At 44.4% G+C, this 57,671-nt stretch carries 33 protein-coding genes (1 of these 33 running past the window's edge); 12 read left to right on the top strand and 21 right to left on the bottom strand.

What is annotated here, in order from left to right:
- A protein-coding gene (locus OQY15_RS20165) for a DNA-formamidopyrimidine glycosylase family protein (protein ID WP_265793767.1) crosses the window boundary here: on the bottom strand, positions 1–290 show its start. Its footprint begins 490 nt before the window's first position; the window shows 290 of its 780 coding nt (coding positions 1–290); its start codon is at positions 288–290; the stop codon falls past the left edge of the window.
- A gap of 267 nt (positions 291–557) precedes the next feature.
- Here OQY15_RS20165 and OQY15_RS20160 point away from each other — a divergent pair, with 267 nt between their 5' ends.
- Entirely contained in the window at positions 558–2,810 is a 2,253-nt protein-coding gene (locus tag OQY15_RS20160; protein WP_265793766.1) for an outer membrane beta-barrel family protein, read from the top strand.
- Between the two features lie 148 nt (positions 2,811–2,958).
- On the opposite strand, the gene OQY15_RS20155 is transcribed toward OQY15_RS20160, so the two are convergent.
- The 7 genes from OQY15_RS20155 to OQY15_RS20125 form a co-directional block, all read right to left on the bottom strand.
- On the bottom strand, positions 2,959–4,293 hold the full coding sequence (locus OQY15_RS20155; protein WP_265793764.1) for a gluconate:H+ symporter: 1,335 nt from the start codon (positions 4,291–4,293) through the stop codon (positions 2,959–2,961).
- A gap of 199 nt (positions 4,294–4,492) precedes the next feature.
- Positions 4,493–5,746 carry a GTP-binding protein gene (locus OQY15_RS20150; RefSeq protein ID WP_265793763.1) on the bottom strand — a complete coding sequence of 418 codons (1,254 nt, stop codon included), beginning with the start codon at positions 5,744–5,746 and terminating at the stop codon, positions 4,493–4,495.
- On the bottom strand, positions 5,746–6,651 hold the full coding sequence (gene cysD / locus OQY15_RS20145) for a sulfate adenylyltransferase subunit CysD (protein ID WP_265793761.1): 906 nt from the start codon (positions 6,649–6,651) through the stop codon (positions 5,746–5,748). Before cysD ends, OQY15_RS20150 begins: the two co-directional genes overlap by 1 nt.
- Positions 6,652–6,661: 10 nt before the next feature.
- The gene (locus tag OQY15_RS20140; protein ID WP_265793760.1) at positions 6,662–7,366 is read right to left on the bottom strand and encodes a phosphoadenylyl-sulfate reductase; all 705 of its coding nucleotides are present in this window, start codon (positions 7,364–7,366) and stop codon (positions 6,662–6,664) included.
- On the bottom strand, positions 7,366–8,862 hold the full coding sequence (locus OQY15_RS20135; RefSeq protein ID WP_265793758.1) for a TSUP family transporter: 1,497 nt from the start codon (positions 8,860–8,862) through the stop codon (positions 7,366–7,368). Before OQY15_RS20135 ends, OQY15_RS20140 begins: the two co-directional genes overlap by 1 nt.
- 9 nt (positions 8,863–8,871) lie before the next feature.
- Complete coding sequence (gene cobA / locus OQY15_RS20130) at positions 8,872–9,663, bottom strand: uroporphyrinogen-III C-methyltransferase (RefSeq protein WP_265793757.1); 792 nt, start codon at positions 9,661–9,663, stop codon at positions 8,872–8,874.
- Complete coding sequence (locus tag OQY15_RS20125; RefSeq protein WP_265793755.1) at positions 9,660–11,753, bottom strand: HEPN domain-containing protein; 2,094 nt, start codon at positions 11,751–11,753, stop codon at positions 9,660–9,662. Before OQY15_RS20125 ends, cobA begins: the two co-directional genes overlap by 4 nt.
- Positions 11,754–11,910: 157 nt before the next feature.
- Here OQY15_RS20125 and OQY15_RS20120 point away from each other — a divergent pair, with 157 nt between their 5' ends.
- Positions 11,911–13,569 carry a hypothetical protein gene (locus tag OQY15_RS20120; RefSeq protein ID WP_265793753.1) on the top strand — a complete coding sequence of 553 codons (1,659 nt, stop codon included), beginning with the start codon at positions 11,911–11,913 and terminating at the stop codon, positions 13,567–13,569.
- Here OQY15_RS20120 and OQY15_RS20115 read toward each other — a convergent pair.
- Entirely contained in the window at positions 13,566–14,228 is a 663-nt protein-coding gene (locus OQY15_RS20115) for an START domain-containing protein (RefSeq protein ID WP_265793752.1), read from the bottom strand. The genes OQY15_RS20120 and OQY15_RS20115 overlap by 4 nt on opposite strands.
- Positions 14,229–14,476: 248 nt before the next feature.
- On the opposite strand from OQY15_RS20115, the gene OQY15_RS20110 reads away from it, so the two are divergent.
- Positions 14,477–15,277 (top strand): murein L,D-transpeptidase catalytic domain family protein, encoded by an 801-nt coding sequence (locus OQY15_RS20110; protein WP_265793751.1) that lies wholly within the window; start codon positions 14,477–14,479, stop codon positions 15,275–15,277.
- A 6-nt stretch (positions 15,278–15,283) separates the two neighbouring features.
- Here the strand turns inward: OQY15_RS20110 and OQY15_RS20105 are convergent, their stop codons facing one another.
- Entirely contained in the window at positions 15,284–16,762 is a 1,479-nt protein-coding gene (locus OQY15_RS20105; RefSeq protein ID WP_265793749.1) for a L,D-transpeptidase family protein, read from the bottom strand.
- A 215-nt stretch (positions 16,763–16,977) separates the two neighbouring features.
- On the opposite strand from OQY15_RS20105, the gene OQY15_RS20100 reads away from it, so the two are divergent.
- On the top strand, positions 16,978–18,021 hold the full coding sequence (locus tag OQY15_RS20100; RefSeq protein ID WP_265793746.1) for an NAD(P)-dependent alcohol dehydrogenase: 1,044 nt from the start codon (positions 16,978–16,980) through the stop codon (positions 18,019–18,021).
- A gap of 135 nt (positions 18,022–18,156) precedes the next feature.
- Here OQY15_RS20100 and OQY15_RS20095 read toward each other — a convergent pair whose 3' ends face one another.
- From OQY15_RS20095 to OQY15_RS20045, 11 genes are all read right to left on the bottom strand, one after another.
- Positions 18,157–21,825 (bottom strand): AAA family ATPase, encoded by a 3,669-nt coding sequence (locus tag OQY15_RS20095; protein ID WP_265793745.1) that lies wholly within the window; start codon positions 21,823–21,825, stop codon positions 18,157–18,159.
- Positions 21,822–23,048: an exonuclease SbcCD subunit D C-terminal domain-containing protein gene (locus tag OQY15_RS20090; RefSeq protein WP_265793744.1), complete on the bottom strand. Its 1,227-nt coding sequence runs from the start codon at positions 23,046–23,048 to the stop codon at positions 21,822–21,824. The genes OQY15_RS20095 and OQY15_RS20090 overlap by 4 nt, the downstream gene beginning before the upstream one ends.
- Positions 23,049–23,103: 55 nt before the next feature.
- Entirely contained in the window at positions 23,104–23,436 is a 333-nt protein-coding gene (locus OQY15_RS20085; RefSeq protein ID WP_265793743.1) for a hypothetical protein, read from the bottom strand.
- A gap of 77 nt (positions 23,437–23,513) precedes the next feature.
- Positions 23,514–24,929 carry an efflux transporter outer membrane subunit gene (locus OQY15_RS20080; RefSeq protein ID WP_265793742.1) on the bottom strand — a complete coding sequence of 472 codons (1,416 nt, stop codon included), beginning with the start codon at positions 24,927–24,929 and terminating at the stop codon, positions 23,514–23,516.
- Positions 24,916–28,113 carry an efflux RND transporter permease subunit gene (locus OQY15_RS20075; protein WP_265793740.1) on the bottom strand — a complete coding sequence of 1,066 codons (3,198 nt, stop codon included), beginning with the start codon at positions 28,111–28,113 and terminating at the stop codon, positions 24,916–24,918. The genes OQY15_RS20080 and OQY15_RS20075 overlap by 14 nt, the downstream gene beginning before the upstream one ends.
- A 12-nt stretch (positions 28,114–28,125) precedes the next feature.
- On the bottom strand, positions 28,126–29,265 hold the full coding sequence (locus OQY15_RS20070; protein WP_265793739.1) for an efflux RND transporter periplasmic adaptor subunit: 1,140 nt from the start codon (positions 29,263–29,265) through the stop codon (positions 28,126–28,128).
- Positions 29,266–29,500: 235 nt separating this feature from the next.
- On the bottom strand, positions 29,501–30,100 hold the full coding sequence (locus OQY15_RS20065; protein WP_265793738.1) for a TetR/AcrR family transcriptional regulator: 600 nt from the start codon (positions 30,098–30,100) through the stop codon (positions 29,501–29,503).
- 139 nt (positions 30,101–30,239) lie between these two features.
- Positions 30,240–36,509, bottom strand: coding sequence for a glycoside hydrolase N-terminal domain-containing protein (locus OQY15_RS20060; RefSeq protein ID WP_265793737.1), 6,270 nt, complete (start codon positions 36,507–36,509; stop codon positions 30,240–30,242).
- Between the two features lie 8 nt (positions 36,510–36,517).
- Entirely contained in the window at positions 36,518–37,873 is a 1,356-nt protein-coding gene (locus OQY15_RS20055; RefSeq protein ID WP_265793735.1) for a glycoside hydrolase family 28 protein, read from the bottom strand.
- Between the two features lie 10 nt (positions 37,874–37,883).
- Positions 37,884–39,455: a glycosyl hydrolase family 65 protein gene (locus OQY15_RS20050; RefSeq protein WP_265793734.1), complete on the bottom strand. Its 1,572-nt coding sequence runs from the start codon at positions 39,453–39,455 to the stop codon at positions 37,884–37,886.
- A gap of 5 nt (positions 39,456–39,460) precedes the next feature.
- Positions 39,461–42,190 carry a hypothetical protein gene (locus tag OQY15_RS20045; protein WP_265793733.1) on the bottom strand — a complete coding sequence of 910 codons (2,730 nt, stop codon included), beginning with the start codon at positions 42,188–42,190 and terminating at the stop codon, positions 39,461–39,463.
- A gap of 172 nt (positions 42,191–42,362) precedes the next feature.
- On the opposite strand from OQY15_RS20045, the gene OQY15_RS20040 reads away from it, so the two are divergent.
- The 8 genes from OQY15_RS20040 to OQY15_RS20005 all read left to right on the top strand — a co-directional run bounded on the left by OQY15_RS20040 (position 42,363) and on the right by OQY15_RS20005 (position 57,500).
- Positions 42,363–43,784 (top strand): sialate O-acetylesterase, encoded by a 1,422-nt coding sequence (locus OQY15_RS20040; protein ID WP_265793732.1) that lies wholly within the window; start codon positions 42,363–42,365, stop codon positions 43,782–43,784.
- A gap of 5 nt (positions 43,785–43,789) precedes the next feature.
- Positions 43,790–46,093 (top strand): DUF5703 domain-containing protein, encoded by a 2,304-nt coding sequence (locus OQY15_RS20035; RefSeq protein WP_265793730.1) that lies wholly within the window; start codon positions 43,790–43,792, stop codon positions 46,091–46,093.
- Between the two features lie 51 nt (positions 46,094–46,144).
- Positions 46,145–46,735 carry a sigma-70 family RNA polymerase sigma factor gene (locus tag OQY15_RS20030; protein WP_265793729.1) on the top strand — a complete coding sequence of 197 codons (591 nt, stop codon included), beginning with the start codon at positions 46,145–46,147 and terminating at the stop codon, positions 46,733–46,735.
- A gap of 52 nt (positions 46,736–46,787) precedes the next feature.
- The gene (locus OQY15_RS20025; RefSeq protein ID WP_265793728.1) at positions 46,788–47,786 is read left to right on the top strand and encodes a FecR domain-containing protein; all 999 of its coding nucleotides are present in this window, start codon (positions 46,788–46,790) and stop codon (positions 47,784–47,786) included.
- 212 nt (positions 47,787–47,998) lie between these two features.
- Positions 47,999–51,121 (top strand): carboxypeptidase regulatory-like domain-containing protein, encoded by a 3,123-nt coding sequence (locus OQY15_RS20020; RefSeq protein ID WP_265793725.1) that lies wholly within the window; start codon positions 47,999–48,001, stop codon positions 51,119–51,121.
- Between the two features lie 17 nt (positions 51,122–51,138).
- Entirely contained in the window at positions 51,139–53,649 is a 2,511-nt protein-coding gene (locus OQY15_RS20015; protein ID WP_322973396.1) for a phospholipase C, phosphocholine-specific, read from the top strand.
- Between the two features lie 23 nt (positions 53,650–53,672).
- Positions 53,673–56,975: a carboxypeptidase regulatory-like domain-containing protein gene (locus OQY15_RS20010; RefSeq protein ID WP_265793724.1), complete on the top strand. Its 3,303-nt coding sequence runs from the start codon at positions 53,673–53,675 to the stop codon at positions 56,973–56,975.
- A 90-nt stretch (positions 56,976–57,065) separates the two neighbouring features.
- The gene (locus OQY15_RS20005) at positions 57,066–57,500 is read left to right on the top strand and encodes a DUF2007 domain-containing protein (protein ID WP_265793723.1); all 435 of its coding nucleotides are present in this window, start codon (positions 57,066–57,068) and stop codon (positions 57,498–57,500) included.
- Positions 57,501–57,671 lie beyond the last annotated feature (171 nt).

The following is a 57,671-nucleotide window of genomic DNA, read 5'->3' as shown; positions in this document are numbered from 1 at the left end:
AGGAGCTGGATAATTGCATATTTGGGGATTTCCTGATCCCTGGATAAATAAAGTTCGCCATTCAGCATCAGATGCATACTGAGGACCGTTTTATTCGCGAATTCGAAATAAAGTTCCTTACCATTACGGAAAATCTTTTCAATCTTCTGGCCTTCGATGGCTTTTTGCAACTCTTCTGCAGGCACCTGGAGTTTCTTACTATTCCTGACTATAACTTCTTTGACTTGTTTGCCTTTGAGCTTGCTATTAAGGTTGCGACTAAAAACTTCTAAATCTGGTAGTTCAGGCATATCCGGAAACAATTAATATAATATTAACCTAAAATACATATTAAACTCTTAATCCGAACTGTACAATTCATAAAAATCACGAAAATAGAATGTGCTTATCCACAGTAATTAACAATTTTATTCACATTCGATGTGGATAAACTTGCGCTTTGGAACTGCAATACATCCAGAGATCTGATAATTAACCAGTGTTAAATACTGTTAAATATCAAAAGAAAAATAATTAACTATCTAATTTAGGATGAGTTAACGATCATCAAATCCGGTATGCAAAAACCATTTACTTATTTTTCATTATTTGTACCTGTTTTATTTCTGAGTATTTCCCATGCTTACGGACAAACCCAGCAAAAGGATACCACACAAAAAAAACATTCCGGTCCAGTCTCAGACAGTCTGGTTCTTGTCAGAGACAGTATTCAGCTAAAAACGGTAAACATCAACAGCAGAAAACCTCTGATAGAAAATAAAAATGGTAAAGTGATTATGAATGTCGCCAATAGCATCCTTGCAGCCGGCAATACTGCTATGGAAATACTGGCGAAGGCACCTGGTGTAAGCATTGATCAGGAGGGCAATATCAGTTTACGTGGCAAAAATGGGGTAAGTATCATGGTTAATGGCAAACTCAATTATCTTTCAGCAGCGCAACTGGCTGCTTTACTGAGGGCCACAAATAGTAACACAATAGAAAGTATTGAACTGATGAGTCAGCCCGGCTCAAAGTATGATGCTTCAGGAAGTGCGGGAATAATCAATATCAAACTGAAGAAAAACGAAAGTTATGGAACAAATGGCACGCTGTCCGCTGGCCTTGGCTATGGAAGTTTTCATAAAAGCAATGGAGGAGTTCAATTAAACCACCGGTCAGGTCAACTAAATATTTTCGGGAATTATGATTATGCAAACAATAAGGACTTTCAGGATCTCGCGGTAAAACGAAGTAACCTATCTGCTGGCCAGCACACCTATTTTAATCAAACAGGACGAGAAGTTACAACCAGAAATAACAATACTTATAAAGCCGGAATTGATTATTTCATCAATGATCACAATACGATTGGGGCAGTCTTTAATGGCTATACCAACTATAACAAAGGATGGAGTGACAACCAAACTGCCATTGGAAATCAGCCATCCATCATAGATTCAACTGTGCTTGCGCTAAATCCTGTACGCTCTCATTACATCAATCAATCTTATAACCTCAATTACAAGTCAGTTCTCGATACATCATGTCAGGAACTCAGTGCCGACCTGGACTTTTCGCGTTTTCAAAATAATAACTCCTCAGTTTACAACAACTACTTTTACAACAGTTCCGGTCTGCCTTCAAAAGCTCCACTGATCTTCCGTAATGCCACTCCATCCAAAGTAAATATTTGGACCGGAAAAATCGATTATATACATCCCTTGAACGCTCAGACGAAGTTGGAGACAGGTATCAAAAGCAGCAGCGTAAACACTAAAAACGATTTTCAATTTGAAAACCTGGAGGGAAGCAGCTGGACCAATGATCCTTCCCAAAGCAATACATTCAATTATAAAGAACAAATCAATGCAGCGTATGTCAATTTCAGTAAAGAATTGACATCTACTACACTTCAGCTGGGCCTTCGTGCTGAACTAACTCACACTGAAAGTAATTCCCCTACTACCATGAGCAAGCTAACCAGAAACTATTTTAATGTGTTTCCCAATCTCTCTGTCCTGCAGAAATTATCGGAATCACATGATCTGGGATTGTCTTACAGCATGAGAATCGACCGGCCGGATTACCAGTCGCTCAATCCATTTCTATATTTCTCAGACCTCTATACCTATAATCAGGGAAACCCATTCCTGAGTCCACAATATACAAATGCATTTGAGCTGACGTATGCTTATAAAAAAACACTGAACGTAACACTTGGCTACAGTCATACAAGAGATGTGATCACTACAACTCTGCTGACAGATACCATCGCAAAAACGCTGATCATCAAAGATCAGAACCTGGCCAGTCAGCAGACCTACAATGTCAACGCAAGTATGCCCGTTCCAATCAGTAAATGGTGGAACTCTTCCAACAATGCAACAGTATACTATACCAGTTTTAAATCTCCAGGTTTGTCGGGCGTACCCTTTCAAAGTGGGAAAACCACATTTCTTCTCAGCAGCATACACACTTTTAGCATCAACCCGCAGCTCAGTGCCGAACTATCCGGCAATTACCAGTCTGCCCAGGTTTACGGAACTTATGCCCTGAAGCCCCTGTATAGCATCGATCTGGGAATCAGCAGGTCTTTTGCCAATCAGAAGGCCAGTATAAAAGTAGCAGCAAATGATCTGTTCAATACCCTAAGAGCGAGAGTCAGCAGTACCATTGCAAGTCAGGATTACCAGCTTTACCAAAAACAGGAAAGCAGAATATTCAGATTAACCTTCAGCTATAATTTTGGAAGCAGTCTGATCAAAGCGGTGAGGGCACATAGTACCGGATCAGAATCAGAACAGAAAAGAGTAAAATCCGGCAATTGATAATGGATTCAAAAAAAATAAAAATAATTATGCCCCTGCACAATATTATCCATTTTTAAACGCTTATGTATATGAGAGCGTTAATTAGATGACGGGGATTATCCAACTTGGATGATCCCCGTTTCTTTTTTATAGTCTGCTGCTGGTCTTAAACCCAGTAATTCAGGACAAGTACTCCCACCAGTCCCAGTACAGAAATCAGGCTTTCCATCACTGTCCAGGTCTTGAATGTATCCTTCAGACTTAGATTAAAATATTCCTTGAACATCCAGAAACCCGTATCATTCACATGTGATAACATCAGGCTTCCGGCACCTACCGCTAAAACCATGAGTTCAGCCGGTGCGCCAACCCCAATCAGTGGTATCACCATTCCCGATGCGGTAAGTGCAGCGACAGTAGCCGAACCAAGCGTAATACGCAGCAAAGCAGCAATCAGCCAGCCCAACAACAATGGAGATACTGACAGACCGGCCGTCAGGGCTTTCACCTGCTCACCAATGCCGCTGTCTACAAGAATCTGCTTAAATGCTCCTCCGGCAGCGATAATGAGAATAATCATCGCAATGCTTTTAACTCCCTCGGCACAAGAATCCATTGCTTTCTGAATAGGAATCTGCAATAAAAACAAGTTGATGATAATGGCAAAAATCAGGGCGACATTTGGATCTGCAATGAAGGTAAACAGATTTTTCACACCCGGATCTGAACTCAGCAACCCTCCGATGGTACCAAGTGCAATAAAAAATATAGGAGAAAGCGCCGTAACAAAACTTTTGAACGCTGAAGGCAATCCCTCATCTTCTTCAATAGTTTCCACCTGTTCAGCAAACTCAGAATTATCCCCTGTTTGCCCGGTCTGTCTGCCAATGGGATTTCTTTTAGGAAGCTTAATCACCAATCGCGGAAAAAAGACTCCGGCAATTACTGCCAGGGGCAGACTGATCATCAGACCATAGATCAGTGTCTTTCCGATATCTGCATGGAAGATACTGGCCAGTGCTACGGGACCCGGATGCGGAGGTAGAAAACCATGGGTAACGGATAATGCCGCAGCCATCGGGATACCGACATATAGCCTGGGTAATTTAGCTGCCGACGCAATGCTGAAAACCAAAGTGATAAGGACTACAAATCCCGCATTGTAAAATAATGGAATACCAACAAGCACCCCTGTCATTAGTACGGCCCATTGTATATTTGCGGTGCCAAATACCCTGATCAGCACATACACAATCTTTTTTGCTGCACCGCTGTCTTCCGCCAGCTTACCAACCATCGCTCCCAACGCCAGCACCATGACCATTCCCCCCAGCGTACTTCCAATTCCATTGGTAATGGAGGTCATTACCTTTTGAACGGGAAGTCCCAGCATCAGCCCCGTCAGCACAGAAACAATCAGGAGAGACAGCATGGGATTTAGTTTTTTCAGAATAAGAAAGAGCAAAACGATAATTCCGGCGAGTACGTACAGTAAATCCATTTAATATATATTTGGTTATTTCTTTTCAAGATAACATTAATCCTGAATAAATGCCACCCCGCTACAGGATAAACCAAAAAAACAAACCCTCTTTTCAATGCCTTCTGCTGCGTTTCAGCAGTGTACAGCATTGAAAAGAGGGTTTGTTTTTTTTGGCGAAGCCAGAAAATCTTCTGGCCTCTAAGATTTGTAAGCCAGATTAATCTGCCACGGCTCTGAACATCAGTGCACCAACCGTCAGGTTTGTCCTGCTGTCGATCAAAATCGCTGAACCATTAGCTTTATTCTCCGAGTATAAATCATACGCCAGTTCATCTGCGGTTTTAATCACCACCCTGCCGATATCATTTAGTTTAAACTCATGCGTATCTTCTTTTTCCAGTGTATTGATATTCACTTTATACAGAATCTCGCGCACCTTACATTTGGTCAGTTTACTGTTATGCTGTAATAAATAAGTAATAGAATCATCCATTGGCTTGTTATCCATCCAGCAGAGATCAGCTTCAATAAGCTGCGAACTCTGTGGCAGCGATCCGGAATTCACCAATACATCGCCCCTGCTGATATCGATATTGTCTTTCAGATGCAAGGTGACAGACATTCCTGCAGACACCTCTTCAGGTGCTTTATCAAAAACTTCGATCTTATCAATTACCGAACTACTGCCTGAAGGCAATACCGTAACTTTATCATTCACCTTAAACGTTCCACTCAGAACCCTGCCAGCATATCCTCTGTAATCATGCAATTCATCGGTCTGCGGACGAATCACCCATTGCACAGGCATCCTTGCGTAATCTGAAGTCTGCTCGCCTGTTACTTCAACAGTTTCCAGAAAATCCAGTAAGCTCGCTCCTTTGTACCATGGCATATTTTCAGAAAGATTCACAATATTATCTCCCTTTAAGGCACTCACAGGAATGAACGTTACATCATTCAGCTTAAGGTTTGAAGACAGCAAAGATTTATATTTTTCAGTGATGTTGTTAAAAACTTCTTCACTGTAATCTTCCATATCCATTTTATTGACACAGATCACCACATGGCTAACTCCTAACAATGAAACCAGATACGAGTGGCGGATCGTTTGCTCAACCACACCATTTCTTGCATCAATCAGGATAATTGCCAGGTTTGCAGTAGAAGCACCGGTAACCATATTGCGGGTATACTGAATATGGCCGGGCGTATCAGCGATGATAAACTTCCGTTTCTCCGTTTGGAAATATTTGTAAGCCACATCAATCGTAATGCCCTGCTCACGCTCTGCACGTAGTCCGTCAGTCAGGATAGCAAGGTCAATAGAACCATCATCATTCTTGCGGTTGGAGGTTTGTAAAGCTTCAAGCTGGTCTGCCAGGATAGAATCAGTATCATATAACAAGCGCCCGATCAGCGTACTTTTCCCGTCATCAACACTTCCTGCAGTAAAAAATTTTAGTATATTCATTAAAAGTATCCTCCTTTTTTGCGGTCTTCCATTGCTGCTTCCGATACTTTATCGTCTAGACGGGCACCACGTTCACTTATTTTTGAAGCGCTGATCTCTTCGATAATATCGTCAATCTGATCAGCTTCAGATTCAACAGCTGCAGTGCAGCTCATGTCGCCCACCGTGCGGAATCTTACCATACGGTTTGTAACTACATCGGCTTCATCCATGTTCAAAAACGGAGAAGCAGCCATCAACTGGCCATTTCTGGTAATCGTATCTCTTTTATGCGCAAAATAGATGGAAGGAAGGTCCATTTTCTCCCTGCGGATATAGTTCCATACATCAAGCTCCGTCCAGTTACTGATCGGAAATACCCTTACATTTTCACCTTTATGGATTTTACCATTATAGATATTCCATAGCTCCGGACGCTGGCGTTTAGGGTCCCATTGTCCGAATTCATCCCTTACAGAAAAGATTCTTTCTTTGGCCCTTGCTTTCTCTTCATCTCGTCTTGCACCACCAATACAGGCATCAAACCCATGTTTGGCAATAGTGTCCAGCAGGGTAACCGTTTGCAGTGCATTTCTGCTCGCATTTTTACCCGTCTGCTCAATCACCTTGCCTTCATCGATCGACTCCTGTACATAGCCGACGATCAGCTTTTCGCCCAGACGGTCCACCATCTGATCTCTGTAAGTAATCGTTTCTTCAAAGTTATGACCTGTGTCAATGTGTACCAGCGGGAAAGGGAATTTTCCCGGGCGGAATGCTTTTTCGGCAAGCCTGACCAGGGTAATCGAATCTTTACCACCAGAAAACAACAGTGCCGGCTTCTCAAACTGCCCGGCTACCTCACGCAGAATATGAATCGCCTCTGCTTCTAATTCGTCTAAATAATCTAAGTTATATTTACTCATGTGCTTTACATTATTTCGTGGCATGCAAACCACATTCTTTCTTCGATTGATCTTCCCACCACCATCTTCCGGCTCTGAAATCCTCACCAGGTTGCACTGCCCTTGTACAAGGTGCGCAGCCTATGCTTGGAAATCCGCGATCATGAAGCGTATTGTATACAATATTATACTTTTTAATATAGGCTTTAACATCTTCCAAAGTCCATTCAAAGATCGGATGAAACTTCACCAGCTGGTTTCCCTCGTCCCATTCCAGGTTGGACATATCATGACGGTTTAACGATTGATCTGCCCTGATTCCTGTAACCCATAACTTATTCCCGCTCAATGCCCTTTTCAAAGGCACAATTTTACGGATATGGCAGCATTCCTTTCTGTTCTCTACAGACTCATAAAAACTGCTCGGACCTTTCTTTGACACCATATCCTCTAAAGCCTGTACATCCGGATAATACGCATGGATTGGCTTATTATAGTTTTCCAGTGTCCTGTTCCAAACATAATAAGTTTCCGGAAATAACCGGCCCGTTTCAAGGGTAAAAACTTTTACAGGAAGGTCATTGGCGAATATCATATCTGTGATTACCTGATCTTCCCAGCCAAAGCTGGTAGAGAAAGTAATCTGTCCGGGAAATTTCTGCGCAAGGAAAGCTATGGCCTCTACGGGTCCCATATCCTTTATCTGTACAGCAATCTCTTCCAGGTATTCTTTCATTATATAAGTTTTAAAATAAACAAAATTATGCTTCTCAAGCTTACTCCAATCACGATGATACCCACTGAGACCATGATGCTCTTTGCAGAGATGCGGTTAGAAACCTTTGCTGCTATTGGTGCAGCCAGGGCACTACCGATGACCAGTCCTGCTACAGCTTCCCAATGTGCCGATTTGAGCATCGTTACAAAGGTAAGTGAACTGAGCAATGCGATAAAAAAACGCGTTAGTTTTACAGTTCCAAGTGAAAATCTCGCATTTCTGCCACCAGCAATCAGGCTCGACAACACAATCGATCCCCAGCCCCCGCCACCTACAGCGTCAACAAAACCACCTCCAAGACCTAACAGGCCAATTTTTTTGATTTTCCCGTCTTTGGCCAAAGCAGTTTTGTTAAAAGCTTTTTTCAGAATCACCCATCCTAAGATCAGCGTATAAAGCGAAACAAATGGTTTGGTATAGGCACTGTAATGCTCCAGAGAGGACAAGAGGTAAGCACCGGATACAGCACCGATGATGCCAGGAATGATCAGCAGCTTAAAAAGCTTCCAGTTGATATTCCCCATCCGGTAATGCATCCATCCGGCAATTCCGCAACTCAGTACTTCCGAGAGATGCACCCCCATACTTGCCGAAGCCGGTGGTATGCCCATCGATAATGAGAAGGCCGTTGAAGTAACACCATAAGACATACCAATTGCCCCGTCGATCATTGCAAAGACAAAACCTCCAAACAGAAACCAGTAGAACAATGGATTTATATCTGCTACAAAGGCCTGAAATTCAGGCTCCCTGTTCCAGAATACAGTAACCAGCACCGCGATCGACAAAATGATCGTCAGCCAGATCAGCAATCTGAATTTGGGATAAGACGGGCTGCTGACTTTAACAGCTTTCAGCTCCGCTTTTTGCTCTGCCTCTACCAGTACAGCACTGACCTCATTTAGTTTCTTAACTTTCGCACTAAAATCCCCCTCTAAAGTATTTCGGAATTGACTCATTTGCTGCAGTGTAATATCCAATTCGGCTGGCAGTGCCTCAGTGAACAGTTCTTTTAATCTTTTTGCTATAGTTGGCGACTTTCCATTGGTAGAGATGGCGATCTTCAGATCACCTTTCTTTACCACAGAACCCAGGTAAAAGTCGCACAGATCGGGCTTATCGGCCACGTTCACCAGCAACTTTAAAGCATGGGCATCACGCTTTATTTCTTCATTTAATACATTGTTATTTGTAGCCGCGATTACCAGGTCTGCATGCATCAGATCAGTGGCCTCGTAACTCTTTGTAAAAAGGCTGATCTGGGATAAGTCTTCCGCAAGCCGGCGGACCTCCTCACATACGACCTCAGCAATAATAGTGATCCTGGCCTGCTCACTCTGGGCGAGCACGGCAGTCAGCTTTTCAAGCCCAACAGGACCTGCACCAATGATTACAGTATGTAACTGGTTGAGCTTTAAAAAAACAGGAAATAACTGATTACCTTCTAATTCCACGTCCCTAAGCTATAACTCTTCTTTTAAGGTTGCAAAAAAATCCCTGATAGGCTGAAAATCAGGATGCAGCGAAACAACTTCACCAAATACCATAATCGCAGGTGCAGTAATTTTTTTCTCTTCCACCAATTCCACTATCGTATCTACGATGCCAATGGCCAACTGCTCATGATCTGTAGAACCACTTTGGATAACCGCTACGGGCAGGTTGTTTTTATGCTCCGCCTGGTACAGCTTTACAATCTCTTTCAGCTTGTTGAGGCCCATAAGCACCACTACCGTAGCTTTAGTCCGCACCGCTTCATACAGGTCATTTGATACTGCACCCGACGCTGTAGTACCCGTTACAACCCAGAAGCTTTCACTCAAACCTCTGTGTGTGACAGGAATTTGTTGTAATCCCGGTACAGAGATAGAACTTGATAATCCAGGAATCACCTGTGCAGGAATACTGTAGCCGGCGGCAAAATTGATTTCTTCATAACCACGTCCAAAAACAAATGGGTCGCCCCCTTTTAAACGGACAACATGCCCATAATGAAGCGCGTAATCTACCATCAGTTTATTGATCTCATCCTGAGAGGAGGAATGAGCACCTGAACGTTTTCCAACAAATACCTTAATAGCATCTGCAGAAGCGTAATCCAGAATCTGATCATTCACGAGTGCATCATACAGGATCACATCAGCATCCTTCAGCGCATTGGCACCTTTCATGGTGATGAGTTCGGGATCTCCCGGACCAGCGCCAACGAGCGTGATCCTGGGTTCCCTGATTTTTCTTTTGGAGGACTGTATCATGAGTTTACCTCAGCGCCCCTTTTCGCCGCCATTGCTTTATAAAAATCAGTCGCCTGATTCAGATAGGTGATTGCAAAGTCCTCAGTAGGCTCATTTTTATTGATTTTCAGCACAAATTCATTGAAGCTTTCAGGCAAAACTACTTCCGCAGTATCCACAAAATGAGCATCAAATTCTCTGATGATCCCAATTTGGGTACTGCTGTTGATACCTTTATCCAATAACAGCGCTTTAGCAGTGTTTACAAGCACACTGTAAGAGTGATAAATTGAATCAGACCAGGCTCCTCTCTCGAAAGCTTCACCAGCCCATTGCAATTTTTCTTCACCTTCCAGTAAAAGCGTCGCCACCAGGTCGATTACTACGCCCGCACATTCCCCTACGCCAATTGCAGTTTCAAATGTTTCCTCGTGGCCCCAGTCTACATATTCAGCATCCTGTAAAGTAGTCAGGTCCGCGATAGGTTTCAACATCTGATAGAAATAGTCTTTTCCCTTTTCATCATAATAATGGTGGAAACTCTCTTCTTCCGCAGAGTTCGAATTGAAATCGTCAAGTATCGCACGTAACACCGCTGGTGCACGTTTGGTAGGAGTTTTGATCACACGCTCCGCTACCCTGCCTTCTCCATCACCCACAGTTCCGCCACCCAGCATTACCTGTACAGCAGGAACAACTTTACCATTTGCCTTCACAGAACTCCCATGGAAACCAATATGAGCAAGTCCATGTTGTCCGCAGGAGTTCATACATCCGCTGATTTTGATCTTGATATCTTTATCATAAACAAGGTCAGGATACTCATCATAGATGACATTTTCAAGCACTACCGCTAGAGACATACTGTTGGAGATACCCAGATTACAGGTATCCGTTCCAGGGCATGTAGTAACATCCGCAATACTGTCGAATCCCGGGACCGCATAGTTGAGTTCGTTTAAGTTGTTATACAGTGGCAATAATGCTTCTTTACGTACAAATTTTAACAACAAACCCTGGTTTTGTGTAATGCGGATTTCATCTGCCACATATGGGCGGATAGCTTCTACCAATACCCTTGCATGATCAGTTTTGATATCCCCTTTCGGGATTTTGATATATACTCCATAGAAACCACTTTGTTTTTGTTCAAAAACATTGGTATCCAGCCATTGCTGATAATGGTGTTCATCAGCAGGCTTCAGATCCGTAGCAGCAACCGGAGCCGGGAATGCCGGCAGAGGTACTGTACCTGTATCTATTTTAAATACTTTAGATTTGTTAGCTGTAACTTCTTCAGCAATCAGCGCTTTCACTTCTTCCAATCCCAGTTTTTGAACCAGGTATTTCAGACGGGCCTTATTCCTGTTGGTTCTTTCACCATAACGATCGAACACCCGCAGAACGGATTCTGTATAAGGAATGATCAGGTCTTCGTGCAGAAATTCATGAGCCACACTCGCCAGAAATGGCTGTGCACCCAATCCTCCGGCAAACATTACCTTAAAACCACGCTCCCCGGCAGCATTGATCTTTGGAATAAAGCCAAGGTCGTGGATATAGCTGAATGCAGTATCTTTTGATGTAGACGAGAAGGAAATTTTGATCTTCCTGCCCATTTCCTGACAAATAGGGTTACGCAGAAAGTATTTGAATACCGCCTGTGCATAGGGCGACACGTCAAATGGCTCATCCGGATTAATACCTGAATCAGGAGATGAGGTTACATTCCGTACTGTATTTCCGCAAGCTTCACGCAAGGTGATATCATCGCGTTCCAGTTCAGCCCATAATTGTGGCGTACGGTCAAGACTCACATAGTGGATCTGTATGTCTTGTCTGGTTGTCAAATGGAGGTTACCACTGCCGTATTCATCAGAAACATCAGCAATACGCAGCAATTGCTGGAAAGTAACTTTTCCAAATGGAAGTTTAATGCGGATCATTTGCACTCCGGGCTGACGCTGGCCGTAAACACCACGCGCAAGCCTTAGGCTGCGGAACTTCTCATCGTGAATTTTTCCTTCACGAAAGGCACGGATCTTCTGCTCAAGATCTATGATATCTTTTTCTACTATCGGATTTTCAAACTCCGTTCTAAAACTCTGCATTTCAATAAATCTTGGTTAGGAAATGTTTTGCTTAGAGATGTTGTGAATCTCTATAGCCCAAATATATACATTCTATATAGAAATGGTAGTGAATAGCGTGAAAAAATGACATAATTATTCCTTAAATTTCGCCCCTGTTTCATACGACCCTATTCACATGTTAATTGCCTTTTATATCATCCTTACCCTTCTGATCATCTACGTGCTTGTTTATTTTTATAAAAAGCTGGCCGAAAAAACAAACCGTGAAAGGTTGAGGCAGGATTGGGGCCAGCCGAAGAACAGCCGCTATATTGATCTGGATTCCGTAGAAAACTATTTCCTGAACACCATTTCAGATTCTGCTGAAAAACTTCAGCTGATCTCAGATAAAGTGGCGAACGACCTCTATCTGAACGAGGTTTTTAAACTTGTTGACCGTACAGTATCACGTGTTGGCCAGCAATTTTTATATGCCAGATTACGTACGCTCGACAAAAATACGGATGCCCTAATGGTGCAGGATGCTTTTGCTGAACTCATGGCGGACGATGAAGAATTGCGGCTGAACACTCAGGTCATCCTGCAGAAACTGGAGAAAAATGACTCCTATTATTTTCAGGACCTTGTATATGCAAAAAAAATCGATCGCCCTGAATTTATGCCTCTGATCTATTTGCTGACATTTTTGAATATAGCCTGTCTGCTTGCCGGTTTCTTTTACCCTACGGCCTTTCTGGTGTTTGGAGGGGTCTTCATTATTAACTCCGGCATCCATTACTGGAACAAAAACAATGTCAGTGTACATACATCCTCTCTTGGAGAATTTCTGAAAGCTTTTGATACCGCCAAATCACTGGATGCCGAGCCAAAAATCAGCACTCATTTTCCAGATACGGGACTACTCATCAGGGAACTTACACCTCTGAAAAGGAAAATGATCGGGGTTAAGCTGGATAATATGGCCGAAGGAGATGCTGCTATCGTGGGCTTCCTGGTTTTTGAGCTGCTTAAAATTGCTTTTAATATCGAGATTATCTCCTTTTATTCTATTATTGACTCCCTCAGAGAAAAGAAGGAAAAACTTAAAGACCTTTTTAAGTTCATCGGGACAGTTGATACTGCTATATCTGTTGCAGCTTTCAGATCCTCACTCGATCATTACTGCAAACCCGTATTTAACAGTACCATCGGCTTGGAAGTATTGGCTGTCAGACATCCGCTTATTGCTGATTGTGTACCTAACGACCTGCACCTTGAGCAGAAGAATCTGCTGCTGACAGGATCAAATATGTCGGGGAAAACTACTTTTATACGATCGGTAGGTATCAATATGATCCTGGGACAAACACTACTCACCTGTCTTGCCGACAAGTTTGTGATGCCCTATTCAAAGATATTCTCCTCGATCACTATATCTGACAGCCTGCTGGAAGAGAAAAGCTATTATTTTGAGGAGATGAGGATCATCAAAGAGTTTATACAGGAATCCCGCAACGAAGCCCCGAGTTTTTTTATCCTCGATGAAATCTTTAAAGGTACCAATACCATTGAAAGGGTATCCGCCGGAAAAGCCATTCTATCCTATCTTGCAAAAAATAACAACCTGGTTTTTGTGTCAACGCATGATACGGAGCTGAATGAACTCCTTAAATCAGAATACGACCTTTATCACTTTACGGAAACTGTAGCAGAAGAAGAACTACTTTTTGATCACAAGATCAAAAAAGGGCCTTTAAAGACGCGGAATGCTATTAAGATTCTCGAAATTAACGATTATCCTGCAGCTATCATCAACGATGCGAATGCAACGGTAGACCTGCTCATGAGGGATTAATCGGTAATCTGCGGATACACCGTATTTTTATATTTATCCTGCTGTACATGTACTTTTAACCCCTTAAAGGTTTCAAGAGGTCCTTTTGTGGCAAAGAGGTTAATCAGCCAGGCCGGTATAGTGCCCATGGGATCTACCTCCAGCACATATTCTGCACGTACCTGATTTTTAGCCTGTGGTGTGATCGTCCAGTAACCCACAGAATGAGGTATACGCACAATTTTATCTTTCACAGGAACATACCCTGGGATACATGGAGAATTTACAGTAATCACTTTTGTCTGCGCATTTTGTGAAGCCTGAACATGGACTACATAATCACGGTTTTCGCATGGCCAAGGCACGTCCAGCTCAGAATAGTAAATGAGGTCCAGTGCTGAAATCTGCTTAATCATTATATTTTTTTTACTGTGATATACCCACTCGTCACACGTTTCAATATCCATGATGGCTGCCAGTAACTGTGAACTGCTGGCCGGTATTAAGCTCACCACCTTAATAGCTTTTAATTTGGGATTTGAGGCAGGCCTGGTATAAACACTGATACCTTCATGCTGCGTTGATAACGTCCAGTTATTCTGGGCTCTGGAAGGTGTGAGGAATATAAATGAGAATGCAATAGCAATAATAAAAGAGGATACAGCAGCTGAACGACACATAATTTTCTACAAAATCAGAATTGATCTAATCGGGCAGCAAAATTAAGAAAAAACCTTTTTTCAAGCTGGAATTTAAGGAGTTAACAAAGTCATCAGCACGTAATTATATGAAGGACATTTTTTTTGTTTGTAACATTGTTGTATATTTGTTTAACAAAAATCTAAAAAGCCTCACCAAAAACTTTTAATATCTGATTAAAACGTTACCTAATTAATTGTATCACCACATAGTACTTAAACCAAATTCTATGAGAAAATACCTTTTAGGCGGAGCAGGAATTATCCTTAGCACACTTGCACTTACCATTATCAGCTGGGTTCCATCAACACAAACGACCAAACCGGCTGAAATTGTTACCGAAGATTCACTGTACATGTTACATGTCAACAGAATCTATGCTGCAGCGCACCTGGATCAGACCGGCTTAAAACCTGAGGTTTTTGAAAAAGCTTTAACAGGGTTTTATAATCTGAAAAACAGTGGGAAGATATCTGCTGATAAATCGATTTTGACGATTGCAGATATGGAACAGAACAGTACAAAGAAACGTCTGTGGATCATTGATCTGAACAGAGACTCTCTCTTACTGAATACCTGGGTAGCTCATGGTTCACGCAGCGGCGATGACCTGGCCACGCGCTTTTCTGATATCAATGATTCTAACGAAAGCAGCCTGGGCTTCTATGTAACTGCTGAAGTTTACCGCGGTAAACACGGTCGCTCTTTGCGATTGGATGGTATGGACGAAGGTTTTAATGCTAATGCACGCAAAAGATCTATCGTAGTTCACGGTGCAGCTTATGTTAGCCAGGGCACGATCAATCAGCTGGGAAGATTAGGCCGCAGTCAGGGATGCCCTGCCGTTGCGCCAGAACTTTCAGACCTGGTCATAAATACCATCGAAGGTAAGACCGTCATCTTTATCAATGGTAATGACAGGTCTTATGCTTCGAAATATCTGAACGCACATCTGGCGGCAACCGCCGCACTGGTAAACAAAGACAGTGTGTTGCAGGTAAAGGATACGCTGATCACTGCAAAATTATAATGCTGATTATAGCGCACCTGCTTTTTGCAGGTGCGTATATAAAACAATATCCAGGCCGTACACATCTTTTCTTACCTGTACGGTTCCCGCAGGATCCACCCATGATGTAAAGTAAGTGAGATATACCGGCACCTTTGCAGGTAAGGAGATATCCGTTGCCTTGGCTACGGTATCTGACATCTGCTTTTTAATCTGTTCAAATTTAGCACCTTCTCCGAACAGGGCTTCAGCAAATTCCAGTGGTTTCTCCAAACGTACACATCCATGGCTTACTGCACGCATAGATTGGTTAAAAGCGGCTTTGGCAGGGGTATCATGCAGATAAACCGCACTTTGGTTATTAAACAGGAATTTGATCTTACCTAATGAGTTATCTTCTCCCGGACGCTGCTTAAACTGGTATTTTTTACCCGCATCTCCGGCCGACCAGTCGATCGTTTCCGGGTCTTCTACCAATTTTCCTTTCTCAAAGACATCGATATTGTGGTTTGACAAATAAAATTTGTCCGCTGCGGCATATTTAGAGATCTCTTTGGTAGCAATACTCTCCGGAATATTCCAAACAGGGTTTACCTGTACACTATGGATGAGACTATTCAATTGCGGCGTTTCTCTTGAAAAAGGCCTGTCTTTCTTCAGGTCATTTTCATCATATTCCTGTATATTATCTTTAAAGTCTTTGTTTCTTCCCTCTCCCACACATACTTTCATGTTCAACATAGATTTACCTTCCTCCATTACGTCAAGCCTGTAATCCGCAATATTTACCACTACATATTTATCGCCCTCCGGCTTGTTCCTCCATCTTAACCTCTCCAGGTTAAGTTTGATTATTTTCTGGGTTTCATCGGCCTGCATTCCTGGAGCAGCAGTTTTCTCTTTCAACACTTTTTGAAGAGCAAGATATTGTTCATCTTTTGGTTGTATACTATCCAGATAAACCTTAAGATCCCTGATCGCAAAAATACGGCTTACCGAAGCACTGTCGGGTCTTTTAGTATCGGTAAAGTAGTTCGCATAGATGCGTTTAGGACTGATCACTCCATACTGAAGCGCATTGCTATACCTGATCAGTGAATTAGCCACAAGTAATTCAAGTCTGGCAATTTCCTGATAGGCCTCCTCAACAGTCTTCACACCGGATTTATCATAAACCTGATCGGTAAGTTCCCTGTATTCTTTTGCTTTGAAGAACTCCGGAGCTAAGCCATGATCTGCGGCAGTATCAAAATAGTGTTGCAGCTGCTGCAATTCCTTTCCTTTAAGATGCTGCAGGACCAGAGCAGGTTCGTACCCGTTTTTCTCATAAAAGGCATTCATCAGTTTTGGATAACTGAAACTTGATTGCTGTTCCTTTAGCGTTTTTTTTAACACTTCAGCAAAAGCATCGTTTTCAATATTTTTATACACCTTATTTCCTGTTTCCGTATACAGAATCTTTCCAAGATCTGAACGGCTTTTTTTACAGGATTGTACCACAAACATAAGGGTGAAAGCAAGTATGAGAGCAACTGTTACCCCTGGCTTTCGGCTTCGGAATTTTTTAACCATATGCCCTATCAACATCATTTGAGCATAATTGTTTAACTATTTATGCGCTTATCATTATACAAAAGGAGAAAATGAATTTTTAATTTTAATGTTCAAACATTAGTGTAGACTGTTTGTATTTCATGTACGAACTTCTAAATAATTGAATAATGACATCAGCAAAATCTTATGCTGCACAAAGTGCAGAATCACCATTGGCACCATATGCCCTCGATCGCCGCGAGCCGGGAGCAGATGATGTAGAGATCAAAATTTTATACTGTGGCGTTTGCCACTCTGATATCCACACGGCACGTAACGAGTGGGGAGGAACAATGTATCCTGTAGTGCCTGGTCACGAAATTGTGGGTACTGTAACTCGTGTAGGAGAAAATGTAAGTAAATTTAAAGAAGGCGATACTGTAGGAGTAGGATGTTTTGTAGATTCATGCGGCCATTGCGAAAGCTGCAAAGATGACCAGGAACAATACTGCGAAAACGGGCACACCCAAACGTACAATGCTTATGAGCAGGATAAAAAAACAATCACTTATGGTGGTTATTCCAGCTCTATCGTAGTTACCCAGGATTTCGTTCTTTCGGTATCGGACAAATTACCTCTTGAAAAAGTAGCTCCTCTATTATGTGCTGGGATTACAACTTATTCTCCATTACGCCATTGGGGTGTTAAAAAAGGCCATAAACTGGCAGTTGTGGGTTTAGGTGGTCTGGGACATATGGCGGTGAAACTGGCCTCTTCTATGGGAGCTGAAGTGACAATGCTCAGCCGTTCTCCAAAAAAAGAAAAAGATGCCGAGGAACTGGGCGCACACCATTTCAAGCTGACTACTGACAAGAACACCATGAAAGAACTGGCAGGTACCTTTGATTTTATTATCGATACGGTTTCTGCGGAACATGATTACGATGAATACCTGGCCCTGTTAAAAACAAACGGAGTGATGGTGCTGCTGGGCGTTCCGCCTGTACCGGCATCTGTGAGTCCTGCAGGACTGATCTTTGGCCGCCGCAGCCTTGTGGGTTCACTGGTTGGCGGTATCAAAGAGACTCAGGAAATGCTGGATTACTGTGCAGAGCACAATATCACTTCTGATGTGGAAATGATCAATATCAATCAGATCAATGAAGCTTATGAAAGAACGCTTTCGGGAGATGTACATTACAGGTTTGTAATAGATATGAGCACGCTGTAAGGGGATATATCTATAAAAGATAGAGGTGGTAAATCAATGCTGGCTACTGCTGAAACGCAGCAGAAGGCATTGATTTACCATCTCTATCTTTTATACTGATCCTGGGGTGTCTGGAACCGGAGCTTTCCCTGAAATTCAGATGATCAGGTTTCCGTAACAGCTCAAAGATATTCTGCTCGTTCCTCCAGGTTCTCTGCTCAACTGGATCTGTGTACCAATCCGTTCTTTAAGTGCTTCTACGTGTGAAATAATACCGATGTTTTTTCCGCTTGCCTGCAGGTTTTCCAATGCTGTAATGGCGACATCCAGCGTTTCTGCGTCGAGCGTTCCGAATCCTTCATCAATAAACAGAGAATTGATCTGAACCTTACGGCTCGCCAGATCCGATAAACCAAGGGCTAAGGCAAGACTGACTAAAAAGCTCTCCCCACCGGATAGCGTAGACATCGGCCGCACGGCATCCGCCTGATAACCATCCACAATCTGAAGGTCAAGATCACGCTCCGCACTTTTCAGGATGCGATAGCGGTCGCTCAATCGGATCAGGTGGCGGTTAGCCAGCTCAGTTAATCTTGCTAACGTAAGTCCCTGTGCATAACGGCTGAATTTTTTGCCGTCTGCAGATCCAATCAGTGCTGACAACTTCTGAAAACGGTCAGTTTCCTGGCGCTGCTTTTCAATTTGATCTGCAACTTCAATATGTTTGAGTTTTAGCAGATCGTCATCAGAGATCACTTTAATTAACCTTCCTTTTTCCTGCTGAATACTTGACAATGCCTGTCCCTGCTCTTCAAGCCGGGGTGCCAGTACCTCTTTATGGTCTTCGGTCAATGCCTTGCGGATTTCTGTTTCCAGCTCTGTCTCGGTCGCTGACAAAAGGCTTTTTCCAGAGGCAATGCGTTGTGCAGATTCCTGCTGCAGTGTGGATGTCAGCTGAGCTTCATCATCACTGAGAAACAAACCTTTCAGTTCATCCAGCGAGTTCATTCCTTCTTTACCGAGTTTAGCCATCAGCTTATCCAACTGCTCATTAAAGAGCTTTTTGGTACTCAGGAAAGATGTATTCAGCTGCACCTGCCTGTCTTCAATAATCTTCAGACGTTCCTGTTTCTGCTGAACATCCTGCTGCAGTTCTTCGGTTATTGATCTGAATTTCTTCAGCGCATCGCTGAGGGTGCTGCGTTCCTGCAGGGGATCTTTTGTACCAAAAATTTCCAGTCGCTCCTGCTGCAACACCTGTAATTTTGTTTTGCTTTCCTGCAGCTGTATACTAAGCGCGTCCAGTTGCGATTTCTTTTCTATGACCGATTTTTCCAGCCCTTTAAATTCTGTTTCCTGCTGACGAAGATCAAGTTCCAGGCGTTTTAACTCGTTGTCAGACTGCAGGTAGTGCTGAAAGCGGGAGTTGAGTTCGGGGATGAATTGTTCTGCCCCTGAGGCTTCAATCGAAATCCCGAAAGGCTGCAACAGCTGTCCAGCCTGCTCCGCAACGATCTTCTTTTCCTCTGTCAAGGCAGTCAGCTCCTGCGTTTTTGCAATAAGTTGCTGCGCAGTAAAAGCAAGTTCAAGCTCCGTTTGTTCTGCCTTGCTGACCCACTTTGCCAAAGCTTCCCGTTGCTGGACAAGGCTGTTTTCCAGATCTGTTATCTGCTTTTGCAGTTGTTTGATAAGATCTGTCTGTTCTTTTACAGCGGTCTGCTGCATTTTTTTCCGCTCTATCACCGCGGTAATAATTCCAGGCTTCTGAATATCCAGAGGCTTGGGTAATTTAGCGTTATTCAGTTCAAACTCCGCAAGTACCTGTGACAGTGCAGTTGCAGATAGCGCCAGATTTTTCTCATTAGTTTCCAGCTGATGAGTTATGGTATTCAGAATAATCAATTGAGCATCAAGCTGAGTTTTCAGCAATTGAAGCTTTACCTGCTGCTGGTTACGACGCTCTTCAGCCTCAGTCATGCGCGATACATATTTCCCTTCTACAAAAGGGTGATGGATGGCACCACAAAGCGGACAAGGTTGTTCTTCTTGTAACTGCATACGGTCTGCGTCATATTTCTGCACCTTCACTTCCAGTTCATAGATTTGCTGCAGATGAGTCAGCAATGCTGTCTCCTTTTCGGTTTCAACCTTCAGCCGGGCAATAGATACTTCCGCTTCTTTCTTATCTGCCTGCAGCTCAGCGATGCGGCTTTGCTGGGCCAACTGTTCCTGCTGTCCCCCCGCATAGGATCCTGCCAATTTCAATTGTTGTTCTGCAGTATGGATCAGCACCGGAAATTCACTAATTTCCTGTTCCAGCTGCTGCACATTACTACCTGCAAGAACTGAAACAAGGGATGCCTGCTGTACTTCTATAGTCTGCTGGATTTCTGATAAAGTCAGTTGTCCGGTTTTGATGTGTTCTGAGGTTTCCAGCAAAAGAGCCTGAGCCTGCTGTTGTCGTCTGCTATATCCTGCCTGTTCTTCAGCAGCAGCCCCGTATTTGATTTTAAAAGCAGTAAGCTGTTTCAACAACTGCTCCAGCAGCAGCACCTGTTTATCAAGAGTAGCATCTGCTGCATGCGCATTCAACCATTCTCCAAGTTCTGATATTCTCCCGGAGATTGTCTTTAGCTGTACAGCGATCTTGTCTTGTGTTTCTCCGGTTTGTTTTAGATTGAATGCAGCGGCATCAAAAGCTGCAGCATTGATACTTACCTGATGGTGAGACTGCTCAATCAGGATATCCTTTTTACTCACAGCATCAAATAGCGGCCCCATTTCGATCAGGGTCTTTTCTGTAGACTCTGCCTGTCCTCTGGCCGCCAGTAATTCCACTTTTATATTTTTCTCCGCTAAAAGCAATTCCGGATGCTGTGATGCTGCTGCCTTAAGATCAGTCTCTATCTGCCCGCGCTGCGAACTGATGGTATCCAGTTCTGCGAGTGCCGGCCGGTGAACCAGTGCATGCAGATGTTGCTGTAGTTTCACAAACCTGGGCTCATGAGCTGCATGATGAAGCTCTGCTTCAGACAGCGACTGTAATAACTCCTGTTTCCTGACAGAAAGCTTATCCAGCAGTAGGAGCCAGTCGAGCTTTTTCCTCAGTGCTGCTTCTTCCTCTCTGACCTTCTTCTCCTGTTGGGATAGCTCCTCCAGTTCTGTGAGGTAAGCTGATCGTTCTTCCGCTGACAGCAGGACCACGTTTTCCAGCTTCCCACGTAACTGTTCAAGCTTTTGCCTTTCTTCACGTGCTTTTTCAAAAGCAGCTACAGAGATCTCTGAATAGATTCCCGTATCGGTAATCTTCTCCAGTAAATCACTTCTTTCATTTTCATCAGCTTTCAGGAAACGCGTAAAATCACCCTGTGATAAGATCACTGATCGCAGAAACTGATGATAGTCCAGTCCGCAGACCCTTACAATCTCATCCCTCACCTCAGCAAGGGGATGCGAGATGATAATATTCCCGCTGAGGCTTTCAGCAAGCTCCATCTTTTGCTGCTGCAGCTGCCCGTCAGCTTTTCCGCGGCTGCGGCGGATAGACCATTTCGCACGATAAGATTTGTAGCCTACTTCAAATTCAACTTCCGCAAAGGATTCTGCAGTATGCCGGGTCATGATCTCAAATACATCCTTACTGTGGCGGTGAACACGGCCATAAAGGGCAGCAGTAATTGCATCCAGCAAAGTAGTTTTTCCGGCACCAGTGGGTCCGGTGATCGCAAATATGCCGCTTTCAGTAAAGGGAGCCTGATCAAAGCGGATTTCATGAAGCCCCTTTAATGAATTGAGATTTAAAAATCTGATACTGATGATTTTCATGCTCCCCCCTCCTTCTGTGTCATATACTCCAGTACCTGGTTAAAGCTGAGCAGCAAGTCAGGCTGCTCCTCCTCAGGATATTCAGCACTGCATTTCTTTAAAAATACAGCTTTAGGATCAAGGTCTGACAAGGCCATCGCCTCTTCAGTCTGTTCATCCAGGTTCTGAACACTGCGAACCCTGAACTGCCTTGGATATAACCGTTCGATAAATGGTTTGTCTGCGATCAGCGTATTGAGCTGTTCTTCCAGGTCAAAAATAAATGTTTCTGTTTCTACCTGTACTTCTACCCAGGCGGGATATATAGTTCCCGGGTCTTCCAGTAATACAAGTTTGGTTTTCACCTTGTCAAAATCACCCTTGATTCTGATCAGCCTGCGGTAACAGGGCACTTCTATCTCGTCCAGACTGACCATCCTGCCATCTTTAAATTCGAGCACAATTACCTGCTTTTTATCATCAGTCTCCGAAAAGCTCAGCGGGATGGGCGAACCTGAATAACGGATATGATTCATTTTATTGATCAGCTGCGGCCGGTGAATATGCCCCAGCGCGACATAGTCAAACGCCGAAGGAAACTGGTCGCCACCGATCTGTCCAAGGTTACCTACGTGGATTTCCTTTTCACTGTCCGAGGTGGCTGATCCGGCCGCAAAAAGATGCCCGGTAGCAATTACCGGGATCTGGTTAAATTTATAGTCAGAAATATGTGTTAAAAAATTGTGGTAATGTGCAGCTATGCCCTGTTTCAGCCGTGTTTCACGTTCTTCCATCGTCTCCCCTGCTATTGATAGCCTCAGGTCGCGATCACGCAGAAAAGGTACCGCACAAACTACTAATTCCAGATGACCTTCTGCATCCCTGATCTCGATGATCTGATCGGTAAATACATCCGGTACTCCCCCAATGATGTGTACATTGAAATACTTTAATAAAGATTGAGGGGCATTCAGCGTACTGATAGAATCATGGTTCCCACCGATGATCACTACCTCTCTGCAGCAGGTATTTTTTACCTGGCGGAGGAAACCATAATATTGTTCAAAAGCCGCATTCGAAGGGCTTCCTGTATCGAAAACATCCCCAGCTACGATTAGAACATCGATCTTTTCGCTTTCCAGGGTTTGTATCAGCCAGTTCAGGAAAGCCTGATGCTCATCCGTACGCTCGCTTTGTTCAAGTCTTTTACCAAGGTGCCAGTCGGCCGTGTGAAGGATTCTCATTGTCGGATGCTAATTTAAGCAATTGCACAGACAAATGCCGATTCTCACAGCGATCCTACATGATTTCGCAGGACTCTCCTTTTGCTTTGAAGATACTGATGATCTTATGCTCAGCACTTTTCGGGCACACTACACGTAAAACTTTGTCTACATCTTCAAGGTCGATCGTCCAGTTGTTTTCTCCTACCAGTTTATTCATACCGGATGTGATCATGAGTTGCTCGGTGATCCCTGCGATTGATGTCCTGAAAACCAGGACAGTTTTTGCTTCTATCTGCTCCCTGAAATCCCATGGAGTTAATGCTTCTGCAGGTTGAGCTGCAGCCCTTACATAATTGATCACTCCAGACCAGAATGTAAGATTGAGTGCGGTTTCATTTTTCATCATTAAAATTATTACTCATCTGCTTAGAGATGATTTTGCAGGGGCTGTTACAAAAGAAATGCAGCCCCTGCATGTTTTCATTATTTCCAGCCTCCGCCCAAAGCCCTGTACAATTCTACAGAAGCATTCAGCTGATCCGTTTTTACGGTAGCCAGGTCAAGCTGACTTTGCAATGCATTTCCTTGTGCAGTAATCACTTCAAGGTAATTTGCCATACCACTGGTGAAAAGCAGATTTGCGTTTTGCAATGAACTTTGTACCACCTTAACTCTGTTTTCGGCAATCGAGTACTGTTGTTTTAATTTTTCTATCTTAATCAATTGGTCTGATACTTCTCCAACAGCTGTTAACACCGATTGTCTGAATTGCAGCACGCTTTTCTCACGGTTAACCATAGCTACATCATATTGTGTTCTCAGCTGTCTGCGCTGGAAAATCGGCTGTGCTATACCGCCGCCAACAAGGCCAAACAGCGAGCCTGGAATTTTAAACCAGTTATCAGCCTTGAAAGCATTAAGACCACCGGATGCTGTAATGGACAGACTAGGATACATACTTGCTTTGGTCACACCAACATTGGCATTTGCACGCAACAACTCCAGCTCTGCACTTTTTACATCAGGTCTGAGGCTTACCATTACCGATGGTATGCCTGTATTTACCTGCTCCTGGATTGTCAGGTCTTTGAGCAGTCCTGCCCTGGCAATACCTTTAGGGAATGCACCTGTAAGAATACTCAGGGCGTTCTCTTCGAGGTTGATCCTTTGTTCCAGCTGCGGAACAAGACCAGCTGCGATCAGCTGTTGTGCTTCGGCCTGCTGAATAGCAAGAGAGGTTACCTGACCGGCATCAAACTGCATCTTGATAATTCTCAGTGTACTGTCGTTCAGTGCAAGGTTTTTCTTTGCAATATCCAGCTGGGTGTCCAGCATGATCAGCCTGTAAAAGCTTTGTGCTACATTGGATACCAAACGTGTCTGAATGGCTTTTCTCGCTTCTGCAGACTGCAGATAAGCAGCGCCGGCAGCTCTTTTCTGGTTGGCAATCTTACGCCAGATATCAGCTTCCCAGCCCAATCCGGCAGAGATCGTAAAATCTTCAACATGTGTTGAATTGGCAAACTGTCCCAGCTGAAGACCATTCAGACTGTTGTCGGAAGGACGGTTGGACTGTGCAGTTACATTCAGGTTAAGCGTTGGGATATTACCCAGTTTAGACTGCCTGTACAAAAGATTTGCGGCTTCAATATTTTTCAAAGCAATCTGCATATCGTAATTGTTTTTCACAGCAGTATCAATCAGCTGCCTGATGGCCTCTTCCTTAAAGAACTCTTTATAGGGAAGGCTCGCGATACTTGAGGTATCAGCCGTTGCCACGCTGTTCCTGAATTGTTCAGGAGCAGCATCGGTAGGCGTGGCTATATCTTTAGATACTTTACATGCACTTGCAACAAGTACGAGTAAAAGGGCGATATATATATTATTATGCAATTTCATTTTCGAATTGTAATTTGGTTTCTGGTGTAAGTTCTGGTTTTGGGGCACCTGTAAGTTTCTCCTGTAAATACTGGAAGATCACAAACAGCACCGGAATTAAGAATAATCCCAGGATAACCCCTGTAAGCATACCACCTGCAGCAGCGATACTGATTGAATGGTTACCCAATGCAGAAGGACCAACTGCTCTCATCATCGGCGCCATACCTACGATAAAGGCAAGGGACGTCATGATAATCGGACGCAACCTGAGTTGTGCAGCATGTATTGCCGCTTCTACAAGGCTCATTCCTGCTCTTCTTCGCTGGACAGCAAATTCGACAATCAGAATGGCATTCTTAGCGAGGAGCCCGATCAACATGACCAATGCAACCTGTACGTAAATGTTGTTGGAAATTCCTGTTAAACCAATGGCAGCAAATACACCGAATATACCAGTTGGGATAGACAGAATCACGGCCAGAGGCAGGATATAACTTTCATATTGGGCCGATAACAGGAAGTATACGAAAACCAGACATAAGCTGAAAATCACTACTGACTGTCCGCCGGATACAATCTCTTCTTTCGTCAGACCTGTGTATTCAACAGAGAACCCTGTAGCCAGCTGACTTGCTGCAACTTCATCTACTGCCCTGATCGCATCTCCTGTACTGTATCCCGGTTTCGGAATTGCGTTGATCTCAATCGCATTAAAAAGGTTATAGCGGGAAGCCGTTTCTGTACCGTAAACACGTTTCAGTTTGATCAGTGTACTTACCGGTACATTCTCTCCGTTCCTGTTTTTCACATATACACCATCCATTGCAGAAGGATCCGCACGATCGGCAATATCAGCCTGCACCATTACCCTGTAATACTTACCAAACCTGTTAAAATCTGATGCCTGCGCACTACCAAAATAAGCCTGCATCGTGGACAGCAGGGCCTGGGTAGAAACGCCCAGCTGCTCGATTTTAGCTTCGTCAAGCTCCATCTGTAATTGTGGGTAATCAGCTTTAAATGAAGTAAAGGCGAAAGCAATTTCAGGACGTTTCATCAGTTCGCCGATAAATTTATTGGCGATACCACTAAACTTCAGCAGGTCTCCGGAACCTGTCCTGTCCTGTAAGAAAAAGTCAAGCCCATCCACGTTATTGAAACCTGGTACCGTAGGGAAGGTGAATACGAAGAAGTTGGCACCTTTAATTTCGCCAAGTTTTCCACGTACAATATTCATGATCTCATTGATATCCTGAACTTCTCCTCTTTCTTTTGTTGGTTTTAACAACAGGAACATCGCACCGGCTGACGGACTGTTGGATGAAGTTAGCAGGTTAAATCCTGATAAATAGTTGAAGACTTTTGTAAATGGCAGATTGCTCAGTTTTTTTGATGCTTCATGCTCAACCTCAGTAGTTCTTTCCAGTGAAGCACCTGCAGGCAGTGATGTTGAGATGGCAATAAAGCCCTGATCTTCTGAAGGAATAAATCCTGTAGGTGTTCTGTTGATCATCCATGCCGTAGCCAGCACGGTTACCACAAGTCCTGCCAGAGCGATCCATTTTGTTTTGATCAGGAATTTTACACTATTCACATACCTGTGGGTCAGGTTTTCAAAACCCCTGTTAAATCCTATAAAGAAACGCTGTTTAAATGTTCTTTTAGTTGCATTGCCTTCATGGTCATGACCATGGTCAAGTTCTTTCAGGAACAGTGCACATAAGGCAGGACTAAGTGTTAAGGCGTTGATAGCGGAAATCACAATCGCAATGGCCAGTGTAAATGCAAACTGCCTGTAGAACAGCCCTGTTGAGCCCTCCATAAAACCAACCGGCAGGAACACCGCACTCATGACTAAAGTAATGGAAATAATGGCACCTGTAATCTCGTGCATCGCTTCAGTAGTGGCCTCTTTTGGTCCGATCTTGTTGTGCTCCATCTTGGCATGGACGGCTTCGACGACCACAATCGCATCATCCACTACAATACCAATAGCGAGTACCAGAGCAAAGAGTGTCAACAGGTTGATAGAGAACCCAAATACCTTCATGAACAGGAACGTACCAACAATCGCTACCGGAACCGCAATGGCCGGAATCAGTGTTGAACGGAAATCCTGAAGGAAGATAAATACAACAATAAACACGAGGATAAAGGCCTCTACCAGTGTATGGATAACCTGGTCAATAGACTGATCCAGGGATACTTTTGTATTGTACAGATTCACATAAGAGATACCTTTTGGAAAGTCTTTTTTTGCTTTTTCCATGAACTTGGAAATGGCGATCTGTATTTCATTGGCATTTGAACCACTTAACTGCTGGATAGCAATGTTCAATGCAGGTTTACCGTTGCTTTCTACAAAGCTATGGCTACCATAAGTATAAGAACCCAGTTCTACCCTTGCAACATCTTTCAGCCTCAGGAATGAACCGTCTGCATTAGAGCGGATGATAATATTTTCGTACTCTTCGGGTTTGGTCAGTTTACCTTTATATTTCAATACATACTCAAAAGGAGCATTACTGCCTTCACCAAACATACCCGGTGCAGCTTCAAGGTTTTTATCTTTAATGGATGCCATAACCTCATTAGGTGTCAGGCCATAGGTAGCCATCTGTGAAGGGTTAAGCCATACACGCATCGAATAATCCTTACTTCCTCCAAAAATAACTGCCGCACCAACACCCTGGATCCTTTTGATCTCAGGAATTAAGTTGATCTGCGCGTAATTGGACATGAAAGTCTGATCGTAATGTTTCTCATCATCAGACGACATGGTGAGTACCATGATCAAACTGTTCTGTTGTTTTGCAGTGGTTACTCCTGCCTGTACCACCTCTGCAGGCAGCTGACTGGTGGCCTGTGCAACACGGTTTTGTACATTTACCGCTGCAAGATCGGGGTCAGTACCCAGTTTAAAGTATACAGAGATCACGAGGGAGCCGTCGTTGCTGGCGGTAGATTGCATGTAACTCATATTTTCTACCCCGTTGATCTGCTCTTCCAGCGAAGGAGCTACCGAACGCAGTACAGTTTCGGCATTTGCACCGGGATACAGTGCGGTAACCTGAACCGCCGGCGGGGCAATCTCAGGGAATTGTTGTAAGGGTAACCTGGTTAGTCCCAGTATACCTAATATCACCAACAGAATGGAAATTACTGTTGCTAATACCGGCCTTTCTATAAATTGCTTTAACATGATTGCTGTATATTATCTTGATGCAGTTGTAATAGGTTCTTCTTTTAATTTTTCAGGTTTGATCGTATCACCGTCTTTTAATTTGTCGATACCGTCAAATACGATCCTGTCGCCCGATTTTAATCCTTCTTCAACCAGGTAATTGATACCGCTGGTGCCTGATACAGTAATTGGTGTTCTGGTCACTTTATTGGAACCGTCAACCACAAATACGAAGATCTTGTCCTGCACTTCAACAGTTGAAGACTGTGGGATCGTAATCGCGTTGTCGTGGTCAAGCTTTAACCTGATCTTTCCTGTGTTACCTGAGCGTAAAAGCCCTTGTTGATTTGGGAATGTAGCCCTTAAGGAAATTGAACCTGTTTGTTTGTCAAACTGTCCGTCTACCATATCCACCTTGCCTTCTTTTCCGTACACGGTATTGTCAGCCAGCAGCAGAGAAACGCCAGGTAATTTTTTCAGTCTTTCGTTGACTGTGTTTCCCGGGTATTTCGCGTTGAAAGCGTTAAAGTCATCTTCACCAAGGGCAAAGTAAACATGTACTTCATGTGCATCAGACAGTTGTGTTAATGCCGTTGGGTCAGTTGGTGAAACAATGCTCCCCTGTTTCTTAGGCAGGCGGCCTACATAACCTGATACCGGTGCTTTGATCAGCGTGTATCCAAGGTTGATATTGGCGGCAGCTACTCCTGCTTTAGCCTGCTCAACACTAGCCAGTGCAGATTGATAGGTTGAAGTAGCTGTTTTAAGCTGGTAGTCAGATACCACCTTATTTTTCACCAGGGGCGTCAGTTTATCTACCTCGATTTGCGCATTGTTTACTGCAGCCTGTGCAGCATGCAACTGTGCTTTTGCCGTATTCAGTGCCTCTCTGAACGGACGCTCATCGATTTTGAAGAGCGGCTGTCCTTTCTGTACGGCAGCGCCTTCACTTACGAGGATCTTATCCAGGATGCCTGATACCTGCGGACGGATCTCCAGGTCAATTGCTCCCTGAATAGATGCAGGATATTCTGTGTAAGTAGTTTGCAGGTTCCCCTGAAGGGCCATCACCTGCAAAGCCTGTGGCGCCGGTGGTGGCACAGGAGGCTGTCCGCCTGAGCAGCCAGCGATTAATATAGCTAGGGTTAGAATTGATAGTGTAGTTTTCATAACGTTCGTCAATTGTTTAACAGTGTTAAGTGATTGCATAAAAATATTGGAGGTTTTGTATAATGCAGGAAATTGTTGTTTTGAATATTGATGTTTTAACATATTTAATTTATCTAACGGTGTTAGATGAGGAGACAAAAAAAGGCTTATAGACTTTGCCGCTCTCCTTCTTGAGTTGAACGTTACAACGTATAAATAATCTAACAGCGTTAAGTATTCCATAAAAAAATATATTTTAGTCGTTAATTGATTTTATAATGCCTTGTATGGCATCGCGTAAAATATGCTGATTCATATCAGTTGTATTTCCTTTTCCCACCAGATTGATAGAGATCAGTCCGTGGATGATAGACCAGAATGTGTAATACTTCCGGCAGATTAATTCTTCAGTAGGTTCTGATTCCGTCATAATCTTTGCGATGGCATCGAAGAGTATTTTTCTCGCGGCCTCTGCCTCGGGTAAGCTCTTGGTCATCTCACAACACATCATATCCACACCGTACATCAGCTGATAAAGTTCTTTATGGCTGAATGCAAAGTCCCAGTAAGCAATCCACATTGCTTCCAATTGTTGTTCAGGCGTATCAAACTTTGACTGTGCTACTTTGAAGTCTTTAAGCAGAAGTCCGTTTCCCATCCGGGTCAGCTCCAGCAAAATGCCTTCCTTGTTGGCAAAGTATTCATAAATAATAGGTGCAGTGTATTCAATTTTGTCCGCAATCTTGCGCATGCTTAGAGATTGCCATCCATCTTCTTTAACGATTTGTAATGCAGCCTCAAGTATGTTAGCCCTTGTCTCTTCCTTAATCCTTTGAATTCTTTCTTTACTACCCATGGTAATATTCCCCTGTATTAAATAATCTAACAGCGTTAAACAAATGTATAACTACTTAGCGAAAAACTCTATCAGCGCATTGTCAAATACGACAGACGATTTTTAAATGACTAAATATCAATAGATTATGATATTAAAATTACTGAACTTCCAGCCCGTCTACACTGACATCCCTGGTATCAACGGATAAAATACGAACTTTATACTGTCCCGCATTGATCATTGTTCCCGTACTGGTGGTAATATAACTCCATTTTCCCGGTTTGGTTTGCGCTAATTTGATGATTTCGGCCTTTTTCATCACAGTGCCATCCAGGGCCAGCACTTCTATCTTTGCCTGCAGCACTTTAGCGGTGGGATTATGGTACTTCAATGTCAGTGAATAGGTATCAGCAACACCAACACCTATTGTAAATTCGATGACCGCATCGTTGTTTTGTACAAATTGTATCCTTTCCTTTCCCATCAGGGATATTTTCTCCAATCCTTTTGATGAAGCTAAGGTGGCAACTGCAGGATAATTGACGGCTGTTTTCAGATCAAATGCAGGTGCAAGACTACTCACCGGATTCAGGGCTATAATAGAAGCGGAGTTGGTCACTGCTGCAAGCTCGCTCCCCTTCCGGAATCTCTTCTTGTACACGGCAAAGCGATCCCCTTTATTGTTTTTAATAAAGGTACCTGTATTTTCAAAACCCGGAAATTCTTGTGGGATGCTGGTGGCAAGGTAAACATCGGCATCAGCTTTCAGCTGGAAGGATACTTTAGCGGCCCGGTTGGCAACGGCCCATTCTGCTCCGAAAAGATTGGCAGGTAAGCTGGCGAAGTCTGCACCTGTATCCATCCATGAATGAAACTCTTCGGGTTTTCCAGCTATATTCAGCCCTGTAGCAATTGGATCCGGAGGCAAGGCTGGTTCCACATTTGGATTCCTGGTAGCAATGGCTATCGCTGAGATCAATGCCTGCCCTGCTTTCACATTCGGAAATGAAATGCTCAACTGCCCGCCGGTGACTATTACGCTGAACACCTTTTTTAATGCGGCATCATGTCCAGATTCTTTCCATATATCCAGGTCTTTCAATATTACTTTATCATTTACGGCTACATCAAACAATCTCCATCCCGTACAATCTGCTCCGCCACCGGTTCCCAGCCAGGGTTCAGTAAAATACAATTCTACCAGGTACTCGCCGTCCGGAACAGGGAATTCAAACTTCAGCTTGTCTCGTCCGTACCGAAAATCCTGGAAGAGTTTCCAGTCATTCGTGCCCCTGATGGGGTCAAAGGTTCTGCGCTGACTCGCAAAAAATGAAGGTGTTCCCGGAAAATCACTTGTCCACGAAGATGATCCCCAGTGAGATTTGCTGTCCCGCTGTCTGTCAGCCATCCAGGTATTCCCCAGCTGATCAGTATAATCCGGTCCGCCGGCATTCAGCCTGTAAAGATATTTGTAACCAGCGGCAGGAAGCAGCTCCTTTGCATCCTGATAAAAATCCCTGAAATGCGGAGCAGCAGGAAGATGGCTTAATACGATATAATCTCTGGCTACAGCTTTACCATTTACATAACCTACGGCATACAAAACATTGTACTTGATATTGACCTGGTCCCATTGAAAATGTGTACCTATACCCCTGTTTTTCTTTCTGCCCAGAGATTCCGCATTAACATCATTGAAAAGTTCCACTTCATCACAATTGGAATAGATAGAAATACTATCCTTTAGACCCGGACTAAGCCATCGGTCGGGCCAGGTATGCGATAATATATAGACCATGGGCGATGTTTCTTTGGGTGCGTAATTTGCCTTGTACAGGTAATACACATCCAGAGGCTCTTCCCAGGGTGTAAGTAATCCTTTATAATTCACAGGCCCTACCCTGTCCAGCTCCCGCAATCCTTCCCCTCCCTGTACTCTGCCAGGATTATCATGTGAATTGAAGAGCCAGAAGAAATGTCCTGCAGTTTTCGCTTTTGCGGCTTCAGCCAGCCTGATTTTGGTTTCCATCAACTGCGACATCCTGTCTTCGCTATATACACCATTCTGCTCAAATGGACCTTCGGTATGGAGGTCCAGCGTTCTCCAGGCCCCATACTCGCCTATCAGCACCTGCCTTTCCAGATCTTTGCCATAATCCAGCGGATCACCTCCATAAGTTCCCGTCCAGTTCTGCGGCACATCCCAGTCGGTACCTTTCCCGCCGTTGCAGGTAGTCACTTTGCGCTGGGCAGAAGCCGTGGGATCCATCTCCCTGATAATCCCCGTACATTCCCGCGCAAAATCTTCAGGTAAGGTGCTCTCATTCTCCAATCCCCACAATACAACTGAAGGACTGTTCCTGCGTTCTTTTACCCATTCTCTTAACAGGGTTTTGAAGTTCTCTCTGAAAGCCGGAGTATCATACCAGATATGAGCTGCCATCTGTGTCCAGCATAGCACCCCCAGCTTGTCCCAGTAAGACATGTACCGCAGGTTATGTGGCTGATGTGCATCCCTGAAGGCATTGAATCCTGCGGCTTTGATCTGCATAACCCTTGATTTTATCTGCCCGTCACTAAAAGCATGGCTGTTGCCGATCAGGTGCTCATACTCTGCAATTCCGTTGATAAAAAAAGGTTCTCCGTTGATAGTGAAACGTTTATGATCTTCTGTAGCTCCGATGGGCCAGCTGATCCTGCGAATACCATAGGGACTTTCTGTTTCATCAACTATACGGTCATCATCACCGAGGATAGTAGTTTTGACAGTATAAAGATAAGGATTGGCGGGCGACCATAAGCTGGGCTGATCCAGCACGAGCTCCTGAGGAACTAGGGCAATCGTTCCCGGCTGGAGCTGAACTGTGCTTTTCACCATACCCTTCACGTTTCCATTGCTATCAAGTAACTGGCTGTTGACTTTAAGCAGTTGCACTTTCGATCCATAATTTTTAAGCTCAGTTGTCATTTTTAAGGTGGCCGATCTTGCAGTTATCGTATGGTCATTCCAGATATGGACGCCAAAAGGTTCAATCCTTACCTCATCAGTTACTACGAGCTGCACCGGTCTGAAGATGCCCATCGGTTGCGAACCTTCAGAAAAACCCCGTTCTGCGGAACCGCCCCCGTCTACCCAGGGTAAATCTTTGATATCTGCAGGATGATCTGCACGAACGCTCAATGTGTTGAGCTGGTTATTCAGTAGTATAGCTTTTGTTACATCCAGGGTAAAGGTTGTCCGCCCACCGGCATGTTTGCCCACCAGCCTGCCGTTCAGATAAACGGTCGCATAGGAACCTACTCCTTCGAAATAAAGGAAGAACCTCTTCCCGACCGCCTTTATATTAGTTTTGAAAGTCTTCCGGTACCAGGCATAACCATGACGGTTACCAGCAAGCAACCTCCGGTATCCTTCGTACTGATCCCAGGTATGCGGTACACTTACCTTCTTCCATGGACGATCGTTGTATGATGCCTTTTCAAAACCATCATAAGCATGAATATTTTTGTCGTCCGCGATGCTTCGCCAATTGTCGTTCATAGGGATGACAACTCTCGGAGATGTGTGTTTTACACCAGTATTGGCCACACTGTCTAATCTCTTCAGCAAACCATTAAAAATATAAGTTTGCCCGGCTCTGGTTGGGAAACGTATTTCTTTGCCCTTGTACCTCAGTAAACATTCATTCCCTGTCTTCGATAACACTTCAACCTGTTGTAAAACGCCTTTATTCCATTTCAGGTTAAGTACGAATCCTCCCCTTGCACAAATACCCTTCAGCGCTCCATATTGGAAATCTGCAGGTAATGCTGGCAGCAGATCTATATATCCTGTATGGCTCTGCAGCAACATTTCGGCAATACCTGCGGCACCGCCAAAATTCCCGTCGATCTGGAATGGAGGATGGGCATCAAACAGATTGAGATAAGCCCCACCACCTTTCTCTACCGGACTGATTAACATCCTGATCATTTTCATCGCATGATCGCCATCTTTAAAACGTGCCCAGAAATTGATCTTCCAGGCCAGGCTCCATCCTGTACCCGCATCCCCCCGGTATAACAATGATTGCCGTGCAGCCTTCATCAGCTCTGGACTGGTATCCCAGGTGATGTCATTGCCTGGATGTACACCCCATAAATGGGAAACATGGCGGTGATTACTTTTCGGGTCGTCCTTATCTTCCAGCCACTCCTGCAACTGACCGTATTTGCCAATCTGCGAGGGAGCGATCTGCAGGTATTTTTCCTGCAGAAGCTTACTGAATGCTGTATCTGTTTTCAAAATCTCTGCAGCAGCGATGCAATTTCGAAAAAGCGTCCTGATGATCTGATGGTCCATACTGGGGCCAGCCACCAGGCCGCCATTCTCCGGCGAATTGGAAGGACTGCTGATCAGCCAGCCTGTTTTTGTATCTTTCTGCAGAAAATCTAAAAAAAACTGCGCTGCAGATTTCATCTGCGGATAGGCACGCTGCGCCAGAAACTGCTTGTCCTGTGTAAAGAGGAAATGTTCCCAGAGATCCATGGTCAGCCAGGCAGCGCCTGTTACCCAAATCCCATGAGTGGCCGAGTTGATGGGTGCTGTGCCACGCCATATGTCTGTATTGTGATGTACTACCCAGCCAGAAGAACTATAATGAACCTTTGCCGTTTCTGCCCCTCTTTTCGCAAGATCATCGATCATGTTAAACATCGGTTCATGCATGGCTGATAAGTTCAGCACTTCTGCCGGCCAGTAATTCATTTCTGCATTGATGTTGGTGGTATATTTACTACCCCATGGTGGCGAAAGCAAATCGTTCCATATCCCCTGTAAGTTTGCGGGCTGCGTCCCTGGCCTTGAAGAAGAGATCAGCAGGTACCTGCCATACTGTAGGTATAGTGCTGCAAAGGCCGGATCTTTCCCCTCTCTGAATCTTGCCAGGCGAATGTCTGTAGGCAATACCTGATTTGGACTTTTACCCAGATCTATTGAGAAGGTGTTGTAATATCTCTGATATTCATCAATATGCCTTTTTTTGATAGCAGCGTAAGTTTGTCCCCGCAGAGCGGCAAACGTCTTTTTGCAAAATCGTTCAGGACTTCCTGAAACATCCTTATAGTTGATAAAATTTGTTCCAGCTGTGAGATACAAGGTAACTTCATCCGCATTGCTAATGTTGATTTCTGCATTCTCTTCTATCGTCAGCTTTCCCTTTTGAATGTCTGCCTGCAGATAACTTTCCCCTTTCAGCGCTCCGTCACGTACCTGCACAGACATAGCAATGGTATGACCATCTATCTTCCTGACACTACTTTTTTGATGCGGACTGCTCAGGGCTGCCCTGAAACTGATGCTGCCAGGTTTGCTGGCGCTGAGATGAACCACCATCACCTGATCCGGCTCACTGATAAAGTAGGTCCTGGTGTGGGTTACCCCGTTTAGGGTGTATGAGGTGACTGAAGTCGCGGTACCCAGGTTTAGTGACCGCCTGTATTGCTGCACACCCGTTATGCTGCCCTGATGCTTAAAATTGAGTCTGAGATCGCCAAAAGGCTGATAATCTGCCTGAAAATGAGGCACAGCCGGTGGCGCCTGATCCTGTATTTTGTACTTCCAGTGTTTCCCAAAGAATATCTTCCGGGCACTGCTGGTATTTGTCGGATGAATGGATATCCGGTTACTGGTATCTTTATAACCAGCAATCCCCCCTTTATCAAAGAAATTTAACACCTGCACCGCCAGTACATTCCTGCCCGGCTTCAGCAATCCCGCAGGGATCACATATTTACGGCTGATGGTATTACCCTCCGTTTTTCCTATCAATTTACCGTTGATATAAGTTAAATCCTGGTCGCGTATTTTATTCAGGTCCAGTACCAGCTCCTGTCCTGCGAGATCTGCGGGCAGTAGAAAGCTTGTCCGCAACCACACTGCACCGTCCAAACCTTCAAGTCCTGCGGCCTCCCATCCATCAAAGGACGGAACCTTTATCGTCTTCCAGCTGCGGTCATCATATTCTGCCAGAGCGGGATTGCCGTCCATTCCTTTCAGCTCAAGCATATCCTTAACCCAGGCTTTTTTATCTCCGGCCGGACTTTTCAATCCCATAAACTTTTCATCCGCCAGATTTTCGGCTTCGGGCTGTTTATTTTCGGCAAGCAAGCGGCGGATCTCAGGGAGATAAGCTGCGGCACCCGGATGATTGTAATCCCTCGGTTTGCCTGTCCACAAAGTTTCTTCGTTAAACTGGATTCTGTCGCTCTGTACACCTCCAAAAACCATGGCACCGAGCCTGCCATTGCCCAGCGGCAGCGCATCAGTCCATTTCGAGGCAGCTTGTTTATACCACAACCGGTCGTCTTTCTGCGCCTGGACTTCGGCACTGTTCAGGCAGGTAAGCAAACAAACGAGCAGGGTTAATATGCGAAGCAGATCCTTCATCAGTTCTGTTATTGATAATCTTTGACTACTCCGTCAATATTCAGTTTTTTTGTTTTTTTAGCGTTGATAGCCGGACCTGAAGCAGTGTTGATCTCTACCTGACGGAAGGAGATTTTGTTTACCTCACTGATCACAAATCCTGTTTTTGCATCAATGTTGATATTGTTAAATGTGACGTTCTCAATCGGCATTTCCGACAGCCCATTCAGGTAACCTGCGGCATTGGCCTCAGCAGTAATATTACTCAGATGGATATTTCTGAAGATTGGCGTGCGCTCTGATACAGGTTCTTCTTTGGTTTTTGCATACTGCATATCCATCACAATGGCCTGCTGACCAATATTTTTCATGATGATATTATCCACTCTGATGTCCTCAACAACACCTCCCCTTCCTCTTGCTGTCTTGATTCTGATCCCACGGTCTGTACCGTCAAAGATGCAATTGGAGATGGCTATCTTTTTAACTCCGCCAGACATCTCACTGCCGATCACTACCCCGCCGTGTCCCGAGAGCATGGTGCAATTGGTAATCGTATAATTTTCAGCAGGTACAGCCATCTTGCGGCCAGCCCTGTCTTTACCGGATTTGATGGTGATGCAATCATCGCCAACGCTGATATGGCAGTCTGAAATATGCACATATTTACAGCTTTCTGGGTTGATGCCATCAGTGTTGGGTGAAATCGGGTTATTGATAGTTACCCCTTTTACCGTTACATTTTCACAAAACTCAGGGTTTACCGTCCAGAAGGGAGAATTGCGGATAGTAATCCCTTCAATCAATACATTTTTACAGTTCATGAATTGTATAAATGGAGGCCTGAGAAAACCACGCTCTATCCATCCCGGAAGATCGGGGGCAATTACATCTTTATTCTGCCGCTTAAATTCGTCCTGCCACTTTGATCCGGGCGACTTCTTGACTACGTTTTCGGCATAGTCCCACCATTTTTGTCCGTGCCCGTTGATCGTACCGCGACCAGTAATGGCGATGTTTTCAAGATACTCGCCATAGAACAGTGGTGAAAAGTTGATCACGTCGGTTCCCTCCCAGCGGCTGCGCACCATAGGCAGATACTGGTCAAAGTCGTCACTAAAATGGAGTTCAGCACCCGCGTCAAGCATAATCGTAATATTGCTCTTCAGGTGCACCGGACCCGTCAGGTATTTTCCCGCGGGGAAGTAGATCGTGCCCCCGCCCGCTTTTGAGGCTGCGGTTATCGCCTTCGCAATAGCTGCTGTAGCCAGAGCGCTGCTGTCTCTTTTAGCCCCATATTTAATGACGTTATAATACTCCTGTGCCGAAAGTAGGGAGGCATGACAGGTAAACAGCAGTACAATAGCAACTTTTAAGAATCTCATACCTATATCGTTAATTTAATTTAGCTTTCAGCTGTTTAAGTTTAGCCTTACGACCGATCAGCTGACCGTCTGCATATATACTCATCCCCTTGCCTTTACCATACTTCTTTCCATCCTTATCCCAAATGATGGTGATATGACGTCCATGATACAGCACATCATCCAGACAAAACCAATCCCAGGTATTTTCCGGGATAAGCGGATAAACTTCCAGCGTTTGATCCTCCCGTGGTTTAAGACCGATCAGGTCATTGATCAGCAGGTCCGTGTAACCTGAATGGTTATAAAAACGGCTTCTTGGATTGTCTCCTTTCAACCATTCCCCTGTCTTCTCGTCCTGATATTCGCCGATATAAGTTTTCCCATCCATCACATGAGACATGGCATATTGATGAAACTTACTGTAAAATACAGCCGTAGACATGTTCGCATGATTTTTATAACCTGTCAGCAGGTTGGACAATCCCTTCAAAGTCTGCGTTGTAGCAAAGGGCCATACCGGTCCATCCCATTCACAGCTGTGACCTGAACCATGCGTACGGAACAGGGGGTGTCTTCGCTCAGCCGTCGTTAAGCCCCAGGGTGCAGAAAAACCTGTGGTGTCATTCAGTTGTTCCCATGCCTTTGCATAGTTGGCACGGTCTGGTGGAAGCTTAAAATACCAGGGTATCAAGCCAATCGCTTCCCGGGCATCAGCAAAACCACCCTTAGCTTTCCTGACCTTGTAAAATGAGGTTTCAGCGTCCCACAGCTGTTCATTTACAATCGATTTCAGCTCTGCCGCCCTGGCTTTGTATTTTTTCTCTAAACTGTCAATGCCCAAAATACGGGACATCTTAACAAGGGCATCGGCATTGCCATACATATAACTATTGATCGTCGGCCTGACATGCTTCTCTCTCCTGGAGCCGCTGATAGATTCTTCCATCGCATCTTTTACATCAAACTGCCAGAAAGAATGATCAGGCAGGCGGCGCTCTTTCTCCCATAACTGATAATCAAGGTTCAGTGCAGGAATACTCTTTTTGATAAACGACTGATCTGTATTGACAAGGTAAAGGTTGTAAACGGCGTCATCTATCCAGCTGCTGAAATTGTGGAAGTGTGGATTTTTCTCAGCCTTATCTTCATCCAGCCAGAAGCTGACATAGCTTTCCGCAAATGTTTTGTCATGCAGCCAGCGTGCTTCATAGACCTGATGTCCAAGCGCACTGCTGATGGCATTGTATTTACCACCATGTTTCATCGGTGTAATAAACTCAGTAAAAACATATCCATTTGGAGTCTGCTTCAGTTGCTTCCTCAGGGTCCACCATCGGTAATAGTAAATCTTCTGGATGGCACTATCCGGGCATTCGAAAAGAGGAATTTGTGCAGATAACCACTGGTAGGTATCCGCATTGCTGATATAGTTTTTTACATCTTCGGTATCAAGCGAATTGAAATAGGCAATATCCTTTTTCATCACTGTAGGATCAAGCACCAGAAAACCTTTTTTTTGCTCCTGTGCCCGGGCAGTAATACCGCAGCATGAAATCAGCAGCAGAGCAATCAGAACCTCTTTTATTCGCTTTATCATCATCGTATTTATTCAAACAACCAGTCAATATCCTTGCTCTTCCCGTCCAGTCCAGCATTGTAAATGCGGAGATGTTCCTGCTCATCAATAAACCCGAGAATAGCGCAGGCACCTTTAGCTAAGGTAAGCGTTTGTGTTCCTGCCGGGAAAGAATAGGTATGTATGTTGGCAATAGGGAAACCATTCAGCATTAGCGCATTAGACAATTTTGCTTCGGCCTGCCCGTAGTTATTGGCAGAGGCATCAGTTTCCAGCTCAGGTGCTGCGAGGTAGGATTGATTTTTCTCATTGAAATAGGCAACCAGCACTTTTACAGGTTTCGTTGATTTAAATTGCAGCGACGTTCCCTTTTGTATCTGTTCAGCCTTGTTCATCAGGATTCCTTTTAAGCCAGATAATTCAGGCGCAAACGCGGTGATGGCAGCAGTAGTATCAGCAAAAACAGATACTCCTTTTTTAAGCGTATAGCTGCTGGTATTTGGGTTCATGATCTTCACCTCTGCATTTGTAAAGGACTTTACCGCCACTGCCTGCTGAGCTCCCGGAGCACGCAGGGAGTCGATATGTCTTTTGAAATTTGCCAGTTCCTTCTCATATACCGGCAGCATCTCCGTCCAGTGGATAAAAGTCTTGTCTACCCCACGCATAGGGATTTTCCGTTGTTTGGTCTGCATGCTGTTCGCATACAGGTAAGTATCTTTTGTGAGCTCCGTCAATTTTGCATAATGTTTCACGCTGTTTTCCAGTAAAGGAACCGCCTGATCCAGATCGCCCAGTTCTCCGGAATATTTATAACGCAGGATCAGCAGTGATGCTTTAACTTTTTCAGCATAAAAGGCCGCCATTTCCTTATAACAATACATATCATTACGTACCCGCTCAAACTCTTCCTTATTTTTAGTGGCAAAAGGAGCGGCCTGCTCTATCGCTTCTATTGCCTGGTCACCATGGGCAACCACTTCCGCAGCTACCTGTACAGGGGTTTCCCCTATATGTTTTTCTTCCTTCCAGTCCTTCTCTGCATATTCAATGATCATCTCACCTTCGGGAGCTTCAGATTCATACAATAGCGTAAACAAACCATAACGGAAAGGGTTGATCAGCTGCGTCATCAGCATACCCAGCGTAAGCGTCTGCCTGTTGCCATCGGTAATACCATATCTGCGCAGCAGTTTCGGAGAGATCTCCCCGGATTCTTCATAAGCCTTCATGATCTCCTTTCCGTGATCAGCATTCATCCCGAATTTTTCCCCCAGCTGATCTCCCCAGTAGTTCAATTCCTCAGCCCTGTTGCGGTCCGCCTTCCAGGCATAACGTGCCCATTCTTTATACCAAAGCCAGTCGCGCTCCACCTGAAAGATTCGCCCTTTATTTTTGTCTGCGGTATAAGGCCAGTCCCAGTATGATGCCTGCGGATACAGGTGCAAGCCGTTTGCATGATACACCTGATGCATCGCCTGCACAGATTTCTGGATAAAGTCTGCCGATCCGTAACGGAAAGGCTCGAGGTTAGCCAGGATATGTACGTTTTCAATATGTACGGTTCCTATCGCGCTCAGCTTGCGGTGCAGCTCTGCCCAGCTGCCGCGGGGAGTATAAGTTGTCAGTGCCTCACCGTTGAATTTGGCTTCAGTATATAAATTTTTATAGAGTGGCAATGCGGCTTTCATCACCCTTGGTGCATCGGTATCATGTGCACGCAGAACTATGGGCGGTTCATCTGTTCTTCCTAATGCTTTCAGTCCATCTTTTACACCGGGAATAATCGTTTTTGTAAACCAGTCCACATCATCCTGCCCCACTCCTTCCATGGCTTCGCCCAGTGCCACCAGCAGACCAACGTTAGGGTATTTCTCTACAAAAGCAGCAATGGATTTTTGTGTGTAATCAGCAATCAGGGGAATAATGGGCCGGTTTCTGTCCTGCGTTTTCAGCTGATGTTTTTCAGCAAAAGGTTTCGGAATCAAGATATTGTAGAACATCTGGATCACCCAGATCCCACGTTTATCTGCTTCTACAGTCAGGAACTTATAGATTTCTTCATTCTTTTTGAAAGTAGCCTCATCCACTTCAAGGGCATAGGGATAATCTTTGAGTTTTACGAGTGATGAAAAAGGATGTCCATTCCAGAGGTACAAGGAGTTATATCGGTTTTCAGCCAGCATATCCAGGTATTCCAGCCATAGTTTTTTATCATAGAACCAGGGAAACGTACTTTCTGTATAGGGATATTCATAAACATCCCTCCCTGGCAGGTAATCTGATTTCTGCAATCCGATACAGGTACCTCTTAATACCATTTCCGGCTGATCGGTCATCTTCAGATTTTCAGGGATCTTTCCATTGTTCTTTATTTGCGATGCCAGTTCCAAACATCCGTACAGAACGCCGGAGTCATCCATACCTGCTACAATTAGTTTTTGGCCAACTGTAGTAATGGAAAAACCTTCCTTATGGGTGTTTGCCGGAGCAGTAGTGTTTTTAAGTAATGCATGGCCAGACTTCCCGATAATGATACTGAAATTCGCTTTTTTTGGTACTGAAGACGATGATACCGTAACCTGATAATTCGCTTTCTTTAATGCCGAGGCCAGCTGATCAATCCCGTATTTTATCCTGGGGCTGGCAGTGGCAGGGTAAACCAGCGAAATTTGCTGTACTGGAAATGCGGCCGCAAGGCTGATACCGGGGATGTATAAAATAAAAAATAGCAGGATCGGGCTGAGTATTCTGTTCATACAATTATTTGGCATTATTGGGGCGAATTCAAATATCCTCCCATAATTTGCTATTCATTTATAGTATTTTCACAAAATCATATACAATGTTGTCAAAAACTTCAGATCCTATAACTGCTTTGTTAAATTCATACCATTATTTAACCATTTATAAATAGCGTACATGAACAAAATGAAAATTTTCATTTCCCTGTTTTTGCTCCTTTGCCTTCAGTCGCTGACTAACGCCCAGACTAAACTGGCATCCATTTTTACCGATAACATGTTACTCCAGCAGAAAGAAGCAGTCAACATCTGGGGTTGGGATAAAGCAGGACAGAAAATCGTAATCAGAACTTCATGGAACCAGCAAACCTATACCGGTATCACTACTGCCGAAGGTAAATGGATGATCAAAATCAATACTCCGGTAGCCAGCAAAAAGAACTACGAAATTACGGTGAGTAATGGCAAAACGATTACCCTAAAAAATATCCTCATCGGCGAAGTATGGCTCTGCACAGGTCAATCCAATATGGAAATGCCGCTAAAGGGATTCAAAGGACAACCAATTTTAGGTTCCAATGATCTGATCCTGAAATCTGTAAATCCCTATATCCGCCTGTACACCGTACCGCGGTCATCCATCACTACAGAACAGGAAAACAGTAAGCCTTCGGCCTGGAAAGTGGCAGGGGCCGAAGCAGTAGCAAACTTTAGTGCTACAGGATATATTTTTGGCAAACTGCTCAATGAGATGCTGGATATTCCTGTAGGATTGGTCAATGTAAGTTATGGCGGATCTTCTGCCCAGGCATGGATGTCAGCATCCACTTTAAAAGCTTTCCCTTCAATACAGGTGCCGGCCGAAAAAGATACCATCAAGCTGGTAAGCAGGACTCCAACCACTTTATACAATGGCATGATCCACCCGGTTGCAGGCTTTGCGGTAAAAGGAGCGATCTACTACCAGGGAGAATCCAACTACGAGGATCCCGACCTGTATGAAAAACTGTTTCCGGCACTGGTAAAACAATGGCGTACAGAATGGAAAAAGGACTTCCCTTTTTACTATGCACAGATCGCACCGTACAATTACAAACAACTGCCGCCGAATTTGGAGGGTGCAAAATACAATTCTGCCTATTTACGTGATGCCCAGCGGAAATCTCTGGCACAAATTCCAGGCTCAGCTATGGCGGTGCTGATGGATATAGGGGAAGAGAAAAGTATCCACCCGATGAATAAAGAAGCCGGAGGAAAAAGACTGGCATTGCTGGCATTGTCAGAAACATACGGATTGAAGGGCTTTGGCGCAGAAAGTCCGTCCTACGAATCTAACGACATCAAAGGCAGCAGCATTACGGTAAAATTTGCACATGCTGCTAACGGACTGACCACCTTTGGCAAGGAGTTGACGCAGTTTGAAATCGCCGGGGCAGACAAAGTGTTCCATCCCGCAAAAGCTGTCATCAAAGCTGAAGCTGTAGTGCTTTCTGCACCAGAAGTAAGCAATCCTGTAGCTGTCAGGTATGCATTCAGGGATTTTGTGCAGGGACAACTGTACAATACCGAAGGACTGCCGGCCTCCTCATTTCGCACTGATAACTGGTAACAGGAATGCGGACATCAATTTTCAGAGGTATCTTCTCCCTGCTGCTGCTGACAGTGCTTTTATCGGCCAGAGGTCAAAGCATCAGTGATTATAACCCGGTCTGGACTACCCAGAGCAGTACCTCTGCATCGTCAATGCCTTGCGGAGGGGGCGATATCGGTCTGAATGTTTGGGTGGAAAAGGGCGAGATGTTTTTCTACATCGCGCGTAGCGGAACTTTCGACGAGAACAATGCCTTGCTGAAACTGGGACGGATACGTGTTACGCTAAGCCCCAATCCCTTTGAGGGCAAGACCTTCAGACAGGAACTAGTATTGAAAGATGGGTATGTCAATATTCAGGCTACCAAAGGAGATTTATCTGTTGACATTAAACTTCATGCAGATGTATTTCAACCGCTGATACAACTGGAACTGAAAAGCAGCAAGGCTCTAAAGGCCACTTTTGCCTATGAGAACTGGCGCAACAGCGACCGCTCCATCAGCGGGAAAGAAAATAACAGCAACTCCTGGAAATGGGCTCCTCAGGGAGATGTAAAAACATTCAGGGATGGGGTCTCTTTTGCTGGCAACAGCATTTTATTTTACCACCGTAATCTTGAAAACACGGTTTTTGATGCCACAGTAAAACAGCAGGGGCTGGAAAGTATCAAAGACTCGCTTACTAATCCATTAAAGAATCTCACTTTCGGAGGCCTGATGCAAGGTCATGGTTTAATACCAGCGGGAACTGATGAAGGTCAATACCTGAATACAGCCTTTCGCAGCTGGAAACTGACCACAGCAGGGCCATCGCAACATGTCAAAATGCAGGTGTTTTTGCACACTGCGCAGACTCCGACTCTTAAAGCCTGGCAAGAACAGCTGAACTTTGCTGCCCTGCGTATCGATAAAAAAGCGGGATTGAAAACCAGGAAATGGTGGAATGATTTCTGGGACAGAAGTTTTATCCATATCGGTGCTCCTCATGATTCGCCGGAATGGCAGATTGCCAGAAACTACCAGCTGTTCCGCTACATGCTGGGCTGTAATGCCTATGGCAAGCTCCCTACCAAGTTCAATGGAGGGTTATTTACTTATGACCCTGTGGGTGTCGACTCCAGTTATGCTTACACGCCCGATTTCCGCAACTGGGGAGGTGGTACGCACACCGCACAGAACCAGCGGCTGGTTTACTGGCCGATGCTCAAAAGTGGCGATACGGAGCTAATGAAACCACAGTTCGATTTTTACCTGGATGCCCTGAACAATGCCACCCACAGGACACGCTTTTACTGGAATCATGAAGGGGCATCGTTTACAGAACAGCTGGAAAACTTCGGACTGCCCAATCCCGCAGAATATGGATGGAAGCGCCCCGCAGATTATGATAAAGGAATGGAGTACAATGCCTGGCTGGAATATGAATGGGATACAGCCCTGGAATTTTGTATGATGATCCTGGAAACTCAACGTTATGGTGATAAGGATATCAGCTCCTACCTTCCGCTGATCGAGAACTGCCTTACTTTCTTTAATGCTCACTACCAGCACCTTGCCCGTCAACGGGGAAGCAAGGTGCTGGATGCACAGGGACATTTGGTTTTGTATCCGGGTTCGGCGGCTGAGACATATAAAATGGCCTACAATGCAAATTCTACCATTGCAGCATTAAAGACCGTTCTGAGCCGGATGCTGGAACTTCCCGATGCGCTGATGAATGCGGAAAAGAAAAAACGATGGTCAGCGATGCTGAAAACTATCCCGCCGCTGAGCTTCCGTGAGACTGGCGGACATCCTGTGATCGCTGCCGCTGTTCACTGGGAGAGGATCAATAATACCGAAAGTCCGCAGCTTTATCCTGTATTTCCATGGAGACTCTATGGTGTCGGGAAGCAGGGGCTGGATACTGCCCGTAACACCTACCTGTATGATCCTGATGTGCTCCGCTTCAGAAGTCATATCGGCTGGAAACAGGATAATATCTTTGCTGCAAGGCTGGGGCTTACAGAAGAAGCCAAAAGGCTGATATTGTTAAAGATGAAAGACTCAGGCCGCAGGTTCCCCAGCTTCTGGGGACCAGGGTACGATTGGGTACCGGATCACAACTGGGGTGGATCAGGAATGATTGGTATGCAGGAAATGCTGATGCAAACCGATGGCCGGAAGATCCTGCTTTTCCCGGCATGGCCCAAAGAATGGGACACACATTTCAAACTGCACGCCCCCTATCAAACTACGGTTGAAGCAGTTCTCCGCAAGGGAAAATTGGAAAGCTTGAAGGTGATACCTGAAAGCAGAAGGAAGGATGTGGTTAACATGCTCCATTAACAGATAGCTTAACATTCCCTTAATACCTCTTTACTAATTTTATCCCCGTCAATGAAAGAGGAAAGATCAGATAGAGAGTTAGCAAAGGAAATCCGCTCAGGGAGTGAAAACGCTTTTGAGACGGTTTTTTCACGTTACTGGAAACCTCTGTATGCCTTTGTTTTCAGGCTGATCAATGATGAAGATCTTACAAAGGATATTCTGCAAAACACCTTTCTTGAAATATGGAAACGAAAGGAATCGCTTTTCGCCACAGACTCTTTGATGCCGCTATTGGTTAAAATAGCTAAAAATGAGGTCATCACTCTGTTCCGGAGAGACAAAGTCAGACTCGCGGGGGATGAAATCCTGATTCGGAATTTACAACAGATCGCTTCGGCAGAAGAACACCTGATAGCAACCGAACTACAAGGCGAAATTGATAGAGAACTCACAAAAATGCCATTGAATATGCGCCAGTGTTTTCATCTCAGCAAATATGAAAACCGCTCTGTGAAAGAGATTGCTGCGGAGCTGATGCTTTCTGAGCAGACAGTAAAAAACAATATCTCCGAAGCGCTGAAACGTTTGAAACTGGCGCTACTCGTCAGTAATTCCGGTTACCTTGCACTTGTTGTCCCCCTGGTGATAAACTTAACCTAAGTTTAATTTAGATTTAAAGTACTTTTTGGGCTTTCATGCGCTTTGTGTATGAATGAACAGTAAACACCATAACTTTTTAAATGAGAAGCTCGCCCAGTATCAGAATGATGAACTGAGCCGGGAAGAAAGGGATATGATCGACCAGTGGTTTGATCAACATTTTACTGCCGCTACTACGGAATTGCCGGCAGATGACGATACTTCAGAACAACTACGGCTCGAATTACTGAACCGGGTAAAAATTTATACGGCATCGGAAAGAAAAATCTTCCGGCTACCCTACCGCTGGATTGGTATTGCATGCTCACTGCTATTAGTTGTAGGAATTGCATTCCTGTTTCAAGGCCAGCTACAGCATGACCAGCATACGAGGGATTCAGCCACACAGACCTACCATACGGCTGAAGGAAAAATTCAGAAAATCACCCTGAATGATGGTACAGAAATTTGGATGAATGCCGCCACGACAATCAGGATTGCATCTGATTTCAGCAGCTCTGCATCGAGGAGGGTATACCTGGATCAGGGCGAGGCATTCTTCAAAGTGAAAAGAGATACGTTAAGACCTTTCAGTATCGCTACAAAAAAGATGTTAACAACAGTTCTCGGCACCTCATTTAATATCAAAGCATACCCTGATGCACAAATTTACCAGGTGGCAGTGAACACTGGCAAGGTAAAGGTGGCTCAAAAGGGCAAGCAATCCTGGAATGTTTTGAGCAAAGGCCTGGTTAAGGGCGAAGTATTAACCTACCATACCAACTCAGGTAAGACAGAAATTGAATCGCGCAATACAGTTCTGATCAGCAACTGGAAGACAGACCGTTCGATTTATGCTGATGGACTGACGATGACACAAATCGGCGCGGAAATTTCCAGACAGTATGCCATTACAGTTCAGGTCGCAGCGGGAGTTAATGACAACAAAAAATATCACCTGACACTGCCCCATCAGGATTTGAAGACTGTGCTACAGCACCTGGCCAGGGCTACAGGTATCAACTACCAGCTTACCAATTCTCAATTAATAATTAATCCTGCTATAGAATGATGAGATAGAAAAACAAGACACAAAAAAGCCGAAAGTGTTCCCGCACTTCCGGCTTCAGTCAGCGCTGAAGCAGCCCTGGCTAATTCAAATTAATCCCGAAAAATTAATCTAAGAAATTAAATATGCGATATTATTACCACTTAACAAGAAAAATAGAAAAAAATTATCAGTTTTTAACAAAAATTAACTTCCTGACTATCATTATTATCTTATTGATATTGATTCAGCCTGCTCATGCTCAGTCGACAGATGCTTCGGTTACCGGAAAAGTAACAGATGAAAAAGGTGCAGCAGTGCCGGGTGCTTCTGTAGTCTTAAGAAATGAGTCTAACGGTTTCCGCGCCGTAACAACTACCAATAAAGACGGATTGTATAATCTCATCCAGCTGCCATTAGGACGGCCTTATACCATTACCGTCACCTTCATCGGGTTTCCAAAACAAGTGAAGGGCGACTTATCCCTCAACCAGGGAGACAACATTGTTGCCAATTTCCGCCTGACAGAAGGTAACACAGAATTGAAAGAGGTAAATATCAGCGCAAACGGGCTAACCAAACGAATCGACCGCTTTGGTGCCAGTACAGCTATTACCGCACAGAATATTCAGCAGCTACCCACACAGAACAGGAATTTCAATAACCTTTCCGCTCTCGCCCCTACAACCAATGGAACCAACATCAGTGGTCAGCGTGCTTCCTCTACCAACTACCTCATTGATGGTGCCAGTGCAAGGAATAATCTCACCTCCGGTGCTATTGGAAGTGGTCCTTATTCCCTGTCCCTGGAGGCCATACGTGAGTTTGAAGTGGCTACAAACGTATATGATACCTACAGAGGACGCGAAGGTGGCGGTACGGTAAGTGCGGTAACGAAATCAGGTACCAATACGCTCACAGGATCTGTTTTCGACTACTATCGCTCAGATTTTCTGGCCAGCCCCAATGATATCCGCGGAAATAAACGCGAGCAGAAATTTACGACCAACCAGTACGGTTTTAGTTTAGGTGGCGCAATCATTAAGGATAAATTGCATTTCTTCACTGCCCTGGATCGTCAGGATGAAAGTATGCCATTCCAGATTGCGGATATCCGTGATGATGCAGATGCGATCAGCCTCGGTATCAGCAAAGGTGCTTTGGATAGCGTAGTCAATATCGGAAGGGCAAAATATGGCCTCGGCAGCGGTCCGCAGGTAGGTGAGTTTAAAAGAAAAACTTTGGCAAATACTTTCTTTGCACGTATCGACTGGCAGATCAATGACAAAAACAGGTTAACCATAAGAAATAACTATAGCGACTGGAATAACCCTGTCAGTAACAGTGATAATTCCAACATCAATCTTTTTGAAGTATGGGGCGACTTTAAATCAAAAGAGAACAGTACTCTTGTTTCCCTGCGCTCTCAGATCAAACCAAATTTCCTGAACGAGCTTAAAGTGCAGTGGCAAACTGCTACGAGGGATTATGTACCAAACAGTGAGTTACCGGCAGCTAATATTCCAAGGGCAATCGTGACGGTGAGATCTACTTTGCCAAACGGAACTGTAGGAAACAGAACGGTACAACTGGGCGGACAGCGCTATTTCCCTGAAAACAATAAAGAAAACCAGCTGCAACTCGTGAATACTTCTTACTATACCAGTGGAAAATACAAATTCACATTCGGTACGGATAACACGCTGACGTATATGGACACTTATATTTCAAGTGAACAAAATGGCCGTTTTATCTTTAATAGTCTTTCAGAGTTTGACAATCTTAATGCATCCCGTTATGTAAGGGAAGCTCCGCTTGCCGGTAAGCCTGCGGTACAACAGTACATCCTCAATGCTTCCTTATTCGGGCAGGTGGAATTTGATGTAGCGACCAATATCAATGCGATGTTCGGCTTACGTTATGATGTCACCAGTTTCCTCTCACAGGCAGATTATAATCCGGTAGTAGACCGTACACTTGGATTAAGAACAGACAGCAAGATTACTGATGCCGGCAAGATCCAGCCAAGGGTTCAGTTCACCTGGGATCTCAACGGGGAGAAAAAAGATATCATCCGCCTGGGTGCCGGCTTATTCTCTTCTTACCCTGTAAACTACGCACAGGTCAACAATATTCAGAACAGTGGAACGATGGTAGGCTCTATTGATGTTTCCCGCCCGGCAACGGGAACCAGCCTGGTACCTGTACCAAATTTTCCGGCCTACAGGGCTGATCCAGGCACAGCACCCGGAATTATTGCAGGGGTACCCTATGTATCTACCATCAACCTGAATGATCCAAACCTGAAGATGCCATCCATCTTTAAGACGAACCTGAGCTACAATAAGATTATCGGCGATCAGCTGCGACTGGGTGTAAACTTCCTTTATTCCTATACAAAAAACAACTATGTATACCTGGACAGAAATCTGGTAGACAATCCTTATTTCACCCTGGCAAACGAGGAAAACCGCTCTGTGTTTGTGCCGGCAAGTTCAATTACTGCTTCGGGTACGACAAACAATGTGCTGGGCAGGAAAACGAATGAAGTGGGCCGTGTGCTGATGCTCACCAATGGGGCTACGCTACGCCAGGCTGCAGTGATTGTTGATGCAAGCTACCGCTATCTAGGAGACGGTTATCTTAACGTTAGTTATACATTAAATGACGCTAAAGATAACAGCTCTTATAATGGGAACGTGGCAAATACCTCTACCTTTAGACCTGTGAAATCTGATCCGCGCGACCTGTCTGCTGTCGACTATTCCGATAACCAGTACAGGAATAAACTGGTGGTATATGGAAGTACGCCAAGCTGGAAAGGCTTCTCTGCCAGTGCAACTTTCAGGGGTATTGGTGGTACACGCTATTCGATGACTGTAGATGCGGATATTAATGGCGACTTTGTGGGTGGTCCGGGGAATGATAACGACCTGGCCTCTGTTTTCGATCCAAACAGTCCTACAATCAGCGCTGCAAACAAGGCTTCAATGGAAAAGATTTTAAATAACCCTGATAACAGGTCGAAGAAATACATCCTGGAAAGTCTGGGCAAAATTGCCAGAAGGAATGGTGGTGTAAACCCTTTCTCGGGAACATTCGATATCAGGGTACAAAAAGAATTCAAAACTTATAAAACGCAAAGACTGACGCTGAGCTTTGACGCATTTAACTTTGCAAACCTGCTGAACAAAAAATGGGGCGTAAACTATAACCTGGGCGACCAAAGTCTGCTTTTCGTAACAAGATTTGACCAGGCCAGACAGCAATACGAATACCGTATCAATGAAAACGTAGGTGTAACACAACCAAATGGTACACCATATCAGATTCAGCTTGGTGCGAGGTATTCATTTTAAACAATAAGACATATTTAATGATGGATTCACGCAGAGATTTTATAAAAAAAGCAGCCCTCCTCTCCGGAGGCGCTGCTGTGATCAACACATTACCACCAGTAATACAAAAGGCAATGGCCATTGATCCTGCTGTAGGAAGTACGTTTTATGATGCGGAACATGTGGTTTTCCTGATGCAGGAAAATCGTTCTTTTGATCATGAACTGGGTACTTTACAGGGGGTAAGGGGATTTAATGACCCAAGGGCGATCGATTTGCCAAACAAGAATAAAGTGTGGCTGCAATCAAACAAGGAGGGTGAAACTTATGCGCCCTTTCACCTGAATATCAAAGAAACGAAAATCGCATGGATGGGTTCTATCCCTCATAACTGGACGGATCAGACCGATGCACGTAACGGCGGAAAATATGACCGGTGGCTGGATGTAAAAAAGCCTTATAAAACTACTTACGCTCATATGCCGCTAACTGTTGGCTATTGTAAACGGGAGGATTTTCCATTTTATTATTCCCTGGCAGATGCATTCACGGTGTGCGACCAGAACTTTTGCTCAGTGATCGCCGGCACTCACCCTAACCGCTATTACTGGATGACAGGAACAGTGCGTGAAGAAAATAGTGCCAGTGGAATGGCCCATTTATGGAACATCAGCAATTACGATAAACCCACGCTTAACTGGAAAACTTATCCTGAGCGCCTGGAAGAACAAGGCATTGCCTGGAAGGTCTATCAGAATGAACTGACGATGGGCTTTGGCCTCAATGGGGAGTCCAGCTCCTGGTTAAGTAATTTCGGTACCAACGTACTCGAATATTTTGAACAGTATAATGTGAGGCTTCATCCGGGTGGTATCGCAAACCTGCAGGAAAAGAAAAAAGCCCTGCTTGCACAGCTTGCAGAAGCTCCTCAGGAAAACCTGACGGAAGAGCAGGAAAAGAAACTTGCGGCATTAAAAAAACTTTTACTGAAGACAGAAGAAGAAGAAAAGATATATACAGCTGACGCACACAATGCTTTGTCTGACAAGGCTAAAAATCTAAATGCCAAAGCTTTCGGAATTAACTCCAATGATCCTGACTTTCATACACTCAGCCCGCTGACTTACGATGATAAAGGAACTGAACGTGAGCTCAATATTCCCAAAGGTGACATCCTGCACCAATTTCGCCAGGACGTAAATAATGGTAAACTGCCAACGGTATCATGGTTAATGACACCCGCTAATTTTTCTGACCATCCCGGCGTACCCTGGTTTGGCTCCTGGTTTGTGAGTGAGGTGATCGAAATCCTGACAAAGAACCCTGAGGTTTGGAAAAAAACGGTATTCGTTTTAACCTATGATGAAAACGATGGATACTTTGACCATGTCCCTCCTTTTGTAACACCACATCCTGATAAAGAACATGCAGGTAAGGTTTCTGCGGGACTGGATGTGAGTCTTGATTTTGCCAGGAAAGATCATCAGACCAACCCCTCTATGAAGGAAGCTAATTTCCGCGACAGTCAGATCGGACTAGGGTTCCGTGTGCCAATGGTCATTGTTTCCCCATGGACACGCGGAGGTTATGTTTGCTCCGAAGTTTTTGACCATACATCCTCTCTGCAGTTCCTGGAAACTTTCATTGAGAAAAAATTCAATAAGAAAATTACTGAAGAGAACATCAGCCCCTGGAGAAGAAGTATCTGTGGTGATTTAACATCAGCATTCAGACCCTATAACGGCGAAAAAATAGCGCAACCTGAATTTTTAGAAAAAACTCCCTTTATGGAACGGATTTATTCTGCTAAATTCAAGGAGGTGCCTGATAACTACAAAACATTATCCGCTGCAGAAATTGAACAGATCAACAAGCATCCTGAATCTTCGCCTTTATTTCCTCAGCAGGAGAAAGGTATCAGGTCGGCGACAGCATTGCCTTACGAATTGTATGTAAATGGCATTGCTCAAAAAGGCAAATTCAGGATCAGTTTCAGCGCCTCAGATAAAAGATTTGGGAAAAAGGCTTCAGGCTCCCCTTTTACGGTCTACGCGATGAACCCTTATCAGGGAGAAGTATTGCGCGTATGGGATTATACGGTTGCCGCAGGTGATACACTGGAAGATGAATGGCAGATTGCTGATTTTGCAGAAGGAAAATACCATTTGAGAGTATATGGGCCTAATGGTTTCTTCAGAGAGTTTATAGGCGATCAGCAACACCCGCAGCTCAGCCTTACCTGCAGTTACGAACAGGATGCCAGTAAACCACTGAAACTAAGTGGCAATGTGATTCTGACTGTGAGCAATTTTTCTTCGGCGGCTCAGGAGCTGGAGATCAGCGATCTGAGTTATAAAACAGGCTCTAAAACAATAAAAGTTCCTGCCAATGGGAAGGCCAGCACTCTACTTAAATTGGATAAAAGTTTCAACTGGTATGACTTCAGCGCGAAGGCCAGGGGTAACGACGCCTTTCAGGAAAGATTTGCAGGTCGGGTAGAAACCGGAGCAGTTACGAAAACCGATCCTTTAATGGGTAGAATGGTTTAGGCTGCAAAAATCCAGTAAATGATATGAAACTGCCATGGGCTTTATTATTGCTTATTTTGAGCTGTTTGCTCATGGTGGTTTCCATCTCAACAACTGCCCAGACCACGAAGACAAGTATGTCAGGCAAAGTGAGTACTGAAGGTGCTGAGAAACTATCGGGAGCTTCTATTGTGCTGACGCAGCTCAACACCAGAACAGTATATGGCTGTGTTACCAATTCTTCAGGTTTATATTTCCTGCCAGACCTGAATCCGGGAGGACCTTATTTACTGGAATTACGTAGCCTGGGTTTTCAGCCCTATCGTTATTCAGGTCTATACCTTAAACTTGATGAGCCGCTGATTTTCAACATTACGGTACAGAGCCATACGATCTCCCTTCCGGAGTTCCAGGTAAAAAGTGCTGCAAAGGAGCTTCTGGTATCAGAAAAAAGAGGGCCTATGTTTCATATCGGACATCCTGAGATTGACATGCTTCCCACCATCAAACGTGGGATAGGCGATTTCCTACGTTTAAATCCCATCGCCTTTGGTGCTGCAGTTGCAGGGGGAAATTACAGGCAGAATTTTATTACTATCGATGGGTCAGAGTTCAATAACAACTTCGGCGTTGGCGAGAATCTACCCGGCAATGGGGCGCAGCCAGTTTCCCTGGATGCTATCGCTGAAATATCAGTCAATGTAGCACCTTACCATTCGATCTGGGAATCGGGTTTTATTGGCAGCGCTGTTAATATTGTCACCCGCTCCGGAGGTAATCAAGTCGCCGGATCAGCGTACAGGTATTTTCATAGCGAAGAACATAACGGACATCGCGTGGGTGTAGAAACATTTCCAAAAAGATCCAACGACTACCATGTAGAAGGTTTCAGGATTGGAGGCCCGGCAATCAGAAACAAATTGTTTTATTTTTTCAGTTTTGAACAGGAAAGGGAAAGCTATTCGCCACAGGTTTTCAGGGCCGCTACAACTGCCGCCCCTTACGGAAGTGCTGCAAATATAGCGCGGCCCACAACATCGGAACTGGATGAAATCAGCAGATTTCTAAATGATACTTATGGGTATCAGACAGGTGCCTACCAGGATTATACATTTGAAAATCAAAGCCGCAAGGTGCTGGCGCGGCTTGACTGGAACATCGCAGCAAACAATACGTTCAGCATCCGGTATAACCAGCTGAACAGCAGCAAACCTGAATTACTTAATGGATCCAGAAGCCCGCTGATTCCCTATGCCAATGCTTTTGGCCGGAATACCATCAATGCACTTGCTTTCAGCAACTCCAACTTTAGTACACAATCAGATTTTCAGTCGCTCGCTGCAGAATGGAACAGCAAAGTGACGCAAAGGCTAACCAATACGTTGAGAAGCTCTTATACCCGCCAATACGAACCCAGGACATCGCAGAGCCAACTATTTCCATTTGTAGATATCTTAAAAGACGGACAGCCTTTTACGTCCTTTGGTTATGAGCCTTTTACCTATGGTAATAAAAGAGAAGTAAATGTGCTTTCTCTGACAGATTACATCAACTGGAACCAGGGCAGAACAAATAATGTGGCAGGTTTCCAGATAGATTACAGCAAAACACGGAATAGCTTTATGCCATTTGGCACGGGATATTATACCTATGCCTCCTGGGAGGATTTCGCTACGAATAAGAAACCACTGGACTATGCGCTGACCTATCCCCTGAATAACGTATCTGAACCCTCAGAATTTAGTTTCAATTATGTAAATTTCTCTGCTTATTTCCAGCAAAGCAGGGTGCTGTCCGACCGACTGAATATCACTGCCGGATTACGATCCGATATCCAGTTATATCCTGAGCCCCTCGCAGAAAATGAAGTACTGGCTAACCTTACTTTTGCCGGAGGACAACATCTCCATACTTCGAAACTACCAAAGCCCACGCTCTTATTGTCGCCCAGGCTGGCTTTAAGATATGACCTCAATAGCAGCAAAACAATGCGCTTGAGAGGGGGAACAGGAATTTTTACCGGCCGCATTCCCTATGTATGGATCATTGCTCAGGCACGTTACTCGGGTTTATACCAGATTACTCAGGCCTGGCAGGGACAGCAGAATACACCTTCCATCTTTGATCCATCACAACCACAGCAAAACACGCCCCTGTCAGGAAATGGGAATGCATTGCCCTCAGTAGTTAGCCTCATTTCCCGTGATTTTAAAATGCCGCAAAGCTGGAAATCAAGTGCGGCAATTGACATCATTCTTCCCGCAGGTTTTAATGCCACGGTTGAAGGGATTTTTAACAGAGATATCCGCGGGGTAGCTTTTAAAAATGTAAACCTCATTGAACCTGTTCCATTAAATATCCCCGGATATCCGGATAACAGATTAGTTTATCCGGCTGGAAATGCTGAAAAGTACATCAATCCGCTCAATGGCTCTGGCATCGCTGAACCGGGAGGCAGCTCTCCATTAAATGCAGTGATGGTTTATAATTCCTCCAAAGGTTATTATTTAGCACTGATGTCGCAGCTGGAGAAAAAAATGAAAAACTTTTCTTTTTCACTAGCTTACAGCCGCAGCACTGCAAAAAGCTATAATGACGGCGATGGAGATCAGACGCTTTCTGCACTGAATGCAACAGCATCTGTAAATGGCATTAATGATGCTGAACTGGGATATGCAGGATATGTGGTACCCAACAGGATAGTTTCTACTTTACGCTACAGCCTCCATTATGCAAAAAAACTAAAATTGAATATCGGGCTGGTTTACCAGGGGTCGAATGAAGGCAGGTTCTCGTACACATACAGCCGGGATTTCATACGGGATGGGACCAATAAATCTTTAATCTATGTTCCTGCTCATCCTTCAGAAATACAATTTTCGCCACTAAATGTGATGGTAAATAATAAGCTGAGGATAATCAGTGCTGAAGAGCAAAGCCAGGCTTTCTTTCAGTATATTGAACAGGATGTATATCTGCGGACACGAAAGGGCAAATATGCGGAACGCAATGGTGCGCTCCTGCCCTGGCGTCATCAGTTTGATCTGCGCCTGAGTCATGATCTGGCAATCGGCATCGGAAAAAAGATCCATACACTTCAGCTCAGCTGTGATATTCTCAATGCAGGCAATCTGCTTAACCCTAACTGGGGCCTGAGAAAAGTGGTTAACGCAGGCGCGATTCTTCAGCCTGTAAATCTGGAGTCCGTTAAAGCAGGAGGAAACGTTGTTCCGGCATTTCAGATGGCTGCAGTTGGGGATAAACTGGTTACAGAAACTTTTAGAAATGATGTAAGTATAGCTTCTACCTACCAGGTTCAGTTTGGGTTGAGGTATTTGTTTAATTAGGGATGTTTCTACTTGCTGTTAATTTTCGCGTGAAATTTTGATTTTTTAGTCCAACATAATAAGTTAGCATCTTGTCTTAATATTCTCCTCATGAACGATAAGATAATCTGGTACAGAACCTTTTACGATTCAACCGAAGCTCACATCATCAGAGCTAAACTGGAAGACAGTGGCTTTCACTGCTTCCTTGCAGATGAGAACATTTCCACAATACAGCCTTTATACAATCAGGCTGTTGGTGGAGTAAAACTAATGGTATTCGAAAGAGATATTCCTCAAATCGAGCTATTGCTATCAGAAGAAAACAATGAAGCAGGGATTGCCGCTGAGTATAAAATTGACTCAGCGAAAAATGAATCAGACAAGTGTTGTGAAAAATGCGGTTCAGCAAACGTAGGATTTGGCCCGCCGACTAAAGGTGCTTACAGCTGGGTAGTCACTCTTATTTCAATCGCTCTTTCGATATTTCCTTTTAGACTTAGAAGGTGTTATCACTGTTTTGACTGTGGACATGAATTTCATTAGTGACGGGCATCAGAGCTTCAATTGAGAGAAATTTAGACTTTATTTATCGATTAAGCCAGCGTGTAACTTTTTGACAAAGTCCAGGTCTACTTCCGCTATTTCCGCGGCAAGCTCGTCTGTAAAACCTTTCCTGATCAGGTTTTCCACCACAACCTGACTCTTCTTAGTTTC

Source organism: Pedobacter sp. MC2016-15 (genome assembly GCF_026239695.1).
Taxonomy (GTDB): domain Bacteria; phylum Bacteroidota; class Bacteroidia; order Sphingobacteriales; family Sphingobacteriaceae; genus Pedobacter.
This window is presented reverse-complemented; position numbering and strand designations above follow the sequence as displayed.

Excerpts from the sequence above, each read along its gene's own strand:
- OQY15_RS20160 (WP_265793766.1), top strand. The coding sequence starts at position 558 with ATGCAAAAACCATTTACTTATTTTTCATTATTTGTACCTGTTTTATTT.
- OQY15_RS20155 (WP_265793764.1), bottom strand. The coding sequence starts at position 4,293 with ATGGATTTACTGTACGTACTCGCCGGAATTATCGTTTTGCTCTTTCTT.
- OQY15_RS20150 (WP_265793763.1), bottom strand. The coding sequence starts at position 5,746 with ATGAATATACTAAAATTTTTTACTGCAGGAAGTGTTGATGACGGGAAA.
- cysD (WP_265793761.1), bottom strand. The coding sequence starts at position 6,651 with ATGAGTAAATATAACTTAGATTATTTAGACGAATTAGAAGCAGAGGCG.
- OQY15_RS20140 (WP_265793760.1), bottom strand. The coding sequence starts at position 7,366 with ATGAAAGAATACCTGGAAGAGATTGCTGTACAGATAAAGGATATGGGA.
- cobA (WP_265793757.1), bottom strand. The coding sequence starts at position 9,663 with ATGATACAGTCCTCCAAAAGAAAAATCAGGGAACCCAGGATCACGCTC.
- OQY15_RS20125 (WP_265793755.1), bottom strand. The coding sequence starts at position 11,753 with ATGCAGAGTTTTAGAACGGAGTTTGAAAATCCGATAGTAGAAAAAGAT.
- OQY15_RS20120 (WP_265793753.1), top strand. The coding sequence starts at position 11,911 with ATGTTAATTGCCTTTTATATCATCCTTACCCTTCTGATCATCTACGTG.
- OQY15_RS20115 (WP_265793752.1), bottom strand. The coding sequence starts at position 14,228 with ATGTGTCGTTCAGCTGCTGTATCCTCTTTTATTATTGCTATTGCATTC.
- OQY15_RS20110 (WP_265793751.1), top strand. The coding sequence starts at position 14,477 with ATGAGAAAATACCTTTTAGGCGGAGCAGGAATTATCCTTAGCACACTT.
- OQY15_RS20105 (WP_265793749.1), bottom strand. The coding sequence starts at position 16,762 with ATGTTTGTGGTACAATCCTGTAAAAAAAGCCGTTCAGATCTTGGAAAG.
- OQY15_RS20100 (WP_265793746.1), top strand. The coding sequence starts at position 16,978 with ATGACATCAGCAAAATCTTATGCTGCACAAAGTGCAGAATCACCATTG.
- OQY15_RS20095 (WP_265793745.1), bottom strand. The coding sequence starts at position 21,825 with ATGAAAATCATCAGTATCAGATTTTTAAATCTCAATTCATTAAAGGGG.
- OQY15_RS20090 (WP_265793744.1), bottom strand. The coding sequence starts at position 23,048 with ATGAGAATCCTTCACACGGCCGACTGGCACCTTGGTAAAAGACTTGAA.
- OQY15_RS20085 (WP_265793743.1), bottom strand. The coding sequence starts at position 23,436 with ATGATGAAAAATGAAACCGCACTCAATCTTACATTCTGGTCTGGAGTG.
- OQY15_RS20080 (WP_265793742.1), bottom strand. The coding sequence starts at position 24,929 with ATGAAATTGCATAATAATATATATATCGCCCTTTTACTCGTACTTGTT.
- OQY15_RS20075 (WP_265793740.1), bottom strand. The coding sequence starts at position 28,113 with ATGTTAAAGCAATTTATAGAAAGGCCGGTATTAGCAACAGTAATTTCC.
- OQY15_RS20070 (WP_265793739.1), bottom strand. The coding sequence starts at position 29,265 with ATGAAAACTACACTATCAATTCTAACCCTAGCTATATTAATCGCTGGC.
- OQY15_RS20065 (WP_265793738.1), bottom strand. The coding sequence starts at position 30,100 with ATGGGTAGTAAAGAAAGAATTCAAAGGATTAAGGAAGAGACAAGGGCT.
- OQY15_RS20060 (WP_265793737.1), bottom strand. The coding sequence starts at position 36,509 with ATGAAGGATCTGCTTCGCATATTAACCCTGCTCGTTTGTTTGCTTACC.
- OQY15_RS20055 (WP_265793735.1), bottom strand. The coding sequence starts at position 37,873 with ATGAGATTCTTAAAAGTTGCTATTGTACTGCTGTTTACCTGTCATGCC.
- OQY15_RS20050 (WP_265793734.1), bottom strand. The coding sequence starts at position 39,455 with ATGATGATAAAGCGAATAAAAGAGGTTCTGATTGCTCTGCTGCTGATT.
- OQY15_RS20045 (WP_265793733.1), bottom strand. The coding sequence starts at position 42,190 with ATGAACAGAATACTCAGCCCGATCCTGCTATTTTTTATTTTATACATC.
- OQY15_RS20040 (WP_265793732.1), top strand. The coding sequence starts at position 42,363 with ATGAAAATTTTCATTTCCCTGTTTTTGCTCCTTTGCCTTCAGTCGCTG.
- OQY15_RS20035 (WP_265793730.1), top strand. The coding sequence starts at position 43,790 with ATGCGGACATCAATTTTCAGAGGTATCTTCTCCCTGCTGCTGCTGACA.
- OQY15_RS20030 (WP_265793729.1), top strand. The coding sequence starts at position 46,145 with ATGAAAGAGGAAAGATCAGATAGAGAGTTAGCAAAGGAAATCCGCTCA.
- OQY15_RS20025 (WP_265793728.1), top strand. The coding sequence starts at position 46,788 with ATGAACAGTAAACACCATAACTTTTTAAATGAGAAGCTCGCCCAGTAT.
- OQY15_RS20015 (WP_322973396.1), top strand. The coding sequence starts at position 51,139 with ATGATGGATTCACGCAGAGATTTTATAAAAAAAGCAGCCCTCCTCTCC.
- OQY15_RS20010 (WP_265793724.1), top strand. The coding sequence starts at position 53,673 with ATGAAACTGCCATGGGCTTTATTATTGCTTATTTTGAGCTGTTTGCTC.
- OQY15_RS20005 (WP_265793723.1), top strand. The coding sequence starts at position 57,066 with ATGAACGATAAGATAATCTGGTACAGAACCTTTTACGATTCAACCGAA.